The following is a 57671-nucleotide window of genomic DNA, read 5'->3' on the forward strand; positions in this document are numbered from 1 at the left end:
TTGAGTGAGTTTCTTAAAGCCTAAGTATGATTGACTGTTGCCAATTAGCGGCTCAGAATGCTAAATTAGCCCTGTATATCGCCATGGGTGCTTTTGCGGTTATCACTTTTCTCTTAGCCATGTTTTTTGGCTATAATTTAAAACTCAGTGCTAGAACTGCTAGCCTAGAAAAAAAGAACGGTAAAGAGCAAAAACAAATTGACCAACTCAAAAAAGAATTCCAAGCTTTCAAAGAAAAAAACTGTGCCTAATTGCCTCTTTTGCCACAAGAAATACGTCTTCCCTAGTCCTTGAATTGATATTTGCTGAACTTGCTATTTAAAACAAACCCGAAAATAATATGACTATTATCCTGATAATCTTGCTTGCTTTGCTAGTAATTTACCTTTATTACCGAAACACTAATGCTCCTGAAACTAAGCCCTGAAAAAAAGACCTTTACCATTTACAAGAACAAATAAATGAATTAAAAAACCATGACTAAAAACCAAGAACTTAACCAAGAAATAGAGCAAGAATTTGCCCAAGGAAACTTTAAACCTAGTCAGCTAAAACGCTCTAAATCAGCAGGAGATATTTCCTCAACCCCTTTGTCACCCCAGCCCTTAAAAAGAACTCTTTCCCAACCTGCCCTGAAACAGCCTAATTTAACCCAGCAAATCACCCAATTAAAGCAAGAGTTAGTTTTTAGTCAGCAAACTGCCCAGAATTATCTCACTAATCTCCAAAAAGCCATTGCTGAATTAGACCAAAAAGAACAACAATTAGATTCAGTAAATCAGGATTGATTAAACTTAGCCCAGAAACAAATTGATAACTTAAAAAAAGACCCTAATGTTCGTATCACTGAACTACAGCAAGAATTAGAAGAAACTGTCAAAGATGCCACTCAAGAAATTACCCGCCAAGAAACTGAAAATAAACAGTTAAGGAATAAATTAAACCAAACCCAACAGCAAATGAACGACTTAAATCAGCAAGTAAATGATTACCAAAGAGCTGCTGAATTAAGGATAAATAACCCCGAGAGCATTAAAGAAACTAATTCTTGGTGAGACTGAGGACCAGTGTTTTTACTCGCCGCAGTTTATTTACTAGCCACCTGATTAACCCGAAAGGAAAAATATTATGACTAAATACAACTTAGAAGAATTTAAGCAGTGGTTGGAAGAAAAGCCCGAAAGAAAAGAAAACTTGCCCTATTGACCTTCTTTCTTTGATTACCAAAAAGAGAATTTTACAAAAGAAAAAAATGAACGATCAGCAGCTTACACTATTCATTGACTTAGCAAATACTATGTGATATCTTTACAATGAATGCAAGAAGTAGACCAAAGAGAGAGAGAGAGAGAGAGAGAGAGAGAGCAAAAGGAGGAACCCACTAACATGGTAAATGTTCAAAAATGATTACAAGAAAAGTTTCCTGATAAAAATGTTAAACAAATAATTTTACTTCCCTATGAAGCCCACCAAGAAAAAGACAAATTATCAAAAGTAGAGGGAGAATTAAGTTTTGCCGATTATCCAGATTTAGAGATAATAAAAACAAGCCATAATTATGTAAGTTTAGGAAATATAAGTAAAGTTGATATTAGCCAAAATAAAAAGTTAAAAATTTTTAATTTTAATTCAATACTTAAAAAAAGCGATAATCTTGACACTATTGATTTTAGTAATTGCTCTGAACTCACTGAAATAGATGTTTATGGTTCTCGGATGAAAAGGATAGACTTAACCAATAATCCGAAACTTGCTGAGCTAAATATTCAACAAAGTGGTATTAAAGAACTTGATTTGTCTTGTTGCCCAAATCTAGAAGCACTTAATATATCACAAACTAAAATAACTGAATTAGACTTATCTAATTGTCCTCGACTAGTTGTACTTAGTACTTATCAAGTTAAGTTTAAAAAGTCTCCTTATATTTTCCTAGATGCTTGAAAAGCAGAAATAAACCAATTAAAAGCCCAACTTATTGAGTATGAAAGCCAAGAAACTAGCTCTAATATGCCTGGTTCTTGAACTGAAACCACTAGTGACCCTAATGAACCTCTTAATACTAAAATCCAAAGAAAGAAACAAGAGTTAACCAATTTAAGAGACAACACCCGTAAACCTACTAAGCATTTAAGAAAAGAAATAGAGTTATTGGAAAAAATCCAAACCTTAGAAAACAAAGTTAGTGAACAGCAAGCCAAAGAGAGTGTTTACCAAGAGCAAATTCGCCAGAAGGAACAACAAATCACACTAAAACAAGAGCAATTAACTCGCTTACAAGAAGCCAAAAACCAAGCTGTAACTAACCTAAATAACACTATTACCGGTTTAAATCAGCAAATAGAAAACTTAAAAAAAACTAAGCAAGAAGACAAGGATAAACTCACTCAGGAATTAACCAATTTGCAAACTAATAGTGAGCAAACCATCACCAATTTGCGGCAAGAAGTCACTAATCTGACTAACACTAGCCAAAAAGAAAAAAAAGAATTAACTGAAAAAGTGGCCCAGTTAGAAACTAACCTAAAAACTAAAACTGAAGCTGAAAAACAATTACAAGGGCAAAAAACTGCTTTGGAAAAGCAACTAAAAGACTTAGAAAAAACCAAGCAAGATACTGAGGAAAGGCTTTTAAAAGAAAGACAAGAAGCTCTCCAAGAGTGAGAAAAAGAAAAGCAAAAATTAGAAACTAATATTCAAGAACTTAGCCAAGAAAAAGACAAATTCAAGCAATCTGCTGACTATTTAAGAGATACTTTAAAAACCACTGAAAACACTCTCCAAGACACACAAAACCAATTAACCAACAGCCAAGAACAAGCCCGCCAAACTGCCACCGACCATCAAACCACCTTAAACCAAAAAGAAGAAGCACTAACCAAAAAACAAGAAACTTATGCCCTAATCCAAGAAAGAAACACTGACCTCCAAACTAAACTTAACACTGCCAACCAAGAAATCACTAAACTCACTGAATGAATAAATAAACTAGAATCAGCCTCAGTAGAAGGAGATGCTTTCCAAAATCTTCAAAAAGAATTAACCAAAGTTCAGCAAGAAAAACAAACTCTCCAAGAACAATTAGAAGCTAAGTACCCAACTAATAAAAACCTCTGAATATATGCCATTATTGCCCTGATAGTGCTCTATTTCCTAATGAGTTAGTATGAGTAAGACCCAAGTATTAATTCTTTTAATTATCCTTGCCCTAATGATTTATTACCTAAACCAAGAAACTAAGCCTACCCGACCTGTTATTACTCAAAAAAAACCTGTTATTAAGCCAATCCTGCCCACTATTAGCTCATCCTCTCTTCCTCACTCGTCCATAATTAACTTTCCTCCTAACATCTCAATCCCTGACCCTGAATTTATCTATTGCCCTGATGCTACTTATGAACCTAAAGCCCTAGAACCTGCCCAAACCATCACTGAACAATCCCTTAACCCTGATGAAACTTATCGCCAAAAAATCCTTAATTCCCTTGAAATCTGGCAAACTACTTTCACTAACCCGCAACAAAAAGCCAAGATAACTCAAGCAATCAACACCTTAGAAACTGAAAACAAACCTCGTCATGAATACTTACAAACTCTCTGGAGCCTAAAAAGTTTAGATGGCTTTAATGAAATGATTAGCCAATCCTTAAAAGAATGAATTAATTTGCCGGTTCCTAAGCCAACTAATGAAGCTGATTATGGCTGACTTACTGATGATAACCTAGAATTCATTTTAACTAATCACCCAAGAATACAGGAAGCTTTAACTAAGCAAAAACAATTCACACTCCGCACTGATATCGCTAATATCTATAATGCTTTCCAAAGAGCTAAAGACCAACAAGATTGACCTTTACCTGAATTCCTCCAAGAATTAGAGTGAAATAAAGCTGAATATGTGTTGTTTCCTTTGCGAGTTTCAGGAAATCACTGAGGATTATTTATTTTACAAAACTTAACTTTTGGAGAGGAATGCTCTAATTATCAAGTTTATTATACTTCTTCTGGGTGAGGAATAGAAAGTGAAGTAAAACAATTAAAGCCTTTCATTAGCCAAATTACTGAACTAGAAAATAATATCCAAATTCTCCAAGGAGACAAGCAAAAAGATGGTTATAACTGTGGGGTTTATTTAGTTTTCTATATTCTAGAATTGCTTGAAACTGGCCAACTAGAATTAAAGAGAAAGTATACTTCCAGTGATTGCCAAAACTTTCGCTGAGAATGAAAACAAAAAATTGGAGAGGTAAAATGATGTAAATGGGACTAATTTCCTTCCTAAGTGGTCTGTTAACAGCCTACTTCTTAATTGCTTCCCTAGATAACTTGCCCTTTTACCCTTTAATCTTCCTCTAAACCAACTAATCTATGAATAAAATCTTAATAATTGCTATTCTTTTAATCCTAATAGTCTATTATTTCAGTCAAAAACAAGAACACCCAAAAACTATTCCTAAAAGCCTTCAACCTGCCCTTAAATCTACTCAAACTCAAACTAATTTAAGTGATAAACAAATTTCCCTCTTAACCAACCAATGAAACCAAGTTGCCCTCTGAGCCCAAGAGCAAGGAATAGATACTAATAAGTCTTGAAACTTAACTATGCTTAAAAACAAGCTAGAAAGCCAGTTAAAGCCTACCCAAAAGCCTACTAATGATAAAGAAACACAAACTGATAACCTGCCCTCTAACCAAGACCAATCAGCCCTAGAAACAACGCTTAATAACCTAATAGCCTCCATGCAAAAACTAAACCAAGAAATCAAATAATATGAACTTAAAAGATAAATTACAACAATTAGCCACTGAATGAAGCACACTCCAAACCAAAATTAAAACCAAACTAGCCACCAATACCCAAACTATCACTGAAACTAACCAAAAGTTAGCTGAAAGCAATCGTAAATTAGAACTCCAAATGAAAGAAAACTCCGAAAATGAGAAGATATTAGAGAAACTTATTAAAGAATTCCAAGAATTAGGGAGGAGTTTATAAAAACTATGACCATAGAAAAACCATTCTCTCTCAGGGAGTTAGTTAGGAAACTGAAATCTTTTCGTGATTCAGGAGATATTACAATATTATTAGCCTCACTAACCTGGGATGAAGAAAAACAAGCAAGTTTAATAACTAACCGAGGAATTTCTTCAACAACAGTCAAATTTGAAGTAAGTTTGCTTAGTTGTTATTTGCTTGTTTATGAAAATAATTCGTCTCTCTGTAAAAGCAAAATAGTCTTTTCCAGTGATGCTGCTGACCAATTTTCAGTATCAACAGCCATGAAAGACAATAGTGAATGAGGTGGTTCTCGGAGTGGTTTATCTTGAAAATGAACCATTAATGCTAACAATCAAATTGATTTAACTAAATTAATTAAGGTTTTAGAGGCGGGAATAACTGCTGAAATTAATACCTTACCAGAATTTAAAGATTTACAGAATAATTGTCAAGGGTTAAATCAAAAAGTTATTTCAGTGAAAGGGAAGTTAGGGGAATGAGCAAGAATGATTGAAAGGAGACATGGATAATGAGTGGTTGGATGATGATTGGAATTATTATGGGTTTAGCTACCTGAGTAGTAGGATTTATTGGGGAGAGTTTTTTTGGGGAAAAGTGAAGAAAGGAGAAAGTAAATAATCATGAAAGGATATAGTGCTCAAGAAATAGAAAGACTTTTTAGTAGAGCAGGAAGAACTCGTCCTAAAAGCAAATCTTCTGGTGATGCTGGTTATTGAACTGGTGGACACTGTAATTATGGTGCCTCTCATAATTTACATGAAGACTGTGAGACTTTAGCGAGAGGATTTGCCAATATCGAAAGTTTAGGAAACATCAAAGACGTCTTAAAACAATGCACTAGTGAAGTAGAGTTTAATTCCAAAAAGAATGATTTCGTTAGAAGATGCGAAGAAGCTATTAATGGTTTAAGACCTCATATCGGTGCTCACAGTTCCATGTTTGGAATATGTATTATTTGAGGCGAAGAAGCCATGGATAAACATGTAGAGAAAGTAATCAAGCAGAACAAGAAAGAGATAGAAAAAGTAAAATCTTTATTGGAAAAAGAAACTTACAAATGAGTAGAGGAATTGAGACAACTTGAATTAGAGATAAACGAAATAAAAGCAAGAATGGAAGAAAATAAGCGAAAAGCTATGGATCCAAATATCAGTCCATCTGAAAAAGCCGCCCTTTTAGAAGAAATTGAAAACGACGGCAAATTACTCCAACAAAAATACGCAGAACATAAGGCACATTCTAATAAATTCAGATTTGACCCTAGCAAGTATGTCTCCGACATGATTGAAGCAATGCGAAGAGCAATTGAAAAAGGCGATAGAGATGGTTCGGGAAATGGTGGCAATGGCAACGGAGGAGGCGGAAGTGGTCGAAACAAAGACCCTAGTGATCCTAACAATCCTTTTGGCGATGACAACGATAGCGATGATCCTGATGGAAACAATAATAAAAAACCTCCAAAAAACAAAAAAAAAGACAAAGACGACAATCAACCCAATCAGCAATTAATTATCCTGGCAATAGTAGTTCTAGTAGTTCTTTTTTTACTCATGAACCAGAGCAATAAGCCAATTCGGAGGTATGACGAATACGATTATTAACCATGACCAACCAATTTAACCTCGACTTAGATGCTCAAGAACTAAAACAAAAACTTGGTGAACAAACCGAAAAATTAGAACAAAAAGCCGGAGAGTTGTGAGATAATTTCAGCCCTCATTATACCAACCTAGAACCCTGACAACGTGGTCTGATTCTAATTGGAATTATTGCCCTCCTAGTCTTTATCATTTATTACCTCGCTAAACAAGAAGATCCCACTGAAGTTTTGCGACGCAAGGAAAAAGCTGAAGCAGCCATGGAAGAAAGAGTATTGAAACGTATTGAATTACTAAAAAAACTTAGAGAATAATATGTATTACAACGAATTTGATGAACTAGAGCAAAAAAAACTCACTGAAACTAGAAATAAAAAAAAACAAAAGCAAATCACCATGCTAATTGCCTTAATTCTCATAGGAGGAATTGCTTACTATTTTCTGGCTTATTTGCCACAAGAGAGAAATAGAGTTAAAGGAGAGATTGAAGAAGCATTTAAAGAAAATTTTAAAGTCTATCCTGAAAAACTGGACAAATCTTTATGAGAAAATAAAGAAAACTGAGAAGAATACTTAAATAATCTCTACTTGCCCTCCCAAGTAAAAACTTTTGGTGAGAAAATGCTTAAAGCAATTGACAAAAAGGCAGAGGAGCTGGAAGAAGAGGAAAGAGATAAGCCAAGAAAGTTAAAAGAAGAGGCAGTTAAGTTCGTAAAAGCAGCCTGCACTGAAACAGAACTAGAATTACCAGAAATCAAAAAGATTATTGAGCAATGCACAGAAAAGATTGAAAAAACTTCTCTAAGAGAACTTAATGAAGTTAAAAATAAGGCAGTTGGATTAATTGAGCAAGAAAGATTTAAGAGACAAGGTCTTCACTGGAGAAGACAAATACACAATTGAGCCGACAGATGGCTAATAAGAAACAGACAAAGTTTTGAAAATGCTTGAACTAAAATATCTAAAATGCTTGGAGAAGAACCACCAAGTTTTGATATTAATGGCATTTACAGGATACAATTTCCACCATCTCTCTGAAACGATTTATCTGAAGAAGAAAAACAGTTTGCCAAAGCCAATGGTCATGGCGAACTTACTCTTGAAGAGCAAGTAAAAGATTATAAATTTAGTCCTTTAATCGAAGAATGAGAAAATAAAGTTAAGCCTGACCCTGCAAGAGGAACATTTAATCCTAGAGACCCAGGGAATTTAGACAACAACGCCTTATTCTACGGAGTACCACGAACCGGTAAATCAGTAATGGCAGAGAAATTGGCTTATGAAGCGGACAGATATCCGCTAGTAGTAATCCAAGGTTCGAGTTTAACTCCTAGAAAACCTGATAATGAAGCAGGAGTTAGTCTTTTGATAAAGTTTATTTACACTATTAGCACTATAACTCACGACTTAGCAGACAACTTTAACTTTAAAAGAGAAGAAGACGAAGAAGTTCGCTATATCCTTTTCCTTGATGAAGCCGACCAAGTATGTACCACTCACCTTTTACCGCCAAAAGATGCCTCTTCACAATTAACTTTTCTAAAAGAATGTATGGGTAGTGATAACAAATCCGAAGAAAGCAAAAATCTCTGAATTGCGGCCACTAATCACTTAGATAATGTTAATCAAGCCGTTTATCAGTCAGGAAGATTAAGCAATCCTCTTGATTTTAGTTGAACTTTAGAAACATTTACCTACTACGCTGAGCAAGCAGGCATTAGTCACCAGTTTCCTGAGCATTGAACAAAAAATAAGACTTTGAATGCTGAAGATAATAAGTGGGTTAACCGATTTAACAAAATTATCTTTGACCGGGATTTCCTTGGCAAAGAAAAAGATGGTGCCACCAATCCTAGAAAAGAATTTTGAAATAAGTTTATTAACAACAATCCTGGTGCTGAATATGAGCCTGAAAGAGACGAAGAAAACACCGAGGAACAAGAAGATGATGATAATGAACCAAAAGACAAAAAAGTAAAAATTAAATGAGGCGAATTCTTTGAGTTCTTTTGGCATCTTTATGATAGCAAGCAATTAGAAGCTTTTGAAGGTGAGTTTATCAATCCCCGTAATCCGAAACTAGAAGAAGTATTAGCCATCGTGGATTCAACCCTAAAACTTACTACCAACAAACTCAGTAAAGATATCAGCAAAGCTATTGATGCTAGACTAAATGAAATGAATGACACTATTACCGAAATCAGAGATTCAATAGATGTGGGCCAAAATGCCATGTCTACTAGTATAGATAACTTTTCTAATGAAATTTCCATTCTTCTCACTTCTATAGGAGAACACTTAAACAGCGACCGAGGAAGGAGGAGATACTGAAGCCCTTAGCCCATTAACTTCACAAAAAGCAAAAAACTATGAATAAAAACAATAATAAACAAATCCAAGAAAAAATAATCCAAATTGAATCCCTCATCCAAAACACCAAAGCTTCCCTTAAATCTTGAGCCAATTTAATTGGTAAATATCACTTACAATTAAAAGAATTCACTAACCAACTTGCTTTACTAAAAAAAGAACTAAATATGAAAGAAAAAAACACGAAAGGAGCCACCAAATAATGGGACTTTGGCAAACACTTTGCACTTGTGCTGGTTGTGCTATTGGTGCAGCTTGTGTAATTATGACTGGAGGAACAGCTTCTGCAGTAGTAGTGCCTTTACTTATAGCTAGTGGAGGAGGAGCTATTGCCGGAAATCTTATTGGTAGTAAATTAGACCAAGAAGAAACCAAAACTAAAAATCAAGCTAAAGACCTTGAAATCAGAGGTCAAACTATTGAGACTTTGAAGAAAGATAATGAGAAACTTCATACTGAAATTAATGAGTTAAAAAACAAGCATGAAGAATTAGATAGCGAAGAAAAACAAAAAGAAAAAGAGTTAGAGCATGCCAAAAACAAAGCCAATGACTCTTCTCTTTCTGAGGAAGAAAGAACTAAATGAAGAAGAAAAGTTGTCGTTCTTGAAGAAGAACTCGGCAATATAAGAAATGAAAAAAAAGAAATTGCTGACAAAATAAAAGACCTTAATAATAGAATTAAAGACAACAACAAAAATATCACTTCTGTCGGTAAAGGTTCCGATGACGGAGACAAAAAAGGCATTATGGCTTTTCTTACCCTAGAAAATATCCTAATATGCTTAGCTATCTATGCTGTGTGGCAAATTGCCATTAAAGATGATAGAAGATATTAAACTTTTCTTTTCCTCATCACTAACCAAACTATCAAACCAACTAAACTTGCTCCTATTAAGAAACTTCCTGTTATTCAGAAGGTTAGTTTAAGATTATTAGATTTTTTTTCTTGTTTAGCTTGTTCTTGCTTTAGTTTTTCTAATAATTCACTGATTTCTTGGGTTATTTGAGAATATTTAGTTTGCTCATCAGCATTAAGTTTAGATAAGTCTATTTGTTTAGTTTCAGGATTAAAAATTAATTTACTTTCTAGTTTACTTAATTCTTGGGCTAGATTGAGGAACTGTTTTTGTTCTTCTCTGGAAGCATTAGATAATAATTGCTGTTGTTCTAATAACTCTTGATATTCTTTGGAATTCTCTCCATAAATCTGAATAATTTTCTGTTTAGCTTTGGAGAAGAATTGGTTTAATTGAGGATTATTAATGATAGGCTGGTCATTAGGCGAATTGTGTTCAGGTTTGCTCTCTCTCTCTCTCTCTCTCTCTCTATTGCTTGATCATCAGCACTATCCTTGTTATTATTTTGTTCTTTTTCAGACTTTTCTTTCATAGCTTTTTTCATGGCTTCCACTATATCTTTAACATGTTTTTTGCCATCAAAGTCAAATTTTTTGTCTTCGCCTTTTTTCTTACAATCAACGCAAATTATAATATTACGGTTTTCTTCATCATGATAAAACTCTAAAACGTTATTAGCACAGTAATTACATAACTCTCCACACATTCGAGCATAACATTCCTTAGAACAATACTTTGAACTATCCTTTTCAGCATAATAATCTCCTTCTTTAGTTTTGGCACAACCTCAGCAGATATACTCTCTTTCTTGCTGACAGTCTCAACAATAAACTAATGAAGGATATTGTTTATCAGGATAGTATTCTAGGGTTTTTTTAAAACAATTAGAGCAAGTTTGGCTGTAATGGTCGCTAAAGCATTCTTCAGAACAGAATTTTTTGTTGTCATGCTTAGTAGTGTGATATCAGTATTCTTCTCCGGTCTTGATTTCTGAAAAGCATTCTTGGCAGGTTCAGTTTTCTTGTTGAGGTTTTGGTTTATACCGTTTAGGTTTAGATTGGTTTTTAGTGCTTGGTTTAGTGGATTTTTTTTGTTTTTCTAGTTCTCTTATAGTTTCGATTTGTAAGTCTCATAATTCTCTGATTAGTTGGCGGTATTTTGCGATTGTGTCATTAAAACTAATTCCTAGTTTACCTAGTTCGCCACTGATGTAATGGTTTTTAGCGTAAATTTCATTAGTATTATGCTTATCTCAAAAGAATTTAGCCTTCTGATATTTTTCCTCTAAATTAGTTATTTTTTTGATTTTTTCTAGGTCTTTTTTGATTTCTCTTAATACTCCTTGTTCTCAATCATATTGTGGAAAATAAAGCCCAAAAGCCCTTAATTCTGCTTGTTGTTTGTCTTTATCTACCATATGTTAAACCTCCTTTACACACGCACACACACACACACACACAGAGAGAGAGAGAGAGAGAGAGCATTAGTTACTCCCTCCTTTTGGTGGTTGGATAATTTGAGCTTGCATATCTATTTTAACTTCCTTACTTTCTTCTTGATAAGCTTGCCTTAATTCATTTAAATCTAAGTCTTTGGTGGCAATTTTTTCTTTTATTCACTGGGGGTTAGCAAAGTCTTCAACATCTTTACTTTTTATGTCCCGCAATCAAGCAGCAAAGTTAGCTTCATTAGCGGTTAAACCAACTTCAATTCACTGCTTGGTTTGCTCTGGGGTGAAGTTTTGATTAGTTCAAGGTTGAATTAGTTGGGGAGTAAAAGAGGAATGAATATTATCAGTTAAGTTAGGCAAGGAAGATTGTTGGCTATTTATTGAATTGTCAGAAAAAGTAGTTAATTCAATGATTTCGTTACCAGTTGATTGGTTATTATTAGTTGTTAAATTTGAATCTAAAGTTCCTGAAGAAACTGGTAATTGTTGCTGATTTTCATCTAATCAGACATCTGTTTTCGATAAATTCACCTTTTCTCTCAAGTTTTTTATCGCTCTATCAATCTCGCTTCAATTAACTCAAAAAGATTGAATGAATTGCTCAATTTCTTTGTTTTCTTTCCTTTTTTGCTCAGTTTGTTCAAAAATATCTATGACAATTGTGTGTGGATAAGTTTGATTATTAATTTCTTTACTTTCTTTAGGTAAATTACTAGCTACTTCTAAAAAATTACCGAAAGCTCTATTTACTGTTTCAGAATTAGTAGGGGTTCTGCTTAGCAAAGATAAAATTTGATGTATTTTAATTAGTTTAGTGATGGATTTTTCTCTTAATTCTTTCGCTTCACGATAAAACTTTTCTTGATTCTCATTTAAATTAGTTTCTAAGTTATTTATTTTGTTTTCCAACGACATTGTTTTTCAAGCTTCGCCGACTGCTCCAACTATTCCACTAGCTAAAGCAAGCGAAGTAGCAGAATTGGAAATATCTTCATTATCGCTTTTAAAAGCCAAAGCAGCACTCGTTAAGCCAACACTAACGCCAGTTCATTTTATGTAATTTGAATAAGTTGTTTGTTTTTGCTTTTTGGCTAGCTCTTGCTGTTTAGAAAGATGAATTCTTCATAATTTAAGGAATTCTTCGATAGCTCCTCTAATGCTTTCTAATTCTTCTGAACTTTTATCAATTAACTTAGTGTTTTGTTTCAATTTTTCAGGAACAATTAGTGAATCGGAAGAGTGTATTTGTTTGTAAAATGTGTTATAGAATATTGGAGGAACTTTGTCACTCATAATTGCAACTACATAATTTGAACTATCAAGCAAGTTGTCGGCTCAATGATTGAGTTCTTGACGAAAATAGTTTATTTTAGCTTGACAATTAGAACAACTAAAACTATCTTTAAATCCATCTCTTCGTGGTCATCCTCAGAACCCCGAACTTTTTGGAGGAATACTTTTTTGGCATTTCTTGCATTCAGCTGTGATTAATAAATCGATTTTTGCAGTAGTTCTGAAAAATCTTCCTTCGCTTTCTGTTGTCATTAAAGCCACTTTATAACAAGGGCAATCAAGAGAGATTCTTTCTCCCCACATTCCTTTATCAATGACACTTCTTAAACAATTTACTTTTTTTCCGCAAGTTTCACAACTAATTTCAAAATTAACTTTTAATTCTGTTATAATAATTGGTCAAATAGTCATAATACTTGTTTTTAATCTATATGTAGTTTACTGGGGAGTTATATATAGATTTTTTTGGTATACCATAAAATATACTTATAGGCAAAAAACCATGGTTAAATTCAAGTCTTCTCATACGCGTGTAAATATCTTGTTAATAACTTAATATTATTTTTTTATGAGTTCTCTCGTTTTTTTATTTGCGAAGTTAAAAATTTTTATTAATAACAAATGGAAGTAAAAAAACAAGACCACCGCGAAATTGCCGAAAATTTGGATTTATATATTCTTGATGAAAAGGCTGGTCAAGGATTACCAATTCTTTTACCTAATTGAACAATTATTCGCAACCAAATTCAGCAGTTTATTCGCCAAAAATGAGCTGAGCATGATTTTCAAGAAGTAATTACCCCTATTTTGGGAAACAAGGAATTATACCAAACTAGTGGACATTTATCTCATTACCAAGATTATATGTTTCCCGAAATCAGTCGTAATAATGAAACTTATTACTTGCGCCCTATGACTTGCCCACATCATTGCTTAATTTATCAGCAAAGACCTCGTTCTTATCGAGAACTGCCTTTTCGTTTGTGTGAAAATTCCCTTTTATTTCGTTATGAGACTTCCGGAGCCCTGAAAGGTTTAGAAAGAGCACGGAGCATGGAATTAGTTGACCACCATATTTTCGTGGTTCCGGAGCAGTTGAAAGAGGAATTCAAAAAAAATTATCATTTTATTAATGAAATTTTAACTGCTCTCAATTTTAAAGTTTCTCGTCTAGTTTGTTCACTCCATGACCCTAACAATCGCGAGAAATATCACTCTGACAAGAAATTATGAAAATATTCGGAGGAACTTTTAGTAAATTCCCTTAACGAGTTGAATTTAGATTACATAATTTTAAAAGGAGAAGCGGCCTTTTATGGTCCAAAATTAGACATTGAAATCCAAACTGCCGACGGAAAAAATGTCACAGTTTCCACTATTCAATTTGATTTTGTTTTACCCCAAAAATTTGGTTTAAATTATATTGACAAAGAGCAAAAATTACAAACCCCAGCCATTATTCACCACTCCCCAATTGGCACTTACCAGCGTTTTATTGCTTTATTATTAGAACAGACCCAAGGAAAACTGCCTTTTTGGTTAGCACCAATTCAATTAGTTATCTTACCTATAAACGACCAAAAGGAAGTAAAGGAATATAGTAAAAATTTACAAAAAAAGTTGTTAGCGAATAACTTTCGCAGTGAAATTTGGTTACCAGAAAAAACTTTAAAATACCAAATTAATCAAATTTATACAAAAAAAATTCCTTGTTATTTAGTAATTGGAAAAAAAGAGATAGAAAACGAAAAATTAAAATTAACTTACGCCCATTCATCACCAAAAAAAGAAGTTGAATTAACAGAAAAGGAATTATTAGAAAAATTAAAGTTAGAGAATAGCATTATTATTGCCAAAATTTAATCTATGTTTAGTGAAAAAACTATTACTGCTTTAGTTACTGCTCCAGTTACGCAAAATATTGCTTTAATTAGAATATCAGGACCCGAAACTTATAATTTAATTAGGAAGATTTTCGACCATCCTTTGCCTGAATACCCACAAAAAAAACCTCAATTAGTTGTTGGTAATATCATTAATCAAAATAAAGAAATCATTGACCAAGTTTTACTTTTGTGTTTTTACAAACCTCACTCTTTTACCGGAGAAGATGTGATAGAAATTAGTTGTCATGGAAATTTATTTATTGTTAATCAAATATTGAGATTAATTTTAGAAAATGGGACTGAGTTAGCTAAAGAAGGTGAATTTACCAAACAGGCTTTTTTCAATGATAAATTAAATTTAATTCAAGCCCAAGCCATTAATGATTTAATTCGTGCTCCTACTCTTTCGGCTAGTAAATTAGCCTTACATAACTTAAATCCCCAAACCCAGAAAGAATTTACCAAATTATTAAAAATTATTGCTGACCAATTATTAAAAATTATTGCTATAATCGAAGTTAACATTGATTATCCTGAATATGATGGAGTAGAATATTTAACTGGCAAAGCAGCATTAAATCGCTTACAAAAAATAAGGCGAGAATTAGAAAAATTACTTTCCTTGGGTCAGCAAGCCAGAATTTACCAAGAAGGAGTTAAAGTTGCTATCATAGGTAAACCTAATGTCGGAAAATCTACTCTTTTAAACGCTCTTCTTCAAGAGGAAAAAGCCATTGTTTCTTCTCTGGCTGGAACTACTCGTGATGTAATTGAAGGAAAATATAACTTAAAAGGAATACCATTAATTCTTTTTGATACTGCTGGCATTCGCAAAGCCAAAAACATTGTGGAAAAAATTGGTGTGTCCCGTAGTCAAAAAGTTCTCAAAAAAGCCGAATTAACTTTCTTTTTGCTTGATAATTCTCGAGCCTGGAGTCAAGAGGATACTAAAATTTGGAAATTAGTAAAAAACAAAAAAATAGTAATTATTATCAACAAAACCGACTTAAAAAAAAAACTGAAATTGCCCAATGAAATTTTAGCCAAAAATCCAGTATCAATTAATGCTAAAAGAGAGGAAATTAAAGGCTTAGAGGCAGGAGTAGAAAAATTGCTAACCAAAAATTTAGGGAACATTCATTCTCCTTATCCTTTTTTAAGCCACAGTTGACAACAAAGCAAATTGCAAGAATTAGCGAAAAAAATCGACGAAATTATTCAAGCCTTAAAACAAGAAATTCCTTTAGATGTAGTAAGCGGTGACTTAAAGATAATCTTTCATTTGCTAAAAGAACTGAGTGGCAAAGAGTATAACGAAAAATTGCTAGATGTTATTTTTAGCGAATTTTGTTTAGGGAAATAATTTTTTCTGATTAAGTATGTCATAGGACTAAGAAATCAAAGAAATCTTTTTGTGTTTTTTTAATTGTTCGATTCAAAAATTCTTGTCAAACTAAAAGTGGGTCAAAAAAGCCTTAAAAATGCCAGTTGTTCTAGGAAGTATAATTAAAATGTATTAGGAAGTGATTATTAATAACAAAGAATTAAAAACAATAGACAAAAAATTTGTAGGGTCATTTTGTGCCAAAGGCTTATGAACAATTTATTTTAGAGGAACAACAAGAACAAATTAATTTAATTGATTTTGGTCAGCATTTCAATGCTCAATCTGACTTAAATAAGTAGAAAAAGAAATTCTTCGGATTTACGGCGAACCACAAAATAAACAAACTAGTTGAAAAAGGAGAATTTCCGGTCATTTGCTTTAAGAATATTGAAAAAATTGGCAAAAATCAGGCTTTGGAAGAATCTTTATTACCAGTATTTGATTCTCAACAAAATGATAAATTATTTGATGAAGAAGTAGACTTATCAAGGTTTATTCTTATTGCTACTACTTCTACTCGCGAAACTGAAAAATTGTCCGATCCTTTGCTTTCTCGGTTAGACTGAGTTAATGCAGATACTGCTCAAACTAAACAATTTTTCTTAGACAAGTATTATTACTGGTTTTTTATACCTTTGGTTTTAATTAATTTGATTTTAGTGATTTTGCTCTTAGCATCCAAGTTTAAAGGCAAAAACAAAAAGTCATTTACTAGGGAAAGAAAAAAAGTTTTGAACGAATCATAATGTCACACACAAACACACACATGTCAATAACCTAGACGAACTGTGCTAACTCAAAAGATAGTGGAAAAATCAAAGTTCCTAGCATAATAAAAATTAGCAGTTAGTTTGGTTAATTAAAACTCTAATTGATTTTGCTTGATTACTGTTTCTTTTTATCAATTTTGTGCTGAGTTTCTTGTAATTGTTTATTAAGAAATTTTTTCTCTCTCTTGGTCTAATTTTTTGTGTAAATTCTTAGTTAACGAACTATCCATACAGTTCATTTATCCCTTGAATTTCGGCTAACTATTGGAAAATTTTGTTTAATTATAATAAATATTCAGGATAAGAGATAATTATTTTGGTAATGTCTTTTTTTTTTTTCAGAAGATTCGAAATTTTTTCGTCAATGGTCCCTTTACAAACCAAATCGATAATTAAACGAGTTTTGGGATTTTCGCTTTCTCTAGTGGGTAAAAATCGGGCTTCAGCTTGTTCGTTGTCAGCCGGGGAATAACTGCGGTCCGCAAAAATAGCAATATCGGCTTGACTTAAGTTTAGACCTAAGCCCGCGCTTTGGATATTACAAAGCAAAATTTTAATTTTTTGCTGTTGGAAAGCATTAATAAATTCAATTCTTTGCTGGTGAGAAACTTTGCCGGTAAGCAAAGATGGCTTTAATTTTGCCTTTTGTAAAGCCTGGGCTAAGGGTTCCAAAAAAGTTTCCGTGCGAGTAGAAAAAATAAGCAAGCTTTGTTGGGAACTTGTTTGACAAAAATTGACCAAGTAAGAAATTTTACTCCCTTGACAGTCCTTCAATAATTTTCGGTCTTCTTCAGTCAAAAAGTCCCTTTTGTCTTTTCCCTCATAAATGAGAGCAGGAGGAAATAAGGTTAAAGTTTTTAGTTTTGCCAGAAACTCCAAAGGATAATTTTTATCTCATTTTTGAGTTCAGCGAGAGTAAAGCATTTGTTGGCTTTTTTCCAGCAATAATTTTATTTCTTGCTGTTCAATTAAAGGTAATCAGGGCAAAACTTCTTTTTGTTTACGAGCAACAGAGATTTGATTTAATTTTCTTTGTAATTCTTGGCTTGCTTTTTCATTTTTGAAGCCCAAAACTTTTTTGATTTTAAAGATTCTTGGTGCTTTGGGAATTTCTGTTTCTCTCACTAAAAAAAATTCTTCCGCAAATTTTCAGTAAGAGGTATAAATTTCCGGTTGGAGAAATTTTAAAATACCAAAAATATCACTCGGATGGTTAACCACTGGTGTTCCGGTTAAAGCCATTTTATATTCACTATCTTTTAAGGTATAAAGGCTTTTACTTTGTTGGGATTGGTAATTCCTTAAGTAATGGGCTTCGTCAATTAGTGAACAAAAAATAGGTTTTTTCTTTTTCCGCAAGTCTCGAAAATACTTACTGTCAATTTTAAAGATATCTTTGGAAATGATAATAATTAAGTTTTTTTCTTGGCAAAATTTTTGGTAAATAATTTGCCTTTCTGCTAGTGATAAATAACTAAGCAAATAAGCCGGCTGGTTCAGTCAATTTTCCACTGCTTCTTGTCATTGGGCTTGAAGAATGCTGGGACAAATAATAATTAAGTTAGGAACTTTTCAGCGTTGAAAAATTGCCAAGGCCGTGGGGGTTTTTCCGGTGCGCATTTCGTTAAAAATGCCGACACTTTTTTGCTGGCTAAGAAAACTGACGTCTTTTTCTTGGTAAGGTCTTAATTGGAAATTTATTTTTTTTATTTGCCATTCACCAGCAGGAAATGTGTAATCAGGAAATATTTTTTTTAGTTTGCGAAAGTTAAGCAGGTTTTTTGTTAGATAATAACTTTGGGGTTTACCATTATTTTCAGCATTTAAACAAATCGCTCAACTATAATTAGTTTTCAAAAAAATTTTGTCTTCCTCAATCTGGGTAATTTCAATCTTTAATTCAGGCAATGGGTGCATTGATTATAAATTTTTAAGCATTAACTAAAAAGTTAGGTGTTTCTTTTTGAACTTCCTGTTTCGCACTACAGCGCAAAACATTCGGCTCTCCTGTCGTTTAATTCTTTTTGGAGAATATTTAAAACTACATATTATGACTGAGCTAGTAATAATTAAAACTTCCAATGCTGACAAACTAAAAACTTTTCTCGCCAAAAGTCATATCGAACACGAGATTATTTTTAATGAACCGCTAACCGATAAGAAAACAACCAAAAAAGATAAATTACGTGAGTATATTGAAATGAAAAGCAAGGAGAACATTTTTGCTGATTATGGCGAAGCAATTAAGGATAAAGAGCGAGAAAGAGAAATAAAACTTTGAGAAGAAGCCGACGAAGAAGATGAGGAAGAATTAAGCAAAAGATATGGTCGATAAAGCAAAGGTAAGTAAATATCCTAGTGTTGTTTATCCTTGTGAAGTTTACATGTTTCGCATTAGTCGGAAAGAAACCGAAGGCACCGAAGCCATGAAAACTCGACCTGGGATAGTGATTTCAGTCGAAGGATTAAATAAATGGAATAAACGCTGCATTATTGTTCCTGCTACTACTAAAAAAGCCGAATTAGCCAAGATTTACCCTTTTGAAGTAAAAGTGATAATTGAAGGTAAGAAAGGAAAAGCCATGATAGACCAATTAAAAACTTATAGCCTAGGGCGAATTATTGAAAATTCTTTTTTAGGAAAAGTCAGTGAAAAAGAATTTGAAGAAATTCAAGAAAAAATAATGTCTGCTTGTAATTTATGAGAATGCTTAAAAAAAAGAGAACTAGCATAAATGAATTAGTGGTGTTATCTTTGAAGCAAAAAATTAAGCGATATTTTTTATCAGATAAATTATTATCCTCTTGATAGCCTAATATCTTTTCACAAATTTCGTATTTAGTTTTTAATTTGTTTGTTTCTTTTTACATTTTGCATTCTAACAATTAATCCTCCAATAGTTATTAAACTTCCAATTAAAGCAACTTTTAAAATTATGTCTTCATTTTTTGGTGATGGAATTAATTCTTGCTTAGGCTGATTAACTACTGATAAAGTATTTTGTTTTTGGCTTAATTTCTCTTGAATAAAGGCTTGTCGGGCATTAACTACTTGTTGGTAATTAGCGGCTTGTTGAATTTGCTCTTGATAGTAATTATTTACTTGACCAAATAACTCTGTTAAACTGGTTAATTCAAGGTTTTTAATAACTTGTAAGTCTTCTCCAAAAGGAGTTTGCTCTTCTTTTAGTTCTTTTTCTAATTTAGTGATGGTTTGATTGGCTATTTCTAATTCATTTTCTCAATTTCCTTTATACTCAATATTAGTAGTTGGTGGTTTATTAATTAACTCACGAATAGTTTCAATTACTTGCTCTACGTTAGCATTTTCATCTAAATTAATTAATTCTAAATCAGTAATTAACTTTTGGATAATTTGTGTCTCTTTGTTGTGAATATCTTTTTCCAAGGAAGAAACAATTATTTTTAGTTCTTGATTTTTTTGTTTAATTTCTTGGTAATCATGATGGAGACAAACAGAAACAGGACAAATATGATTATTTAATTGAGTTTTTGCTTGTTCGGCTTGGCCTCGGTAATTATCCCTTTCTGTTCTAGTTTGGTGATGATTTTGTTGCTCGTTTCTTAATTGTTCTTCAATTTCATCAATAGTATCAATTTTTCCTAATTTTTCTTTTTTATCACCCAGTTTAATTAAATATCATGCTGCTCCAATTTCTCCGGCAGTTCTTATTCAATTAAGTATTTTGTAATCACGGTTAGTTTTTTGTTCAGTTTTAAGAATATTTTCTAATTCGTTAATTTTATTTGTATTGCTGTTTTCTGCCTCTAAAGTTTGGCTAACCGTGTTGTGAACTGGTGCTGGAGTGACCGTGCTAGTGTGGGTAATGGTTTCTGGCACCAGGTTCTCATGCGTTAGTTTCCCTAAATTTAAATAGTAAGTAGAATTTTCCTTAATTGTTTTGTTAGCAAAATCAAAATAAAAAGTTTGAGTAGTATTATGCGTGCTATTTATTGGAAGTTCAAATGAAATATTGAAATAGTAAGGAGGAGTTGAATTATTAGGATTATTAAATGGATTGGTAAAATTATTTACTAAATTCTCGTTAAAGTTTACTTGATTAGAGGGCAGATTAACCGAATTTAAATAAGGATAAGCTTGATAACCAGCATAAGCAGAACCACCGCTTAATGCTAAAAATCCCAGTGCTTTTAAGGTTTTGCCATCAGTATTAACCAGGTAACTTTTAACTTGTCTTGAAGTTTCATTAAGCATTTTTCCTACTTGTTGAGCCTGATTTTTTATTTTTTCTCAATAACTCATTTGGTTTTGTTGAGTATTATCAATAACTTCTAATTGAGTATCCTCTGTATTTTCTTCACCAGTTTCAGCATCATAAAAAATTTCTTGTTCTTCTTCGGAAGCATCAAAAAATTCTTCATTAGTTTCATAGTCTTCCAATAATTCTTCTAAGTTTTTTATATTTTTTTCTCTTAAATTGGCTGCTTTGTGATAGATTAAAATTTCTTGGTTTTGTTGGTCTAACTGTTGATTAAGTTCTTGATTTTCATTTTCTACTTCGGTTTTTTCTTCCTCTAAATTATTGTAATCTGTTTGCCAATTGTTTGTTTCATTTTCTAATTCATTTTCTAATTCTTCTATTCTTTCTCCAGCATTTTCTAGTAATCCAGCATCGTTTTTGATTTTAACTTCATATTCTAAAAGTTTTTTCTCTAATTGTTTTATCTTTTCATTTGGTTGTTCTTCATTAGTGGTATTTTTTTGGGTTTCGGCAGTTGATAATTCGTTGGTGTTTTCCAAATCTTTTTCAGTTTCGGAGTTTTCGTCTTTTGGGGCGGAAGTAATGGAAGGATTTTCACTGCTAGTAGTAGCAATTGTTTCTTCTGGGGAAGAATTTAAATTATTATCTTCTTTTTTAGCCAATTCTGCTTCTACTCTTGTTCTTCATTTTTTTCTTTCTGGTCCGAAATTATTATTCAGGTCACTAAGGTCAGTATCTAAACCATTCTCCTTAATCATTTTTTCCATAAAAGCAATTACGGCTACTCCGCAATCATAAGTGTTAGGTTGTCTAACTTTGTTTTTAAGTTTGAAATGAGTGTTTATCAAATCAGGACTATTACTATTATGCAGATGCTGTAATAATTCCTTAACTACAGGCTTAGCATAACCATGATTAGGAGCATTCTCTAAAGTATCTCAGTGGTGAAATGTTTTGGTATCTTTTTCATAGGCTAGTAAACTTCAATGGAAATTCGGATTATTGACCGGAATAAATACTAACTCCCCATCAGATGTTTTATTAGTTAAATTACTAAGAAGCGTCGGAAAGGCCATTGAGCCTTCAAAATCGTTTCTATCAACTTCTTTGACAAACATAAAATCGATGTTGTCTAGAATTTTATATTTAGCAACTTTTCTATAATCAATTTCGTTGACTACTTTCCCCATAGCCCAATCGATTTCTCTATCAATTATTCATCGACGAGGAGTAAATCAATCTTTCATCTCTCCTTCATTTTTTTTTTGCTGACGATATGTTCCTAAATCTTTTTGTTTGCCTTTGAATTGGTTATTTTTGTCATTTGTTTTTTCTTTGACTATTTTTTTATATGCTTCGTCCAAACCTTTGGCTATATTATTAACCTCTTCTTGTTCCTTTTCAGTAAGTTTTTTTTGATTATCAGTGTTTTTTGGTTCTAATTGTTGATTTTCCTCCTCAGCCTCAAACTCTTCTTTATCAAAAAGTTTCTTTAATTGTTCTTGTAAATTCCCTAAGCGGCGTTTTTTTTCTTCACCATCTCATTCAGTTGCTTCGGAATTTAATTTATCTGAAATTTTTTTCAAGCCAATTTTAACTTGGTTTTGATTAAACTCATTTAAAGTATTTTCGGTTTCTTGTCAGTAGTGATATCATCCTCCAGTAATGGTTCCCATTCCTAAATAATATTGGCAATCTCCTTGTAAAGTATTTAGATATTTATTTAATTGATTATTATTTTCTGTTCTGGCTTTCTCTAATTCATTTTCTAATCTTTTAATTTCCTCTTCTAATTTTGCGTGTTTGGGAATATTACATGTCTCATCGCCTTGGACTTCGTCTAAATACGGTTCACTAAGTTCTGTGTCTGGCGTTCCTGACCGAGGAGAGTCAAAATAATAAGATGAAGAATAACTGCTATTTCTGGAATGTCCTTGTCCTTTTCGTAACCTTAAATTTAAACTTTGGATTTCTAAATCTTTTGCTCTTAATCTTCTTTCCAACTCTTTAATTTCCAACTCTTTAATTTCCAACTCTTTTCCTGAATTTCTAACTTCTTGTATTTTTCTTTGCTCTTCTAAAAGTTCTTTTTGCGAATCTTCATATTCTTTTCGGATTTTTGCCAAAAGTTCTTGGCTTTGGTTTTTTTCAGCGTTTAATTTGTTTATTTTTGCTTCATACTTTTTTCTTTGTTCTTCTTTTTTATCTTCAATTTCTTTAATGAGTTGAGTGTGTTTTCTGTTTGTCTCTTCTAACTGTTGGACAGCGATTTTAAACAAACCTTCTTGGTCTTGAATGGCAAGTTCTAGTAAATTTTGCATTTGTTTTTTAAACTTTTCTTCTAATTCCTCTTTTTCTTTTTCTTTTTTTGTCGTGGAGGTAAGGGAAGCAGATTTGTAATCTTTCACTTCTCTTTGTAAATTTTCTATTCTTCTGCTTCGTTCTGCGGCAACATTTTTTAATTCCTCAACTTTATTCAAATCTTCTTTAAGAATTTGTTGTTTTTCGGCAAAAACATTTTTCATTTTTTTGGCATTTTTTGCTTTTTTGTTTTTCCTTCTTATTTGCCGTTTTATATCTTCTTCATAAGGTTCTTTTGTTTCTTTCTCATACCTTTTGAGTTGTTCCTTGTCTTTTCTTAACTGCTCCTCTTCTTTTTTTATTTGGTCTCGTTTGTCGAATTCTAAGGAGCGGGTTGTGCTTTTTTTTCGGTTAAGTTCATGCTCTTTTCTTTCAAGGTCTTTTTGAAGTTGCTTAAAATTTCTAGAACTTGTCGCTGCTTTTTCTTCAAGTTCTCTTATTTCTTCCAAATATTTAGCTTCTTTTTTGGCTCAATTGTATACTTGTTCGTTAGCATCATCATGTAATCCTCCTAAATCAATTTTTTGGCTTTCCATGATGTCATTCATGTTTTGCTCTTCTTGGGCAGCCTCCAACCCTTCCAAAATATATTCCGCGTCAACCTGGCTTTTTTTTATATCATCTTCTAAACTTGTGATATATCGTTGTTCTGGGGTTTTGTTTCCTTCGCTGATAGCATTTGCCTTTTCTTTATCATTTTCTATATTTTCTGTTGCTTCTTTCAAAAGTTCTTTTAAATTTTTAACTGATGGGTCGTTGGCTAATTCTTCGTCTCCTTCCTCAAATTGGTCATCGGTAGAGAGTTCGTTGCTGTTCTCATCGGAGTTATCAGAATCAAAAATAAAATCTTCTAGGTTAAGAGATAGGTCCGGAAATTCTTCCCCCAGTTCGTTCCGAGCATTTTGTCAATCATTTTTGTTTTTTTCTATTGCATTTTCTAAACTGGTTAAAGATTTGGCTAGTCTTTCACTAGTTTTTGTTTTTCTTAAATTATTAAGAGATTTTTCCGATGCTTCTTGAATTTTTTTGGATTCTTTTGCTCAATCACTAGTTCCTTCGGGGGGAGAATTTTCTTGATTAACCTCTTCTTCTTGAATACTGCTATCAGAAGGAGTTGCTAAAAGGGTTGATTTTGCGGTTTCAATTCGTTGTTCTAATAAGTTTTTTTCTTCTTCTAGTTGGTGAATATTAGCGGCTCAATCATTTAAGGCTTTTTTGAGAATTGCGTTGTTATTTTTTTGGTCTTGGTTCTCGTTTTTGTTTTCCTGGACCATTTTGGATAGTCTAGTTACTGATTTTTTTAACTCTTCTATTTCTTCCTTCTTTTTCGTAATTTCAAGAGAATTTTCAAGGGCCGTTTTTTCGGCTAATTTTTTTTGTTCGTTTAGTTCTTCATATTCGGCAGGAGAATATCCAGTGAAAGCATGTTCATCTTCTAAGGGACTTTGATTATAGTAATAAGGAGATTGCGGAGCAGAAGGAGCACTACTATTGCTAGGAGATTTATTGGGAAATTCTATGGCTTTAAACTTTGTTTTTATCGTAATAGGTTCGGTTAATGGTCGTGAAAAATAATTATCTCCATCGGAACGGCTGCCTCGGGTTTTTCGTCCACCTCTTCTTAATTGGAGGGAACCTCTAGATTGAACCTACTATCTTATTAAAAAGTTTGCCGTTGGAGTTCTTTTTTTCTTCTTCAAGAAGTTTTTTCTCTAATTCCTTTTGAAATTCTACTTGTTTATTATCAAGGGAATCAAACAAATTGCCTTTAATATTTAATGAAGAGGAATTGTTGCTGTTGTTGTAAAGAGTACCACGACGGGAAACAACTCTGCTGCTTGGTGAAGAGTTATTTTCTAATCTTTGATTAATTTCTTTTAGAATTCTGTTTTCCTCGGCTAATTGTTTATATCCTTCAACAGTTATTTTTTGTGTAGTAGTCCCTTCACCATCGCTAGTTTCATATTCCAAATGCGGTTGGCTTGTATGTTCGGATAATTTTCTTTGGGATTCGTTAAGTTTGTTATTTAAGATTCCATTGCCATTTATTAAAATATCATTTTGCTTTTCTAACCCGTTAATCATTAATTCTTTCTCTTCATTTTCAGCGAGAAGACCTTCATTTGTTCCTTGTAAATGTCGTGATAGCCTTTCAGAATCATTGAGTTTTGTTTTTAACTCATTATATTCCTCTTTTAATTTATTATTCTTTTCTTCTAGTTTAGTGATTTTACTATTTTGTTGTTTTGATTCTTTTCCTCAATTCTTAAAATCACCGTTATGGTCTTCTTTTAGTTTCTCAATTCCTTTCTTAGTATTTTCATTTTCTTGTTCTAAATCATTGATTTTAGTTTGAAGTTCAGTATTTTTATCTTTTTCTTCATCCAATTGATTGTTTAATTTATCTCATTCTGTACCCATTGGTTTATAACCAATTTTGTATTCAAGAGAATAAGAATTGTTTGCAATGATTGTTTTTCTCTCTTTTAATTCGGCAAATTCTTCTTGTAGTTTTTTATTTTGGCTTTGAAGTTCGTCATTATATTCTTGTGTTTTTTCTCAATCCGTAAGTAATTCATTGTATCTTTCTTCACTGTTGTTTTTTAATTGATTTTCGAGAAAGGTTATTTTTTTGGTTAATTCTCCATTATTTTGTAAAAAGTTTTGTCCTGCTTCTGCTGCTAATCTCGCATTTTCTTGTGCTTGATTTAATTCATCCTTAATTTTTTCAATTTCAACATTTAATCTTTCATTGTTTTCATAAAGTTCATTTGCTAATTCTAATGCTCTGTCTCTTTTTTTTTCTACTGCTTCCAATAATTTTTTTTGGTCTACAGTTGATAAAAATCTTCGTTGTTTAACTTTTTTTTCTTTTAGTGTTTTTTCGTCATCACTAATTTCATCATCTTCATTAAAAAACTGTAAATCTAATTTAAATAATCATGGGTTTTTAATTTCTTGAAATTGTAATTTATGCTCTTTTCTCTCATAGGAAAAAGGAATAATATTTTTTGGTGCATTTGAATTTTGTGTTATTTTGTTGTGCTTCATAATATCTATTTTTTGCAATAAATATATAAATCTAGATTGATAGATAAATAAAAATTTTTGAGTAGTAGTTAAAAATAATTATATATATTATACGCATATGAACAAAATGAAGGAAGATGAAGAACCCAATAGAACTAAACAATTAGGTTTAAGAGTAAAGGAGAGTTTTTACTGAAAAGTGAAAGAAATGGCTTTGAAAAGGAGATGTCACATTGTGGAATTAATAGAAGAATCAGTAGATTTTTTTCAAAATACAGAGAGAGAGAGAGAGAGAGAGAGAGAGCAGAAACGCCCAAGAAACTATAAATATAAAAATCTAAAAATAAGTGATGAAAATTTTCTTTAAAAACATTTAAGCATTTGAAAAAGTATTTTAGTAACGAGACAACAAAGTCAAACAACCTATTGCTCTGAAAATCGAAGAGTTAGAAAACCAAATTGCTCAACAGCGAAACACTTACTCTAAAAAAGCCCAAGAGACCGCTTATAAGCCAGTAGAGGGATTATTTTGAATTACAGTGTCTTTAATTGCTGATACTTTGGATAATTAGTGGGAGTTAAAAATAAAAATATTATGCCAGCAATTAAAAAAGTTAGCCCTAGCCCTAAAAGATTTGTTTTTCCTCCCAAGGAAGAATTTGAGAGGGTAGTAAAAAGAGCCCAAAGAAGTGATAGAAGAACTAATATTGGCTTAACTCCTTGAGCTACTGAATTAGATAAAGCTAAATATAAACTCTGTAAAACCATTGCTCGCTATGAAAGGGAAAATAATCTTACTGAAAAAGAACTTGCTAAAAAATTAGGAATTGCCCATGCTAAAGTAGAAAAGATTTTGTTTTGTCATATCGATAAACTTACCTTTGAAGAATTGACAGATTATTTAAAGGAATTAGCCATGCCTTGAGAAATAAAGATTAATAATAATAAACATGATAATCAAAAAGCCACCCATAAAGCCTACTAATTTAAGAGAATATGAGTGTGATTTAGTTATTGACGGTCAATATTTCACTAAACTAGAAATTAGCCCTTATTATGAAAAACATAATCAAGAATATCTAGATGCGTTAGCAAGAAAAGGAATTAAACTAATTCCCGAATTAGCCGAAAAGTTAATCAGTGATGATTTAATTAGAAAGGTATTAGTTCCCCAATTAGTTAGCAAAGAAGAAATTAGAATAGATAGTCGTTATTATCAATACACTTATTATTACTACGTTCCTCTATACAGTAACAACAAAGCCTATAAACTAATTTGGTGTTGTGATGATAATAACCCTCATATTCTAGGAATAATGGATTGTTTTCGAGTAGAGAAGTTTGATAAGGGTTAGTAGTATATTCTGCAAGAACTCATTAATCAGTGAAATTTGTCAAAAGAAGAGAAATATTGATACTGAAATGGCTTTGCGACTAGGAGTTTATTTTGTATCAGTGCCCAATTTTGAATGAATTTGCCACAACATTATGACTTTAGAAGTTAGCAAGGATTTATTTGAAGAGCAAATTAAAAGAGAAATCAAGCCCTTAACTCAACCAAAAGAAACTGTTTCTAGATTAAGAAAATACTCTTAAAATAAATTATATCCCTGCCCTTATTTAGCCCTTTCCTGTTGTTTTTCTATTTCTTGTTCTAGTTGCTTATTCATAAAAGCAAAATTAAAATTTAAATATGAATAAGAAAATTTGCTTTGATTGTAATCGCAAAATTCCTGAAGGTAGAGAAATAAAAATAAAGGAAAATCGTGGTTCTGGACTTGGTGTTTTTGGCGGTCGTTGAGGTTGAGGCGGTTGAGGAGGCGGAGGTGGATGAGGCAGTGGCGGCTCTGACACGGCTTCGCTTTGGCTATGCTATCATTGCTACCGATGAAGAAAGAAAAAAAGACTAATTATTACTTTGTTGATTGTGGGATTTTTCGTTGCTATATTTTTAGGATTTTTCATTTGAACTCTGGTTAGGATAGGAAAATATTTCTAAAATTAATCCTTTGAAAATTAATCACTTTATTACTATTATCATCAATTTCTAAAACTAAACCGTTAAATTGGGATTGTCCTTTTTCACAAGGGCGCATAGGAGAAAAAATTTTATGTTTGCTTCTCTGGATAATTCCTTCAGGTTCAGCCCCAATAATTCCTTCGCTTGGACCAGTCATTCCTACATCGCTTAAAAAAAAAGTTCCTTTTGGTAGTATTCTCTCGTCGGCTGTTTGGACATGAGTATGAGTTCCCCAAAGAGCAGTAATTTGTCCGTCATAATGCCAAGCCAAGGCATTTTTTTCCGCTGTAGTTTCGGCGTGAAAATCAACTAAATGCAGGTCACAATCCTGCAATTTTATTATTTTTTCCAAAGCAAAGTAAGGATTTTGGGCTCCGAGTGGTATAAAATTAGTTCCTAAAAGATTAGTAATTCTAACTTTTTTAGTCCTTTTGTCTTTAGTTTCAATATCTATTAAAACCGAACCACGACCAGGATGGTAAGGTTTGAGATTAAGGGGACGCAATAAATCAGAAACACTATTAAGAAGTTCTGTGGTTTCCTCTAAATGAAAAATGTGGTTACCTGAAGTCATAATGGTAATTCCTGTCTTTTTCAATTCTTGATAGTGTTTATCAGATATTCCCTTGCCGTGAGTAGCATTTTCAACATTAGCAATTACTAGGTCAAATTCTTGTTTGTGTTGGCTTAAATAATCTTTAACGATTTTTCTTCCTAATTTGCCAAAAATATCGCCAATTGCCAGAATTTTCATTAATATTATTTTATATGGATAATTTTCGGAAAGAGTTTCCCATTTTTAAAAAGCAAAAGCAATTAATTTATTTAGACAGTGCCGCAACTAGTTTAAAGCCCAAAACAATGATTCAAGCCATTAATGATTATAACCAAAAATATTCTATTAATTCTCACAGTGAAAGCAGCAGTCCTTTATTTAAAAAAGTATGAACAACTATCCAAGAAACTAGGGAAATAATTGCCCAAAAAATTAAGGGTAAAGCAGAAGAAACTAGTTTTTTGCCTTCTACTACTCATGCCTTGAACTTTCTTGCCTTATCTTTAAAAAATCATTTGCAGAAAGGAGACCGAATTTGCCTAACTTACCTTGAACACAGTTCTAATCTTCACCCTTGACAAGCCATTGCCAAAGAAAAAAAAGTTATTGTTGATTTCTTGCCTTTGAATAAAGAGTTTACTATTGATATTGATAAGTTAGATAAATATATTGATAAGAAAACTAAAATAGTTAGTTTCGTTCATGTCAGTAATAGTTTAGGAGTAATTAACCCCGCAGCAGAAATTACCAAAAAAATTAAAGAAATCAATCCTGAATGCTTGGTTATTTTAGATGCTTGTCAAAGTATTATCCATGTTCCCATTAATGTAACAGAGTGAAATATAGATGCTTTGGCTTTATCAGGACATAAAGTTTACGGACCAACTGGTATCGGAGTTCTATGAATAAAAAAAGAATTGGGAGAAAAATTACCTCATTTATTATGGGGAGGAGGCAAAAAAATCGGGCCAACGGAAGAAATTACTAACCAAAACTTGCCATTATCCCAAAAAATGGAAGTAGGGACTTTACCTTTAGCGGAAATTTTTGGCTTAAAAGCCGCTTTTGAGTTTTTAAATAATTTCGCCACTAAAGAGATTTACAAATATGAAAATGATTTGCGAAACTATACTCTCCAGAAGTTAAAAAAAATTAAGAACATAACCATTTATAACCAAAACTTGGTCTCGGCTAATATTATTACCTTTAACCTGGCATCTTACCATGCTCATGATATAGTTGACTACTTAGGAAAGAACAACATCCTGATTCGGGCAGGAAATTTTTGTTGTCCTTATTTAGATAAATTAATTAGTGCTAATTCTGCTTTAAGAGTTTCCTTTGGGATATATAACAATTATAATGATATTGATAAGTTAGTTTCACATTTACAAAAAATTATTCAAAATCCACGAATTTTATTGCCATTTTAAAGCAATATATTCTATTCGCGTGCTTTTAAACTTAGAATTATTATTTATCTAAATCTAAAATAAAGTTATTATGAATTAATTATTCTCTATAATAAGTTAGACCCTACACAAAAAGAACAAATTCACCAACGCTTAGCGAGGATTATCCAACAAGATGTGTTGCCTCAACAGGTTGAAAATTATTTGGCTGGTTTGTCGGAGGATAATTATAACGAATTAATTGTCCAGGCTAAATTGCTTTTGATTAGTTAAATTAAGCAAATGTTATAAAATTCTTTGCTTCCTAGTCAAGTAATTGTTTAACTTTACGGTTCTCTAAAAAACACAGTACTTTAAATGAACCTAATTTTTAAGATTTAAAAGTTTCTTCACTTAGCAAAAATATTATTATATCAATGTTTAATCTAGAACTTGCTGGAAAAATTTGGTTATTATTTGTCGGCCAAATTCCTTTTTTAATTTGTGCGGCTTGGATTTTACCAAAAAATTGAAAAAAAATCAAAACTGCTTTTACGGAAAAGGTTTATCACCAACTTTGACTGGTGGTTTTATTTAATTTTGCCGCTGGTTTATTGTTGGGCTTACTTTTGTCACCCCAAATGATTCCCGAACAAGTGAAAATGTTTCACAGTATGGGACCATTGCTTAGTTTTTTGCTTGTTTGTATAATTGCTCCCCTGGTAGAAGAATGCTTTTTTCGTGGTTTAATCTTTGATAACTTTGAAAAAAATAATCTTTTGCCTTATCTTCTTTCTTTTTTTGGTTTTATGCTTATGCATCTTGGTTGATTTATTTTTGCTTTTTCCTGGATTGGCATTCTTAAATATCTTATATTTTATGGCATTTTTTCTTTTTATTTAATTTGTATTTATCGTCTAAGTGGCTGAAATCTCGCTTTTCCGATTGCGGCTCATTTTTTCAATAATTTGATAGTATTTATCATTGTTTTTACTAGATACAAAGTTAGTTAGTTATAAAAATACTTATATGAACTTTCAAGAGCAAATTAATAAAACCAAAATAACTCTATTTGGCAATATTTGAACAGTAAGATTAGTAAAGTTATTGCGTTATGTAGGGGGCGGACTAGTGGCCTGATGAATTACCAAATCAAAGTATTTATTCGCTATTAGCCCGTGACAAACATTACAAAAAATTCTAAAATGAAGCGACGGAAATGTAGATAGTGTATCAAGAGCTATTTTTGTTTTGTCTTTTGCGGGATTACTAATATTTATTTATTTTCTTCTTTCAGGATGATTAGTTAACTGGTTAATTAAAGTTAATATTACTCCACAACAGCAAACCCAAATTCTCCAAAAAAAAACTTACACTTTGGACGAAAAAACTAGTTATTCAGTAAACAAGTTTGATAATTTAGAAATAACTACTTTTCGTAATTATGCCACTTTAAAAGGAATTTTACATTTAAGCAAGGGAACACAAAAAAAATCTATTAACTTTGTTTGTCATTTTGCTCCCAGCAATTTAGAAAGTTATTTGGAAACTTATTTTCTCCACAATAATGTGAGACTTAGGTCTTTTTGTACTTGACAGAAAATCACTCTTTTCTTTCTTTTCCTAATTCTTTTAGCCGGAGCTAGTGGTCATGTTTGTAAAATTTATGGTGATACGAAGAAACTTCCTGCGGAGACTAACTTAGGCCAAGTAATAAAATCTAAACTTCAAATCGAAAAAAAACTTGCTGACGAAGCCAAATCCAGAAAAGAAAGAGAAGAAAAAGCAGAACGCTATCGCCGGGCAGGGATTACTGACCCTAAAAACATTGATGTTAGTTTTGAAGATATTGGATTTGACCCCCGGCAAGAAGGTCAAGGTAGTCTGAAACAGATTGTTTGAGAATGCAAAACTAATGCTAGGATGATAAAAGAGGAAAATGCAAATAAAAAAGATTTAGTAGGTAAGTCTCAGCATATGATTCTTTTTGGTCCCCCCGGCACGGGAAAAACCATGCTAGCCAAAGCCATTGCCAAAGAATCCAATTCTTTTTTTATGAACTTGCGAGGTGATTATTTTAAAGTCAGCATAGCGGAGGAACTGGGAAACAAAGAAGGTCAAAGTTTAGGGGAAAAAGTAAGAAGCATTTTTGACATTGCGTTGCAAGAGTTACCAAAAGGAAGCACTATTATTGCCTTAATTGATGAAATTGACCAAATAGGAGGAGAAATAAGTGGCACCGCAGCCAAAGAGTTTCAAACTGTTGTTGACGACCCCAAATATGCGAATATAATAATCATTGGCACTACTAACTTTTTGCAACACCTTAATCAAGCGGCACTTCGTCCTGGAAGATTAAGCAAAAAATTATTGGTTAGTTATCCCGAACCAACTGAACTTTTTAGAATTATTGAAAAAGTATTAGACAATTTTCATCGCGATAAATATGATAAGAACCCGGATTTTTTTGGTCGACTAGGAAGAATTGCTTTTAGGACTAAATTTGCCAAAAAAATTTGAGAAGAAATGACTAAAAATGATAAATACAAGATAAAATACAGTGATATGGGAATTAAACCAGGAGGAAAACTTGACCCGGAGGACGGTCGAGTTTTATTTACCGGTGCCGATGTTTGAAAAGTAGTTTACGAAGAAATACCCTGAGTTTCGCCGAAAGTTTTTACCGAAACGGCAATTGTTAAGGCAGTAGAAAAAGTATACTATTATAACCGGCTTGATTGACGATGAATGGATTGAGCCCGCCATTATCTTGAAGCTGAAATTTTTGCTTCCCGAAACCAAGGAGATGACCGAAAACCACAAAGAAGTCCAGGTGGTCCAGAGATGTAAAGGTGATAAAATAATAATATAAAAAATCTGTTTAAGTTTGGTCGCAGGTGTAGTTAAATGGCAGAACACCGGGCTTCAGTCCTGGGGATACGGGTTCGACTCCTGTCACCTGTGCCATATAAGTTTCAAAGAAATAAAAGCAACTCAAAAGTTTCGTTTTGAAAGGAAAACATAAATATTGTAAAATATAATTTAATAATTGGTCGTCATTGCCGTTTAGAAACTCCTAATTATCTTTTAGGAGCCGTCAGAGAAGCATTAAGTTATGAGGCTAATGCTTTAATGATTTATCTTGGTGCTCCACAAAATAGTTTTCGGCAACCTCTAAATGTTTTAAAAGTTTCTGAATTCAAGCAAGAATTAAAGGAAAACAATGTTGATATTGACAACGTTATCGTTCATGGTTCTTATTTAATTAATTTAGCGAACACGATAAAAAAAGAAACCTTTGATTTTTCGGTAAAATTTTTACAAAAGGAAATCCAAAGAATGGAAGAAATTGGCTTAAAAACTTTGGTTTTGCATCCGGGAAGTTGTTTAACGGCCACAAAAGAGGAAGGTCTGAACCAAATAATTCAGGGGCTAAATTTAGTTTTGACTAAAAATTCAAAGATTAGAATTGCTTTGGAAACTATGTCAGGTAAAAAGAATGAGTTAGGAACTACCTTTGAACAACTTAAATTCATTATTGATAAAGTTAATTGCCAGGAAAAAATTGGCGTGTGTTGAGACACTTGTCATTTATATGATGCTGGCTATAATATTAAAGATAATTTGGAGAACGTAATTGAAGAATTTGACCAAATAATTGGTTTAGAAAAGTTATGGGTTATTCATGTTAATGATTCTGCTAAACCAAATGAATCGGGGAGAAAAAAAAAAGACAGTCATGAAAATATTGGCTACGGAGAAATTGGGTTGCAAGCCTTAAAAAAAATAGTTCACCATCCCCGGCTCGACGGAAAAGTTAAGATATTAGAAACTCCACGAAAAAGAGTTAAAGAAAACGAAAAGTTTTTAAAAGAAGAAATAAAAATTCTGAAAGAAAATTAATTGTTGAAAAAATATTACTAACAAAAATTGTATTTTTATACTAATTTTAACAGTTAAAATCATTTCTACTCCCCATAATTTTGAGAAAAATGTTTCCTTTAACTATGTTTCTCATATTGCCAAAAAAATTCTTGGTTACTAATAACTATCACGTCATTATTTTTTACCCCTTTCTGTTGCAAATACTCACTCAAATTAGTTTTTTTTAAGTGTTGAATTAATTCTTCCAGTTGAGAGTATTTCTGGCTTAAATTCTCAATAAAAGAACCAGTTAATTTTCAATAATGAGGCTTTAAAGAAACTATTTGCCAGTCAATAGGAACTGTAAAATCATAAATTTTATGGAGAGGAGAAGAAAAAGTAACTGTTTCTTGGTTTTTTTTGATTGACTCAAATAATTCTTGGGTCAATAAATCTAAATTAATTCTTTGGGTCGCTGAGACAAAAAAATGTTTTTCGTTACTTGACTCAAGTTGGCTCTCTTTTTGTAACCTTTTTTTTTTCGCTAAGGAAAGCAAATCAACTTTATTTCAAATGATTATTTTTTGCTTGCTTTGGGACTCAGTAAAACCACTATCTTTTAATTCTTTTTCTAAAATATTTAAATCTTGCCAAGGGTTGTCTCTGCTGGCATCTAAAACATAAATAACCAGAGAACAGCGTGCAATATGCTGTAAGAATTGTAAACCTAATCCTTTCCCTTGGGCTGCTCCTTCTACAATTCCTGGCAAATCAGCAATAGTTATCTTTTGTTCTCCTTTGGTTAAAACTCCTAATTGAGGATTGAGAGTGGTGAAAGGAAAATTCGCAGTTTTTACTTTGGTATTGGTCAGGGCATTGATTAAAGTGCTTTTGCCGACGTTAGGCAAACCTAACAAGCCAACATCAGCTAAAATCTTTAATTCTAATTTTAATTGAAATTTTTCTCCTGAGCGACCCTTTTGGGCATAATGAGGGGCTCGATTGACCGAAGAAGCAAAAGCAGCATTTCCCCATCCACCTTTTCCTCCCTTAGCAATTAATAAAGTTTGCTGGGGAAACAAAATTTCTCCCAGGATTATTTCTTTGTAATTTTGGGCAAAAGCAGGTTTTTCTTCATTTAATTTAATAATTGTGCCTAAGGGGACTTTAATATGAATACTTTCTCCATTTTTGCCAGTCTTCAACTGATTTTGTCCGTTAGTTCCATTGTCAGCCGCCCAAGTTTTTTTGCTGCTTAAAGAAAAGAAAGAATTTATTTGTTCATCACCTTGAAAATAAACATGACCACCATTTCCGCCGTTACCTCCGTCAGGACCAGCTTTGGGATTTCGGTAATCATGACGAAAGGAAACAGCGCCATTTCCACCATCGCCAGCTTTGACCGTTAAAGAAATTTCATCAATGAATTTCATATTAGAAATTTTTATGTTTATTTCTCCCTTATTCAACTTTGTGTTTATATGAAATAAAAAAACAGGGAGTAAAGTGTGTAAAATCCCATAAATTTAATTCACAAGTTTTTTATTTAACTTTTTTCTTACGAAAAGCAAGCCACGACAAGAAAACTATCAAACCGCCAACTAAGAAGCAGCCGCAAATAATTAAAGTAATTGTACCACCACTTAATTTGTTTTCCTTAGACTGCTGATTATCAAATTTTTCCATTTTTTTGGCAAACTCATTTAACTGTTCCTGAACAGCCTGATTAGCCAGATCATCACCGAAACTAATTAAACGGAAATTTACCGGTTTTTTGTTATTTCCTTCTTGATTTTGTAAACTTTCCAATTGACTTTGTTTTTTTTCTAATTCTTTTTGGTAATTTTCTATTGTCCCATCGCCAAGGTAGAAGTTGGGACCAAGACCAGGCTCTTTACTCTCTCTCTGCTTTTAAGTCCTGAATTTGTTTTTGCAGCCGCTTAATTTCTTCTTGTAATTGTTGAACTTGGTAATTATTAGTTTCATTAGTTAATTGTTGAGTTAAAGGCAAAATTTTCGTCATGCTAGTAGGAGAAGCCTTTTTCACATAGAATTTTCTTTGTGCCGCTCATGTATTTAGTTGTTGGGCTAGTCTTTTAAGAATTCTATTTTGTGCTTCTTCATGACTAACGTTATTGTCTAGACCAATTTGTAAACAATCATGAATTAAATTTTCGTCTAAAATGCCAGCGCATAAATTAACTATTGATTTAAAAAGATTTTTAGTTTCTGTTCTTCAAATTGCTGGAATTTGGCTATAAAGTTCAGTTTCAGTGTCAATGGTTTTGAGAGCAAACTTTCGCAAGATTTCACGGATTGTCCTAATGTCTTCCACGCTTAAATTTCTTAATATTTCTTTTCCTCTTTCTTCATCGACTTTGGTAAATCCACGACTTCTTATTTGCTCTTGAACATAATAGATAATTTGTTTAAATTGTGAACGCATTTGTTGATAAGTAGCGTCATCAATTTCGCTGGTGTCTTCTACAACCACGTAATTATTGATATATTGGCTAGTGTGAGAAAGTAATTTATTAATTATAGCACTTCCCTTATTATCACAAAGAATATCCAAACAGTCTTTACAATAATAGTCAAAATCATTCGCGAAAACTTGTCCACAATTTATTGCTGCGTCTAATAATTCTTGCTGGGCGGGAGTGTTTGCTCAGTAGCGTAATTGTTGAAAAACCTTTTGCTGAAATTGTTCTCGATATTGGCGAATTTGGCTAACGCTAATTGAACGCAAAATGGCTCTACTACCTGGGCTTAATTCTCCGTTTTCTCAAACTTCTCGTCCGACTTTTTGGACCAACATTATCATTTGCTCATCAATATTCATAATAATTTTATTTTTAAAAAAATATCGCTAAAACTAGATAAAAAATTAAAAATGTTATATATATGAATGTTAAACGCTCTAAACGTTATCGGGAAGTTTCCCAAAAAATCGAACCAAATAAGCATTATTCTCTCACTGAGGCTTTAAAATTTCTCCAAGAGAACAACCCAGAAAAGTCAGAAAACATTAAAATGGCTGTTTCTTTACGTTGAAATGAGAAAAAAGTGCCGTTGCGAATCCCGTTAAATTTGCCTTATCCGCTTAAAAAGCAAGAAAAAATTATTATCATTGGTGAAGAATTACCACCAGCACTTCAAAGTAAAGAAGGAATAGAAATGGTAAGTGCCGAAAAAATTACTCAATTAGTTAATAAGGAAAAAAAAATAAAAGTTTTGGCTCACGTTTCTTATCAAGATAAAATTAAACCTTTGGCCAAAGTTTTAGGACCAAAAGGGCTGTTTCCGAATAGTAAAAATGGTACTTTAACTGATGATTTAGAAAAAGCAGTAAAAGAAATTCAAGCAGGAAAAATAGAAATTAAAACTGATAAACAAGGTAATATTCACTTTTTACTAGGCAAAACTTCTTTTTCCTTGGAGCAATTAGAAAAAAATTATGAAAGTGCTTATAAAACTATTATTTCTTTAAAACCAACTAGTTGAAAGGGTGATTATATTCGCAATTCTACTCTTTCTACTACCATGGGTCCAGGAATTAGAGTTTCAGTTTAATTTTTTGTCTTTTTTTGTAATCTATTTGGTTAATCTTTCTTTTTTCGTAAAGGAGAAACAAGCAAAATAATTAATCCTCCTAAACAGAGAACAATTGCTCCTAAACCAAGAAAAAGCAAGTGATAATTTTTGCTATTTTCTTGTGGAGAAAGAGAGTTTTGGTTAAGAGATTGAGCCTTTTTATTCATAACTTCTTCCATTTGTTGAAGAAACTGATTTAATTCTTGCTCGGAATTTAATTTTTGAATTTGCTCATACCAGTTTTGATATTCTTGGGGCAAATCTTGGTCAACCAAGGAGTGTTTTTTTAATAATTCCTTAATTTTTTGCTGAACGTTTTTTTTGGCTTCGAGTAAGTTGTCTTCTTTTTCTTTAACTTTGACATTGGTATTTATTAGAGGTTTTTCAGGAACATTTTTTTCAGCAATCTTATCATCATCTTTAATTTTTTCTTCATTGTCTTCGCTTTCTGGCTCTTCTTCTGTTTCTATCTCTTTTTCTGGTTCAGGTAGAGATAGTTCCTTAGTTTGTTCTTGTTCCGGAGCAACAGGCTTTTCTTCATTAAATAATTGAGCCATTAATCAAATTAGTCGTCATTTTGCCTCGTAAAGTATTTGATTTAGTTCTATTTGCCTAAAATTCTGCTCGGCTTGCTGAATTATTTGCTCTGCTTCGGCATTAGGGTTAAGCAAAGTTAATTCTTGTAATTCAGTAAAAACGGTAATTTCTTCATCTTGAATTAATTTTTGCTGGCTTTTTCTTTCTATTTTGGCTAATAATTTTTGTTTGCTGGATGGCAAATTTTCTCGCTGTTCATTTATTCGATTTCAATATTCCACAAAAAGGGCATTAATTCTTCTGATTTCTGAACTATAAGCATTATTATATTCTTCGACAACATTTTGATTGTGTTCGGCTATTGATTGGGGATTAACTACCACAACAGTTCTGTGTCGTTTTTCAATTTTCTCTTTTGGCATTCCTTTTTCTCATTCAGGGCTGTCTTTATAGGGAGTTCTTTTGTGTCCAGTTCATTTTTGTCTTCGGAAATAAGCCGGAGCACCATTTTCGTAATTCTTACTTTCATCATTATCATCAATTCTAACATACTCCTCGGCACTAAGATTATTAACCAATAAGTCGTATATTCGTTGGTATCTTTCTTCATTCAGGAAAATAGCTGGATGCAGAGTATTTCTTTCAACATACTTTATTTCTCGGTCATAGTTTCACCAACTTTCCTGCCAACGACCACCGCGGTTAAATCCATTAAAATCTTCTCCTCCGTTATCAATGTTTTGGTGCTTATATTCATTTAAGTGAAATTCTCTTCTCCTTTGCCGAATAAATTTTTCTAATTCGTCTAAAATATTATTGGGGTCTACTTCATTTATGCCGATGGCTTCTCCATCAAGACTATTGATAAATTCCAACCGCATATTTTCGTGATTAAAAGCAGCACATAACAAAAAACCATCTGGACCATTTATTCAAGATAAAACTTTGTCTTGTTGATTAGGATTTGAACTTGACACAGTAATTTCATCGTAGAGAGCCCGAGAGCCTATATCTATAGAATCATTCTCGATGCCTACTATTTTCACTTTGCCTTCATCTACTCCAAGGAGAGTAATAACATCTCCTTCTTTGAATACTTGAAATCTTCTTTCAGTCATGGCTTCTGAAATTTGAATAAAGATGATAGGATTTTCTATTCTAGTTCCTTTTATTTCAATAGGGTCTGTTGAAGAAAAGAGGAATCGATCATCTCCCCTTCGTGAAACTTCTTTTACTGTAAATTTAATATCTGTTTTTGTCATAATTCCATATATATATATATATATTTTAACAACTTTTTAATTTTTATGATATTTTTTTATCATTATATTATAGTAAACAAAATACAATTTTTTCCTAAAAGAAAAATAATAAGTCAAAAATTCTTATAGTAATGGAATATTTACAAGAGTTAAATCCCCAACAAAAAAAAGCCGTTTTAGAAGAGCATAAATTAATTTGTGTGATTGCTGGACCCGGTTGTGGAAAAACCAAAACTTTAATTAGTCGAGTTATCCACTTGTTAGCCGCAAAAAAAATTGAGTCTCGGCAAATTTTAGTTTTAACCTTTGCTAAAAAAGCCATTAAAGAAATTAAAAAAAGGATTTATCCTTATATTGACCCCACTCAAAAATCAGAGTTAAATATTTATAATTTTCATTCATTTTGCTATGCTCTTTTAAGTAAACATGCTTATTTATTAGGGTTTCCCGAAAACAAATTTCCTGTTTATGACCGTCACGACCAAGAAAATATTATCAAAAAAATTATTTATGAACTTAATTATAGTGCTGAAAAAAAGGAAATTAGCACCATTCTTTCTTTAATCAGCAAGTGAAAAAATAACTTTGGTGTTGACCCCTTGGATTTAACAGAAGTTGACCGTCCAAGATACCAAATTTATCAAGAATACCAAAAATACTTACAAGAAAATCAAGCTTTGGATTTTAATGACTTACTAATTTATACCATTAAACTTTTTCATTTACACCCAGAAATAAAAAAAGAATATCAAAAACAGTTTCTTCATATTCTCGTTGATGAGTTTCAAGATGTTAATGATATTCAGTGAGAAATCGTTCAACAGTTAACTAGTAAAAAACAAAATTTATTCCTGGTCGGCGACCCGAACCAAGCTATTTATGGTTTTCAAGGAGCCAGCCCGCATTTAATTTCTTCTTTGGCGGAAAATAAAGAATGAACTGTGGTTTACTTAAACATTAATTACCGTTCAACAAATAACATTCTTTCCTTGGCTAATTCTTTTGTCAAAAAAAACCATGGCTTATTAATTAAAAATTTGTTAGTTCCCACCAAAGAAGAAGGGGCCAAAATTGTCCAGTTTAGTTATTTTCCTTTAAAATTGATTATTCGTCGCGTTCGCTGGTTATTAGCCAGGGAAAAACTACAATTTAGTGATATTGCTTTTCTTTATCGAAATAACTATCTCTCTATGCGAATTGAACAAGAATTAATTTCCCAAAAAATTCCTTATGAAATCCTGGGAGCCTTTAAATTTATTGAAAGAGGAGAAATTAAAGATGTTTTGGCTTTTTTACGGACTATTCTTTACCAAGATAATCTTTCTTTGCTAAGAGTTTTAAGTTTAATGGAAGGAATTGGCACCCGCACTATTGAAAAAATTGAAGTTAACAGCCAAAAGCAGGGAACAAGTATCTATCAATATTTAAACAATTACCAAAATATTATTAACCTTTCTTCCGAGGATAATGAAAAAGATAATGCAGAAATCGAAAAATTGAAACTCAGCCCAAAACAAACCGCTAAAATTTGTGAATTTGTACTAAAAATCAATAATTTTAAAAACGCTCTTAACCAAAAAAAGCCCTTAACCCCTTTTATTTCAGAAATTTTGGAAGCCTTTGCTTATTGAAAACATTTAGAAACTAAAACCAATAATCCGCGTGAAAGAGAGAAAAATATTCAACAATTCCTCAACGTGGCTCAAACTTGGGAAAAAAGACGTCGAACTATTGATAACAATCTAACGGAAATACTGAGTGCTTTTTTACAATACTTTTTAATTGCTTTTGAAGATAAAAAACTAATTAAAACTCGTAATAATCTTATTCTTTCATCTATTCATCAAGCCAAAGGATTAGAATTTGAGATTGTTTTTTTTGTTTATTTGGATGAAGGAACCTTGCCCTACAAAGAAAATAAAGACTTAACAGAAGAAAAGCGTCTTTTTTATGTTGGTATTACTCGAGCAAAGAGACTGTTATTTTTAATCAGCAGCAAACAGGACAGTTGCTCCTCTTTTTTGGAAGAAGTTGACAAAGAATTTATTAAAATGAAATTAGAAAATTAGGGACAAAAAAGCAAATTAATTTCATTAAAATGCTACCACTCCTTTCTTTTCACGGTCTTCTTTGCCACGTTTTTTTTGTTTTTCTAACAGTTTATTAAATTCTGTTTGTGAAAAATCACACCCTTTTTTCTTCAAACAGTACTCAATCAATTCCAAAGGTATACCATCAGTGTCATATCAAAAGAAAATTTTCTCAGCAGGAATTAGTTTTTGCGGATTCTTTTGACAATAAATATCAATTTTGTGAGTAGAATTTTGAATAAATTTGAAGTTATGATTAATTTCTTTTTTTAGATTATCAAGAATTGGGCTTTCTTTTTCTTTTAGGTGAATATAAAATGAGCCGTTAACTTCAACCAGTTTTTGGCTAAACATTAGTAAATCCTCAGGAGAAAAATTAAAAAAAAAACTTAATAAAACTGCTCTTTTAACCAATTTTTTCAAAATATAACCCCGACCCTTTGGAGCGAAGTCAGCACCATCCGCTAAAGCAAAAATGGTGGTGCGAAGATGGTCAGCGATAATATAATAATTACCTTTTTGTTCGTTAGTGTTACTCATATTATTATTTTAATTTTTAACTTGGCTTCATTTATACAAGAAAAAGTATGATGAGAAGACTGGATAGTCCTTAACTGGACAAACGGCTAACAAATGCCGAAAATAAAAAACTGGGGAAGTTCATCCCAACAACAGAAAGAGCAAAACAAACAAAATTATGAATGAAATTATTAATCAGGCACCACCATATGCCAAAACTCTGGTGAATTCTAGAGACAAAACAACCAAACAATTGAAAGGAAAAGTAAATTAAAATGAATGAAAATATAAACGAAAAAGAAAAACAACAATTAGAAAAAGAAATTGAAAGATATAAAGTAATAAATGAAGGTGAGTTAGACCCTAAACTAAAAGAACTTAATGAAAAGATAACTCCTTTGGAAATTGAAGTTGAAGACTTAAAAACCGAAGTGGAAAGTTTAAAAACAGGCTATGATGGAGACGATACTAACTTTAAAGAGTATCAAAAACAATTAAAAATTTTTGATAAATTTAGATTTTTAAGAAGTAAAAACGGCACACAATTAAACCAAAGATTAGCCCAAGTTAATATTGGAGGAACTAATGGACAGTTTTGAGCCGATAGAGCCATGCCGGCTAATTTCCTCCACAGTTTCTTAACTTGTGTGATGAATTTTGACACTCTAAGCTGGAATCAAATCCAACACGGCTTTGATAATCGCGGAGGCACCGGAGCCAATGGCAGCACCCTAGTAGTTAATGCTTGAGACGACCCTAATCCACTAGACCAAATTGATGTAGACAGTGGTTTTATAGTCTCCCACAATAGCAATTATTATCATCATTCTGACACTGCCCACGCTAATCAAAGGAATATCGGAAATGCTGGTCCTACTCCCAATTCTGCAGAGTGAGTAGACCGAAACTGACGCAGATACAAACAATATTATCAAAAAATGGTCGCAGTAGGAACAAATAGCTACATTAAAGACAAATCCGAAGTAATTATGCCAAGCTGAGTGCCAGTAAGAAATCTGATTAATCATATTAGTAGTGTCAAGCACGATGCCACAGGCTCGGCTGATGGTTATTTATTTGGCAGTGAAGTATTTATCCCTTATTATCAACAAGTTAAAGTAAATGGCACGACCTACGACCACACTAATTGGGTAGATATCAAACTAAATGAATTGAGAGACTTCTTTTTATTCTGTTTCCCTAATGGTAATAATGAATTATTAGCCAAAACCGGAGCTAATGATTATCGCTTAACTAACGGAACCAAAACTTATACTCTATTAGATAAAGACTATAAACAAGTAGGCTTATTCCCTCTTTATGAATTAGACACTGGACAGCAAAGTAGTTTTCAAACCACTCATGGTCTAGATACCGGCACAGTTAAACACGAATGAAAAGTTAAAGACGGAACTACGGATAAATGAATAAAAGTAAGAAAAGCCGTGAGTTTTGGCAATACCGGATTAAATACCAAAGGATTTTCCAGTATGGTTTCACTTTTCCACCAAGTCTGTGGCAACACCCAAGCAACAACTTGAATTAATGAAAGAAGCAATGAAACTAACATTGACCAAGGAGCAACCTTAAAAGTTTTAACCAACGGCACTTATACTTTGGCTAATGATAAACTAGTGTCCGGAAACAGCATTATTTCCTGTGGTGAACCAAATAGTAAAGAATACACCAAAAAGAAACAAGAATTAGACTTAAAAGAAAGTGAACTAAAAGAATTAAAAAGTGAATACCAAATTACTTTGCAAGAAAAGAAACTTAATGATAAAGAAATAAAAGACCTAGAACAAAAACTAGGCAAATTTACTAAAAAAGACAAGAATGCTTTGGCTAACAAACTGAAACATTTCCATAACCGAATTGAAGCCAAATTAGACACCTCTGTTACTCCTAATAAATGGAAATTCAAAGGCAACTCGGATACTTGTCCGAAACAAACCTGAGAAAACTGACATAATTTCTCCACAGATTATGACGAATTCTTGGAACTTATCGGCACAGACGAAACTAAATGAGAAAAAGACCACAAAGACCTAATTAATAGCAAACTTAAAGATGGAACGCACAAATACTTTAAAGATGTTATTGAAGCCAACTACAACAAATTAACGGCTAATTATCACAAGTATATTACTAGCAAATGTCCGTCTGACAAAGCCCCTAATAAATATTTTGAAGAGTGATTAAAAGACAAAAACAACAGCAAAAATGCTGAAAAAATCGTTCAAGATTTGGAAGCCTTAAAGAACTTTATTAACCTAGAAGGCACATCACTAGGAGACCATTTAAAGAAAATTAGTGAAAGTGAGTTAATTGCTACTGATATTGAAACGGCTCTCAAAAGAATTCTCGGAACTGATTATAAAATCCCTATGAAAAATAAGTGGGCTAAATCTGAATACGCCCAAGAGGATAAGTTTTGGAAACTAGTAAAAGACTTTTACTTAAAAACCGAGCAGGATTGAAAAGCCTTTATCAAAACCGAACACGGAACCCATGATAACTTAAAAGATTGGTTAAAAGACCCTGATTTAGATATTGAAGCCTTTATCGCTGCTATTCGCCGCTATCAAATCAAAAAATATGTTAATTCTAACCCTGACACTCGCAAGGAAATCAGAGAAAAGCAAGGCAAAGAAATGCTGAACTGATTTGCGGAAGTAGATAAATTAGGCTACACTTACTCAGATATCTCCAACAGCCAAAATGCTGATTACACTGCTGAAAAAGCCTATGAAGAACTGAAAAAGAAGTTTATGGGTAACATTGACGAAGCATTAGGATTAAACAAAAGCACAGATGGTGAAATTATCACTAAATGGCTAAACTTTAAGGAATATGGCACTAATGAAAAGATTGAAGCACTATTAAGCAGCATTAAAGAAGAAACAAAGCCTGAAAAAGAAGGTGGTAAAACCGAAAAGAAAATTAAAACTGATTTCTTGGAATTTGCTAAAGTCAAAGACTTAACCGAACTGTTAAAATCCAAATCACCCCAAGAAGTAGTGGCAATTATTAAAAGATACGAATTAAAAGATATTACAGAAGAAATAATTAATAGCAAAGAACCAAAAGGGGAAGGAGCCGAGTTTAACAAAAGCAAAAGCCAAATCACCGAAGAATTAGAAAGTGTTAAAGCCAAACTAGAAGAAATTGAGAAAGTCGGACAAACGCTAACTGAAGAAGAAACCAAAGTAAAAACCGCAGTCTTGGCTAAATTAGCAAGCATTGCCAAGATGGAAAGCAAAACTACTTCGGAACCAACCGGAGGCAAACCAAAGAGTGAAGAAAGTGAAGAAACTCCGGCCAAAGAAACCCAACCTGAACCAAAAGCCAAGGGTAAGTTCCCAACCTGAGCTTGATGGTTAATCGGAGCAACAGTGATAGCTCTCGGAGCAGGGGCTTTATATTACTTTGTCTTTCGCAAAAAAAATGGTGGTGACAACAGCGAAGGAACCGACGAAGCTAACGAAAAAGGAGAATAATAAACATGACTGAAACCAATATAAGAGAGAGGGATTATTCGCCGTTTAGTTTTCTAGCTGTCCCACCAAAGAAAGTTAAAAAGCCGCTCCCTGACGGCTGTGGTCGGCTGTGAATAGACGACCAGTTTCACCTCAATGGCAATAATTATTATATTTACACTTGCCATTCTTGTCAAGACAAGCAAATAAAGAAAGGAGGAAATGGGCAGAAAGAGAATTAAATGTTTAGGCTGTGGCAAGCCAGAACACAAATGCGAGTGTAAATAACTTGCCCTAGTTAATTGAGTGTTTTTTTACTAGGGCACACTTACAAGCATTAACTGTTGAAAATGTTAAAGGTGATTTGTATTCAGAAGATTTTTTTACTTTAACAGGAAACACTCCGGACAGTTAAAAAGGTGGTGGCTGGAAAATAAGAAAACCAGCCACCACTAAATGCCAGCGGGAAACTCTGCATGGTTTAACCGCTGGCACCATATGTCAGCAAGCAGGAATCAATCTAATTCTATGTTGTAACTTGTTCATACAGAAATACGGAATCTAAAAAAGCAAGGTTATTGAAAGGAGATTGATTTAAAAATGTTATTTTTTTAACCTAATTAAATTCTTGCTTGTTGACGCCATATGCCAGCGAAAGTGGATCCGCCACTCTCCTGTGGAAACAAAACTTTCGCTGGTATCAAACGCCAGCAAAAATTAGTTCCTAAATCTAAAAAAAAGCTGGCACCAATATGCTGACTAGTAAAGAATAAGTTTCTCTTATCTTTATTTAGTCGGCACCAACAACAGGAGGGAAAGCAAAAATTAATGGAATAATTTTTTGTAGTTTTCATTTTTCCCTCCTGTTAATATGTTCCAAAAGGGAACACCAAATTTTTAAGCAAATATGAATCAAACGGATACAGTAAAAGAAAAAGCAAAAAAACCCCAGGGTAACCACACCCTTTACCAAAAAATCCAGCAAATCCAAAGTGAAGTAGGAGAGTTGGTTAAGCGAAGCCAAAATGCTTATTATAAATATTTCAACGAAAAACAAGTCCTAGAACTATTAAAACCTCTCCTAGATAAGCAAAAGTTAGCCATCTTATTAAGTGATGATAATGAGGCTGAATTTATTTGTGAAAAGCAAGACAACAACTGATTTGTTAAGTATCGCAAACTAATGCTAGTAATTGACACTGAAAGCAGAGAAAAAGAGAAATTTAGTTTTTGAGCTACCGGAATTAACCAAGACCCAGCGAAAGCCAAAGGAGCAGCGGAAACTTATGCTGTGAAATGCATTTTAAGCAAATTCTTTTTAATTCCTATTGGTGATGAATTAGACCCAGACAAAATTAATGGTGCTTCTAAACCGCAAACAGTAGTTAACCAACCGCAGACTAAGAAAGTAATTGACCTTGGCGAGTGCCAACAAGTAGACTGTGAGAATGGAGCCATTGGCAAAAGAATGGATGGTTTTCAAGCCAAGGCTTATTGCAATAGTCATTTAAATGAAAGGAGAAAGGGGTAGTATGAACCAAACAATTTTTAATAAAAAACGTTGTCCTTTTTACTGGGATAAAAATACTGGAATGACTGGTAAAATCATGAATGAAAAAACTAGAAAATGTATTCTTTACCAAGCCAAGGATAATGAACAAGGAGAACCAGGTTGTGTTTATCATGGCAGCATGTCCCCAGTTTGCTCTTGCCAAAGTAAATATCTTTCAGTAGATATGGTGAAAATAGGAAAAATGAAGTGAGAGTGTCCGAAGTGCCAAAAACAAATGACTGGGAAAAAGAGCGATAATGGCTATAATGTTTATGATTATGGAGGTAGTAAATAATATGGAAACAAAGAACTTAAAAGAGAAAATACAAGCATTAATTAGTGAAAATGATAAACACTACAAAGAAGTAATTAAACCTGCTTGGGATTTTCTTTATAAAAAGCAAGCTGAAATAAAAGAACTAGAAGCAATTGAACGATTACAAAACCACCCGCACCTTTTACATTCTTATCTAGTATACAAAAGCATTAGCAGAGGGAATTATCAGCCTGAAATAGCCGAACAGATTAATTTTTATGGTAGTGCTAACGGACAAGAAAAGTTATTAGAAGCAATTAACAGCGATATAGAACGATTTGAGAAAGATAAAGTAGAAAAGAACCAATTGTCAAACGAACAACCAACTAACGAGCAATTATTAATAATGTTAGGCGAAAGAATAGCCATAGGAGAAATTAAAAAGCAAAGGTGCGACGAGGATGATGGTTATGTTGCTCTTTTTATAGGAAACGAGGAGGATAATTGCTACTATCCGAAAGACTACGAAATAATAATGAGTTTAGAAGATGGCACAATTGAACCTAACCGAGTAAAAGAATTTTTAGATAAACACGAATTAAACCAAGAAAAGGAGGTAAAGCATGAATAGTAATTGAAAAGAAGTCGGAATGTTTGCTGTCAAAGGCTTAATAGTTATTGGCTTGATTTTACTTTTCCTATTTTTATTGCTCTTAATTCTTTTTTGGATAAGTCAAAAAGCCGAAGGCAAATGTGTCAATTGTGGCAGGAAAATCAATGTCTGTCGAAGTTGTCGGCAGAAAGATGATGAGGAGGAGGGAGAATAATGGATAACTTTGAAATAACTAAAACAAATTGCTTTACTTGTAAACAATTAAAGTGAACTGTTGCATTAGATACTAGAATAAGCACAAACCGCCCCACTACTAAGGGAATTGTTAATTGCTTTTGTAAAGAATGTTTAGAGAATTATAGGCAAGAACTCATAAGAAACAAGTCTATGCTTGGAGAATATGAATATCTACTTGAAAGCATGAACAAACTTTTGATTGAAAAAAAAACTGAGATTTCATTGAAGGAAATGATAGAATAATATGAATAACCAAGTAACCCAAGCCAAAGTAATCCAAATAGAAACAAAACAAGACAAAAACAACAAAAATTACCAAGTTTTATATTTAACTAATCCTGCTTGAAAAAACCCTTATAAACTGCTTAATTTTCACCATAATCCCAAGAACAAAAACTTGGTTCTGAACCAAGAATACATGTTTACTATCCAAGAAAATAAGTTAGTAAGCTGGGATTATACCGAAAAAGAAAAAACTCGCCTTGCAGAATTAGAATTAAAAAAACAGCAAGCAGAAAAGCAAAGAAAGGAAATCATTGCTAAATATAAGAACACTGAGTGAGAAAAAGAACATTTATCCAAAAGACACAAATACCAAGAAGGCTTATATGAGAATAAATGTTTAGATTGCCAACTATTTTATGATGCCAAAACCGGAGCCAAGAATTTTTACCAAGGACTAATCAGCAGTGAAAGCATTAACCAAAAGCACTATGAGAAAATGTGACAAATCCCCCACGGAGAGCTTTTAGGAGAATTAAAAAGAAGGATTTTACTAGGAGAGATTAAGATTAAAACTTTTGAACCAGACTTGAATAATCCTATTGCTCCTTTGGCTTTGGCTAGTAAAGGACAATTACTAGACTTGAATAGTTTACTGTGATTAACTGAATATCACCAAAGTGTAAAAGCAGAAAAAAGCTCTCGTCAACACCAAAGAATAGATATTTGAGGAGGCAAAATGGCTTTGGAAGGAGGCAATAATGAGTAATCGCTATAACCACTGCCCCAAATGCCACCAATGATTAGGCTGAAAGAACTTTTTCTATTTTTGGAAAAAAGATAAACCCTGCTCTAATTGTGAGGAGAGACAGTTATAAAATGGGTGAATTTTGCGTTATTTGCTGAAATTTGATTGAGAAAGGAAGAAAATATGACTAAAAAACAGTGCCAATATAAGTCTCCTTATTGTCAAAAAGAAGCTGAATACCAACATATTATTAAATTAGGGAAAGTGAAGGTTTATAAGGGACACATTTGTGATATTTGCAAAGAATATTCAAAGAAAATAAAGAAAGGAGAAAAACAATAAAATTTCTATGAAGAACATTAATGATTATATAAAATGACTAGAAAATAAAAATTTATCTCCCAGAACGGTTGAATCATATAGAAAAATAATTAGCAAATATTATGATTTCGACCTTGTGAATGAGGAATACATTGAACTTCTTATTAAAAAACTTAGTAAAAAAAGAGAAGCTTTCACTTGCAGATCCTATTATAATGCCTTAAAGTCTTGTGCTAACTTTCAAGGAATTAAGGATATTGATTGAAAGAGAATATATAGAATTATTCCTAAAATTCAAAAGAAATTTTATTCTACAATTGACGAAGAAGAACTAAAACTATTGAAACAAACTAGATTTGAAGAAAGCGAAAAAGTCTATCAAAGAAATAGCCTTATGTTGGATTTTCTTTTCTATTCAGGATTAAGGGCTAGTGAGTTGGTAAGCATAAAACATTACGATTATTCTAACGAAGTGTTAAAAATACACGGAAAAGGTAATAAATACAGGTCTGTTTTTCTCCCTAAATTTTTAATCAAACATTTCAAAACTAATTCAACTGATTATCTTTTCTTAGATACTAGGAAAAATAGAAATGTTAAATTTTCACCTCGCCGGATATGAAAAATTGTTAACCAAAAAGTTAAATTATCTGGCATTAGTAAATGAGTTAGTTCTCACACTTTTAGGAGAAGTCTAGCAACAAATCTCTACAACCGAGGCGGCAAACTAGAGACTATTCAAAAACAACTCGGACACAGTAATATCCAAACAACTTTGGATTATATTCACAGTGACCACAACACACTTTATCAGGATTATAGCAAAATATTCAAAGAAAATAAAAAACAGCCTAATTTAGAAAGTAATGAGAAAGATTTAGAAAAATATTCCACTGATGAACTTTTGAATGAAATAAGTAGAAGAGTAGGAGGGAAACATGCTTAAACCAATCGCCACTAAACAAAAAGAAAGCGAATTAAAAGACTACGAACTAGCCAAAAAATCTCTTGACTACACAAGAAGCAAGTATAAATTAACAAGAAAATCGCCTGAACCTGTAAATGAACAATCTTGATTACAAGAACAAGAAATATTAAGGCAAAAATTCAAAGTCACAAGAGAGGAATGAAAGCAAAGAGAGAAAGTTAAAGAAAAACATTTAAATAAATTATTTAAGGAAGGAGATATTAACGTGTAATACATTATCTCCGGTGAACCTTAAAAAGTTCACAACTCTTTAAAAATACTAGTTATAAAATAAAGTAGAAGTAACTAGCCTACTTATTCCTTATGTGATAAAGATATTTTTCTTTTACACGAGTATTTAAGGAATATTCGTTTATTTTTTCTTGAATAATTAAAGAAACGAGAAGAGAATAAGGATCAGATTACAAAGAGTAGTGTTGTTCACAAATTAAAAATAGTCTGTTGTTAATAAACGAACAAAAGACACATTTTAGAATTGTATAACCTACGATCGCGGTCAAAGAACTAGCTATTCAATGAAGATAACAAGCTGTCGAAAGGCGTAAGTTTTCTTAATGGTGAAAAAAAGAAACAACTTTTTTATACTGTTTTGAAACTAGACGGAGAAAGACTCATGAGAAACTTGTAAATTAGCAAGCCATAATTGGTAAATTTTCTTCTGAATAGGAAAAGCCAAAGTAAACCCAGACACATAGACACTAGAAAACTAGAAATGGTTGACCCGGGGTTCTTCCCTAAGCAAAATACTAACTTAGGCTAAAAAACAAAAAGGCTTTTCCCGTGACTCTTACTGGAAAAAGAAAAGAAAATCACATTTAAAGTGAAATTCATTTCTAATCACCAGAAAAAGTTATTCAGGATAGTTAATTTTTAGAAAAAAAGTGGTTTATACTTTCTCCAAAAAAAGGCTATTTGGATAATTGGTGATTTAATTTTTTTTGCTAGGAATAAAGAAAACAGGAAGAAAAGGTTTTTTTTATTTTTTAAATTAATTAAACTTATTTACATAGTAAATAAAAAGGCATTTTGGCAATGTTTTTTTTCATTTCTTTTTTTATATATTTTTTTCTTTTTATATTATAAAGAATAAGGTTTAATCCAATTAAACATTACAACTTGTTGGAGTGTTTAATTGGATTAAATTAAATCAATAACGGAAACGTCTACTTGTCTTTTAATTCTTCTTCGGGGCATCATTATTCTTTTGTTTCTCATTTGTCTTTTTAATCGTTCCCGAGGAAACATAAGTTAAACCTAAGTCAATCATTATTCATTAAGGGAACGCAAAGATGGTTAACGAATACGTTTCTCGTCTCTTCATTATTAAAAAGAAACAAACGTGGTCTGTTTTGTCAAAAAAGACAAATCGTCAATTAACCTTTTAACTTTTAATTAAGACTTTGGCAAGCAATTTTGAAACAAAAATTAAGTCATCAATAGAATTAACCACCGACCTTTAAATTGTTAGTTTCTTTCGCCATCCACATTTGTTTTAGCCAAAATGAATTATAGACTGTGCCGATAAGAAATAAACAACTAGGTTTGAAAGTCAGCGAAGAATTTTATTGAAACCTAAAAAAAATATCTCTCGAAGAAAGATTAAAAATGGTAGAAGTTGTAGAAAAAGCATTAGACTTATATGTTAAAAACCGAGATCGGCATAAACAAAATAATACTTAAAAATGTTTTGAAGATGAACTACGCCCGCCTTAGATCTAAAGAACGTGAGGAAGAAGAAAAACTTCTCGCTGAAGTTAATGCCAAAACTCTATCCAACTACTTTTCTACTTTCAGTGCATTTTGAGAGCAGAGTAACGTAAAAGATTATTTTATTAGTTCTCCAGATTTAACCAAAGAAGACCAAAAACTAGAAAAACTAACCGCCAAAGGGTTCACAGGATTAGTCTATCAGAAGTGAAAATATAACGTTCACTATGGAAGCAAAGAACAGTTTATAGGTCGATTTGCTTCCGAGATAGGCAGTAAGTTCCAAGAATTAAAGAGAACCGAGAATTTATATCACAAATTATTCCCTAATATAAAACTAAAAATTGAGAAATTAATCACTTTAAAGAGTAGTGATAAAACTACCGGGAGCACTCTTAAAGACCGCTTCCAAGATAAGAGTGTAGATCGCACAGTTAACAAAGACAACAAAAAACTAACTTCTGAAGTAGTTAGAAGCAAAGAAAAGCCTTATCGCTCCATTGACATGGTTGGAGGCGAATATGGAGTGCAAGAAAAAGAATGAGCTAAAGATGCCAAAGAAAGGAGAGGCAATTGAACTTCGGCAGAAGTAGAAGTACAAACTGGTTTAAGAAAAAGGAGCAAAGATGATCCTGATCGTTGAGAGTGACAACCTAATTTAGATAAAGGAGAAGATAAGTTAACAGAGCGAGATAAAGACCGAGACAAAGGAACTCAACGAGACAGCACTACTAGGGTAAGTACTAAAGAAGAACAACCTTCCTTTTTAACTCAAATGTCGAAGATTATCGACCAATGTATGGCTTTGGAAACTCCCATAGCCGAATATGTGGATAGTTTTGGTCATTTTTTTTATATTAATGCCATGTGTCGAGGAATAATAGAATGAAATTCCGCCACTGCTTCAACCGAATTAAAACCTGCTAAACCTGTTCCAATAACAGAGGAAATCGAAGAAACCGCCGAAGAGAAAAAAATTAAAAAACAAAAAGACCAATTTGCAACTTTAACTCCTGATGAATATCAATCTTTAAAAGAAAAAGCCGAAGCAGTAGAAGATACTTTAATCTTGGAAAATTTGGCTAGGAGAACAAATGTAGTGAAAAAAGCAGGAGGGAAAGCCAAAGAAAATCGATTAAAAGGAATGACTGGCTTATGTCTAGCATTTAGTGAGGAAGTTATTTGAAGCGATTTAGAGAATTATGATAAAGTAATGAAAGGAATTACCGGCTTTGCTGAGTTTAAAGAAGAATTACGTAAAAAAACAAAAACGGCTTATTATTATCGTTCAATTGGTAAGAAAATACCTCAAACCTTTTATTGTCTATGTGGGAAAGCAGGAGTAGGAAAAACGGAGATTAGCAAAACCTTAGCCAAGGCTTATAAGCGTCCGATTGTTATGATTGGTATGGCAGGACAAAATCACCCTAAAATTTTAAAGGGAATGCGACCTACTTTGGATAGTGCGACCTATGGAAGAGTAGCTGGTGCATTATGTGATGCCACCACCGCAGTTTTTAGAACTAAAACCGAATGAGAAACCAAATTAAAACATTTAGAAAGCAAGAAAAAAAAAACTAACTACCAAAACGAAAGAATAGAGTATATAAAAGAAGAAATTAAAGCAATAAAAGACCAAGAAAAAGATAAAGAAAGACTAACCAAGACTCTTAATTCAATTAACCAATATGGCTCTAAAAAAGAAAAGATTATATATCTTAATTTACAAGAGAGAATAAATAGATTATCCGGTAAATTTTATGCTTTTCCTAGTCAAGCACCAATTATTTTATTAGATGAATTTGAGAAAGTTAAAGAGGAAACAGTAATGTTCGTGGTAGGACAAATGACCGATAGGGAAATTAATTCTAATTATTATGATGATTTTTTAGAATTTGATGTAGATTTAAGCCAAGCCATAATTATGCTAACTGCAAATTATTGAGACAGAGTGCCTGACTTTGTGCGTTCTCGTTGCAAAAAAGTGAATATTCAATTGTTAACTTTTGACCAAAGATTAGAGATTTTAAGGAACAGGAGAGATGCTTTTGTAAGGGAATATTTTCCTAGTGATATAGTAGGAAAAGAAACTGTTAACGGAGTAGAAATAAAATATGATGAAGACGAATATAACAAAAGCCATGAACCTGATACTTTTACTACCGAACAAGAACAAGTACGAAAAAAAATAAGTGAAAAATTTTTGGCTCGCTGTATTACAGAAGAATTTGGAATTCGAGGAGGAATTATGAACTTAGTAGATGCAATTAACTTTTTAGTTGAATTAAAAATCGAAGGGTTGCTTGATTATTTGCCTACTTTGGATGATGGAGAAAAGGATGAAAACAGAAAAGAAGGCAATCATCCTTATAAAATAGAAAGGAATGTTAGAGAAGATGGAGAGGGTTCTATCACTTTGCATTATCAAATAACCGATAAAAATAGTAAAGTTAGTGAGTAATTATTGTCCTTGACTCAAAAAAGAGACGTGGAGGAAATTAAAGCAGTTAAGAAGGAAGCAGTAGAAAGATACGAAAGCGTGCTGAATTTGGTGACAGATTGACCTGAGTATAAAAAAAACTGAAAACCAGATGTAAAACTAGAAGCAGAGGAAAAAGATAAAGATGGATCGGGACACCAAGAATTAAATTTGTTCAAGCGACACTACTTAGAAATCAAGGTCGAAGAAATAGTAACTAAACTAAGAGATAGTAATAATCAAGGCTATGTTTTGCTCTTTGACAATTCACTTGAAATAAAAGGAGAAGAAATCGATAGTTTATGATTAAGCAAAGATGTCGCCAATGCGATAGGAATCAATAACGAAATAAATTATAGATCAAATCCAAAGGAATTTTATTTGCTAAAAGACTTCATAATAGATCGGATCAAAGACGATAAAACAAAAGCGATTATCGGCTTCTGAAGACAAAGAATTATCACTAAAGAAGAGTATCAAAAATTACGAGCATAATTAAAGATTAAAAAAAGAGAATTATCAAAGAAACTGAGTGAAAAAAACTGCCCACTGATTAAATGAATGAAAAAGAACCACAAATTTTAGAGCAATCTGACAGCAATAAAATCAATCCAAGTGATACAATACTAAAAGAAAGCAAAACATTAACTTTTAGGGACACAGAAAAAGCAATTTGCGAAAAATGTGGAGTAACTAATCATCAAGAAAAAGCCGAAGCAGAAAGCATTAATATAATCGTATTTTCTGATGAAACTGAAACTAAATCATTTTGCAATGACTGTTTAGCAACCTTAAAAGTAAAGTAAAAATTGATTAAATGAACCCAGATATTCTTCCTAGCGAAATAAAACAATTTCGGAATTATTGAAAGAACAAAGTAGAAAACGAATTGGGAACAGGGATATGGTGTGAGGATCCGAATAAAAAACCCAAAATAGATCCTAGTAAATACACTAAATTATTAGAAAAAGCCCAAAAAGAGAGGTTGGATGTAAAATTTACCGGAAAATTTGCTTCAAGTGGACGCTTTAATATTCGCGAGAATTGGCTTGAAGCGACTGAAATTCCTTGAAATCTAAAAATAGCTCTGGCTACTCCAAAAGAAAATAAGCCTGATTCAGAAAACGACCCTAATCATCCTAGAGATCTAACAAAACCTCCTATTATTCCTAATGTACCATTAAAATCAAATTCAATGAATTTTACTCCTAGTACAGAACATGACTGTCCTTATCTTAAACTACCTGAATTAGAGGCTAGATTTCAACAAAAATATCAAGCAGAATTGGATAGTTTAAAGGCTAGTGAACTGAATTTAATTAACGAACGAAATAATTCAAACCAAGAATTACAACAAACTAAACAAGAAATTAAGAACATTTGTGAGTATTGGGGAGCAAACAATTTAACCGAATTAAATGAAGTAATAAGAGAAAAAACCAGGAGAGAAAATGAATACCAAAATGAAAGAAATAACTTGCAAAATCAAATAAGAGAATTAACCGAAAAGATAAATAATCAGCAAACCCAATACCAAAAATTAGAGAAAAATTTCCAACAATTTCTTCGAATATTAGAAGGAGACGGAGAAGGAATTAAAAACCATGAGCATTTAAAGCAAATATTAGGAAACAAAAGTATTTATCAAATAATCCAAGAAAGAAATCAAGCTCAAGAAGAAATTAACAGAATTAATGGTGAAATTCAGCAATTATTAATTAGGCATAAGGTAAATACTCTGCAGGAATTAAGCCTATTCATAACTAAAAAAGAAGAAGAATTAGCGGAAGAAAGGAATTGATGAAATGAGTGAATAAATGACCATAAACCTTTAAGTATTAAAACAAAACAAGATTTAGGAGTAAAATTTTATAGTTTGATAATTAAAAAAATTTCAGTTAATGACGACTTTTGAACAATAGAAGAAAAAAGTAATGAAAAAGCAAGAAAAGCAGTCAAACTCATTTATGAACATTATATCCAAAGAGATGAGGAAATCGATGACCAAAGTTTAGCCGCATTAGAAATCAAAATAGCCTCATTAATCGGACAAGATTTTACCCCAGAGCAAATAACTGAATTAAGAAATTTATTTATTGCTAATAAATTAACAAAAACTTATGAATTTATTGAAGAAGTAACCAGTTTAACCAATAATCACAAAATTAAGCGATTAGAAAATAAAAGCCAAGAATTAAAGCATAATTTGGATGAAAACACCGGAGAAGAACTAAAAGAAAAAGCAAACACTTTAACTCCTTTATTAGAAGCTTGTGCTTTACCAGAAACTAGAGAATTTATATTTAATGGATTTACTGAATGGGCTAAATTATTAGAAATGTTAGATGATGGAGATGAAAACTAGAATAAAAAAAATAAATAGTTAAAATTGTTAATTGATATGAAACTTAATATTGATGGAAATCTAGCAATGGCATATGAAGAAGAAGCAACGGGAGAAAACTTCTGTGCAAATTGTGCGAAAAAAATAGAAGATTATTGAAAAGAATTAATTGTTTTTGATAAGAATGGAAATAGAATTGGATTTTTATGCTTTCCATGTGCTGCGAGTTTAGAGACAGAACTTACGGACGAAGAATGAGATAAGGCTTGATTTGGTAAAGAGGAATAAAAAAACCTTATGAACAAAACCAAAGAAGAAGCAATTAGAGAGTTAGTAAAGGAAATCGAAAGAGAAAGGCAAAGCCATGAAAAATTTAAAACCGAATGGATAATATAAGAGTTGAGGCAGTGAAGCAGAGATGTTACGCAATGATTTTCGCCAAAGTTTAGGATTATGGGTCTAAAATTAACTTAATGACTGAAAACGAAAAAAAAGAAGAAAAAACAGAAAACCAAGAAGAAACTAAAAAAATAGAAGATCAAGAATGCTCCGAATGCAAAGAAAAACAAGCTGAACACCAAGACCAAGATAGCAAAAAATATTATTGCGATGACTGTTGAGAAGAGT

Annotated in this window: 58 protein-coding genes and 1 tRNA gene (1 of these 59 running past the window's edge); 48 read left to right on the plus strand and 11 right to left on the minus strand. The window is 32.3% G+C overall.

Annotated elements, in window-relative coordinates; translation table 4 throughout:
* Positions 1–26: 26 nt before the first annotated feature.
* The 14 genes from GvMRE_RS03605 (at position 27) to GvMRE_RS03660 (ending at position 9823) form a co-directional block, all read left to right on the plus strand.
* Positions 27–251, plus strand: coding sequence for a hypothetical protein (locus GvMRE_RS03605; RefSeq protein ID WP_147409912.1), 225 nt, complete (start codon positions 27–29; stop codon positions 249–251).
* An 89-nt stretch (positions 252–340) separates the two neighbouring features.
* On the plus strand, positions 341–484 hold the full coding sequence (locus tag GvMRE_RS13485) for a hypothetical protein (protein ID WP_172575242.1): 144 nt from the start codon (positions 341–343) through the stop codon (positions 482–484).
* The gene (locus tag GvMRE_RS03610) at positions 477–1136 is read left to right on the plus strand and encodes a hypothetical protein (RefSeq protein ID WP_147409913.1); all 660 of its coding nucleotides are present in this window, start codon (positions 477–479) and stop codon (positions 1134–1136) included. The genes GvMRE_RS13485 and GvMRE_RS03610 overlap by 8 nt, the downstream gene beginning before the upstream one ends.
* Positions 1129–3162: a leucine-rich repeat domain-containing protein gene (locus GvMRE_RS03615; protein ID WP_147409914.1), complete on the plus strand. Its 2034-nt coding sequence runs from the start codon at positions 1129–1131 to the stop codon at positions 3160–3162. Before GvMRE_RS03610 ends, GvMRE_RS03615 begins: the two co-directional genes overlap by 8 nt.
* 1 nt (position 3163) lies before the next feature.
* Positions 3164–4267: a hypothetical protein gene (locus GvMRE_RS03620; RefSeq protein ID WP_147409915.1), complete on the plus strand. Its 1104-nt coding sequence runs from the start codon at positions 3164–3166 to the stop codon at positions 4265–4267.
* Positions 4268–4365: 98 nt separating this feature from the next.
* A complete protein-coding gene (locus tag GvMRE_RS03625) occupies positions 4366–4767 on the plus strand; it encodes a hypothetical protein (RefSeq protein WP_147409916.1) in 402 nt (133 codons plus the stop codon).
* A gap of 1 nt (position 4768) precedes the next feature.
* Positions 4769–4993, plus strand: a complete 225-nt coding sequence (locus tag GvMRE_RS03630) for a hypothetical protein (RefSeq protein WP_147409917.1) — start codon at positions 4769–4771, stop codon at positions 4991–4993.
* 5 nt (positions 4994–4998) lie between these two features.
* A complete protein-coding gene (locus GvMRE_RS03635) occupies positions 4999–5526 on the plus strand; it encodes a hypothetical protein (protein ID WP_147409918.1) in 528 nt (175 codons plus the stop codon).
* Positions 5493–5651 (plus strand): hypothetical protein, encoded by a 159-nt coding sequence (locus tag GvMRE_RS13490; RefSeq protein ID WP_172575243.1) that lies wholly within the window; start codon positions 5493–5495, stop codon positions 5649–5651. Before GvMRE_RS03635 ends, GvMRE_RS13490 begins: the two co-directional genes overlap by 34 nt.
* Positions 5638–6618, plus strand: coding sequence for an OmpH/Skp family outer membrane protein (locus GvMRE_RS03640; protein WP_147409919.1), 981 nt, complete (start codon positions 5638–5640; stop codon positions 6616–6618). The genes GvMRE_RS13490 and GvMRE_RS03640 overlap by 14 nt, the downstream gene beginning before the upstream one ends.
* 2 nt (positions 6619–6620) lie before the next feature.
* Positions 6621–6929 (plus strand): hypothetical protein, encoded by a 309-nt coding sequence (locus GvMRE_RS03645; protein ID WP_147409920.1) that lies wholly within the window; start codon positions 6621–6623, stop codon positions 6927–6929.
* 1 nt (position 6930) lies between these two features.
* The gene (locus tag GvMRE_RS03650) at positions 6931–8955 is read left to right on the plus strand and encodes an AAA family ATPase (protein WP_147409921.1); all 2025 of its coding nucleotides are present in this window, start codon (positions 6931–6933) and stop codon (positions 8953–8955) included.
* 29 nt (positions 8956–8984) lie between these two features.
* Entirely contained in the window at positions 8985–9188 is a 204-nt protein-coding gene (locus GvMRE_RS03655; protein ID WP_147409922.1) for a hypothetical protein, read from the plus strand.
* Positions 9188–9823 (plus strand): hypothetical protein, encoded by a 636-nt coding sequence (locus GvMRE_RS03660; protein ID WP_147409923.1) that lies wholly within the window; start codon positions 9188–9190, stop codon positions 9821–9823. The genes GvMRE_RS03655 and GvMRE_RS03660 overlap by 1 nt, the downstream gene beginning before the upstream one ends.
* A 409-nt stretch (positions 9824–10232) precedes the next feature.
* Here the strand turns inward: GvMRE_RS03660 and GvMRE_RS03670 are convergent, their stop codons facing one another.
* The gene (locus GvMRE_RS03670) at positions 10233–11261 is read right to left on the minus strand and encodes a hypothetical protein (protein WP_147409924.1); all 1029 of its coding nucleotides are present in this window, start codon (positions 11259–11261) and stop codon (positions 10233–10235) included.
* A 66-nt stretch (positions 11262–11327) separates the two neighbouring features.
* Complete coding sequence (locus tag GvMRE_RS03675) at positions 11328–12998, minus strand: hypothetical protein (protein WP_147409925.1); 1671 nt, start codon at positions 12996–12998, stop codon at positions 11328–11330.
* 210 nt (positions 12999–13208) lie between these two features.
* Between GvMRE_RS03675 and thrS the strand changes: the two genes are divergently transcribed.
* From thrS to GvMRE_RS03690, 3 genes are all read left to right on the plus strand, one after another.
* Positions 13209–14450 (plus strand): threonine--tRNA ligase, encoded by a 1242-nt coding sequence (gene thrS / locus GvMRE_RS03680; protein WP_147409926.1) that lies wholly within the window; start codon positions 13209–13211, stop codon positions 14448–14450.
* Positions 14451–14453: 3 nt separating this feature from the next.
* A complete protein-coding gene (mnmE, locus tag GvMRE_RS03685; protein WP_147409927.1) occupies positions 14454–15836 on the plus strand; it encodes a tRNA uridine-5-carboxymethylaminomethyl(34) synthesis GTPase MnmE in 1383 nt (460 codons plus the stop codon).
* A gap of 437 nt (positions 15837–16273) precedes the next feature.
* Positions 16274–16606: a P-loop NTPase family protein gene (locus GvMRE_RS03690; RefSeq protein WP_147409928.1), complete on the plus strand. Its 333-nt coding sequence runs from the start codon at positions 16274–16276 to the stop codon at positions 16604–16606.
* A 306-nt stretch (positions 16607–16912) separates the two neighbouring features.
* Here GvMRE_RS03690 and GvMRE_RS03695 read toward each other — a convergent pair whose 3' ends face one another.
* A complete protein-coding gene (locus tag GvMRE_RS03695; RefSeq protein WP_147409929.1) occupies positions 16913–18547 on the minus strand; it encodes a DEAD/DEAH box helicase in 1635 nt (544 codons plus the stop codon).
* A 133-nt stretch (positions 18548–18680) separates the two neighbouring features.
* On the opposite strand from GvMRE_RS03695, the gene GvMRE_RS03700 reads away from it, so the two are divergent.
* Together GvMRE_RS03700 and GvMRE_RS03705 are read left to right on the plus strand one after the other, a co-directional pair.
* Positions 18681–18965 carry a hypothetical protein gene (locus GvMRE_RS03700; RefSeq protein WP_147409930.1) on the plus strand — a complete coding sequence of 95 codons (285 nt, stop codon included), beginning with the start codon at positions 18681–18683 and terminating at the stop codon, positions 18963–18965.
* Positions 18955–19365 (plus strand): type II toxin-antitoxin system PemK/MazF family toxin, encoded by a 411-nt coding sequence (locus GvMRE_RS03705; RefSeq protein ID WP_147409931.1) that lies wholly within the window; start codon positions 18955–18957, stop codon positions 19363–19365. Before GvMRE_RS03700 ends, GvMRE_RS03705 begins: the two co-directional genes overlap by 11 nt.
* A gap of 104 nt (positions 19366–19469) precedes the next feature.
* Here the strand turns inward: GvMRE_RS03705 and GvMRE_RS03710 are convergent, their stop codons facing one another.
* The gene (locus tag GvMRE_RS03710; RefSeq protein ID WP_147409932.1) at positions 19470–24509 is read right to left on the minus strand and encodes a Ulp1 family isopeptidase; all 5040 of its coding nucleotides are present in this window, start codon (positions 24507–24509) and stop codon (positions 19470–19472) included.
* Positions 24510–24873: 364 nt separating this feature from the next.
* Entirely contained in the window at positions 24874–26286 is a 1413-nt protein-coding gene (locus GvMRE_RS03715; RefSeq protein ID WP_147409933.1) for a coiled-coil domain-containing protein, read from the minus strand.
* Between the two features lie 97 nt (positions 26287–26383).
* Here GvMRE_RS03715 and GvMRE_RS03720 point away from each other — a divergent pair, with 97 nt between their 5' ends.
* The 4 genes from GvMRE_RS03720 to GvMRE_RS03735 all read left to right on the plus strand — a co-directional run bounded on the left by GvMRE_RS03720 (position 26384) and on the right by GvMRE_RS03735 (position 28264).
* Positions 26384–26632 (plus strand): hypothetical protein, encoded by a 249-nt coding sequence (locus tag GvMRE_RS03720; RefSeq protein ID WP_147409934.1) that lies wholly within the window; start codon positions 26384–26386, stop codon positions 26630–26632.
* 228 nt (positions 26633–26860) lie between these two features.
* Positions 26861–27250 (plus strand): XRE family transcriptional regulator, encoded by a 390-nt coding sequence (locus GvMRE_RS03725; RefSeq protein WP_147409935.1) that lies wholly within the window; start codon positions 26861–26863, stop codon positions 27248–27250.
* Positions 27216–27620: a hypothetical protein gene (locus GvMRE_RS03730; RefSeq protein WP_147409936.1), complete on the plus strand. Its 405-nt coding sequence runs from the start codon at positions 27216–27218 to the stop codon at positions 27618–27620. The genes GvMRE_RS03725 and GvMRE_RS03730 overlap by 35 nt, the downstream gene beginning before the upstream one ends.
* A 338-nt stretch (positions 27621–27958) precedes the next feature.
* On the plus strand, positions 27959–28264 hold the full coding sequence (locus GvMRE_RS03735; protein ID WP_147409937.1) for a hypothetical protein: 306 nt from the start codon (positions 27959–27961) through the stop codon (positions 28262–28264).
* Here GvMRE_RS03735 and GvMRE_RS03740 read toward each other — a convergent pair.
* A complete protein-coding gene (locus GvMRE_RS03740; protein WP_147409938.1) occupies positions 28242–29039 on the minus strand; it encodes a TIGR00282 family metallophosphoesterase in 798 nt (265 codons plus the stop codon). The genes GvMRE_RS03735 and GvMRE_RS03740 overlap by 23 nt on opposite strands.
* Positions 29040–29053: 14 nt before the next feature.
* Between GvMRE_RS03740 and GvMRE_RS03745 the strand changes: the two genes are divergently transcribed.
* The 5 genes from GvMRE_RS03745 (at position 29054) to GvMRE_RS03765 (ending at position 34135) form a co-directional block, all read left to right on the plus strand.
* Positions 29054–30274 carry an aminotransferase class V-fold PLP-dependent enzyme gene (locus GvMRE_RS03745; RefSeq protein WP_147409939.1) on the plus strand — a complete coding sequence of 407 codons (1221 nt, stop codon included), beginning with the start codon at positions 29054–29056 and terminating at the stop codon, positions 30272–30274.
* A 395-nt stretch (positions 30275–30669) separates the two neighbouring features.
* The gene (locus GvMRE_RS03750) at positions 30670–31245 is read left to right on the plus strand and encodes a CPBP family intramembrane glutamic endopeptidase (RefSeq protein ID WP_147409940.1); all 576 of its coding nucleotides are present in this window, start codon (positions 30670–30672) and stop codon (positions 31243–31245) included.
* Positions 31246–31261: 16 nt separating this feature from the next.
* The gene (locus tag GvMRE_RS03755) at positions 31262–33082 is read left to right on the plus strand and encodes an ATP-binding protein (protein ID WP_147409941.1); all 1821 of its coding nucleotides are present in this window, start codon (positions 31262–31264) and stop codon (positions 33080–33082) included.
* Positions 33083–33125: 43 nt separating this feature from the next.
* A tRNA-Trp gene (locus tag GvMRE_RS03760) sits at positions 33126–33199 on the plus strand.
* Positions 33194–34135: a deoxyribonuclease IV gene (locus tag GvMRE_RS03765; RefSeq protein ID WP_216361613.1), complete on the plus strand. Its 942-nt coding sequence runs from the start codon at positions 33194–33196 to the stop codon at positions 34133–34135. Before GvMRE_RS03760 ends, GvMRE_RS03765 begins: the two co-directional genes overlap by 6 nt.
* A gap of 98 nt (positions 34136–34233) precedes the next feature.
* Here GvMRE_RS03765 and cgtA read toward each other — a convergent pair whose 3' ends face one another.
* The 3 genes from cgtA to GvMRE_RS03780 form a co-directional block, all read right to left on the minus strand.
* A complete protein-coding gene (gene cgtA, locus GvMRE_RS03770) occupies positions 34234–35529 on the minus strand; it encodes an Obg family GTPase CgtA (protein ID WP_147409942.1) in 1296 nt (431 codons plus the stop codon).
* A gap of 109 nt (positions 35530–35638) precedes the next feature.
* Positions 35639–35905, minus strand: a complete 267-nt coding sequence (locus GvMRE_RS03775) for a hypothetical protein (protein WP_147409943.1) — start codon at positions 35903–35905, stop codon at positions 35639–35641.
* A gap of 85 nt (positions 35906–35990) precedes the next feature.
* Positions 35991–36938, minus strand: coding sequence for a hypothetical protein (locus GvMRE_RS03780; protein ID WP_147409944.1), 948 nt, complete (start codon positions 36936–36938; stop codon positions 35991–35993).
* A gap of 62 nt (positions 36939–37000) precedes the next feature.
* Here GvMRE_RS03780 and GvMRE_RS03785 point away from each other — a divergent pair, with 62 nt between their 5' ends.
* The gene (locus GvMRE_RS03785) at positions 37001–37669 is read left to right on the plus strand and encodes a hypothetical protein (RefSeq protein ID WP_147409945.1); all 669 of its coding nucleotides are present in this window, start codon (positions 37001–37003) and stop codon (positions 37667–37669) included.
* 29 nt (positions 37670–37698) lie between these two features.
* Here the strand turns inward: GvMRE_RS03785 and GvMRE_RS03790 are convergent, their stop codons facing one another.
* The gene (locus GvMRE_RS03790; protein ID WP_147409946.1) at positions 37699–39489 is read right to left on the minus strand and encodes a hypothetical protein; all 1791 of its coding nucleotides are present in this window, start codon (positions 39487–39489) and stop codon (positions 37699–37701) included.
* 131 nt (positions 39490–39620) lie between these two features.
* Here GvMRE_RS03790 and GvMRE_RS03795 point away from each other — a divergent pair, with 131 nt between their 5' ends.
* Positions 39621–41558 (plus strand): ATP-dependent helicase, encoded by a 1938-nt coding sequence (locus GvMRE_RS03795; protein WP_147409947.1) that lies wholly within the window; start codon positions 39621–39623, stop codon positions 41556–41558.
* A 24-nt stretch (positions 41559–41582) separates the two neighbouring features.
* Here the strand turns inward: GvMRE_RS03795 and GvMRE_RS03800 are convergent, their stop codons facing one another.
* On the minus strand, positions 41583–42119 hold the full coding sequence (locus GvMRE_RS03800) for an alanine--tRNA ligase-related protein (protein WP_147409948.1): 537 nt from the start codon (positions 42117–42119) through the stop codon (positions 41583–41585).
* Positions 42120–42373: 254 nt separating this feature from the next.
* Here GvMRE_RS03800 and GvMRE_RS03805 point away from each other — a divergent pair, with 254 nt between their 5' ends.
* The 18 genes from GvMRE_RS03805 to GvMRE_RS13505 all read left to right on the plus strand — a co-directional run.
* Complete coding sequence (locus tag GvMRE_RS03805; protein WP_147409949.1) at positions 42374–45598, plus strand: hypothetical protein; 3225 nt, start codon at positions 42374–42376, stop codon at positions 45596–45598.
* A 5-nt stretch (positions 45599–45603) separates the two neighbouring features.
* Complete coding sequence (locus GvMRE_RS03810) at positions 45604–45819, plus strand: hypothetical protein (RefSeq protein ID WP_147409950.1); 216 nt, start codon at positions 45604–45606, stop codon at positions 45817–45819.
* A 665-nt stretch (positions 45820–46484) separates the two neighbouring features.
* Positions 46485–47108 carry an ERF family protein gene (locus tag GvMRE_RS03815; RefSeq protein ID WP_147409951.1) on the plus strand — a complete coding sequence of 208 codons (624 nt, stop codon included), beginning with the start codon at positions 46485–46487 and terminating at the stop codon, positions 47106–47108.
* 1 nt (position 47109) lies between these two features.
* Positions 47110–47424 (plus strand): hypothetical protein, encoded by a 315-nt coding sequence (locus tag GvMRE_RS03820; protein WP_147409952.1) that lies wholly within the window; start codon positions 47110–47112, stop codon positions 47422–47424.
* Between the two features lies 1 nt (position 47425).
* Positions 47426–48016, plus strand: coding sequence for a hypothetical protein (locus tag GvMRE_RS03825; RefSeq protein ID WP_147409953.1), 591 nt, complete (start codon positions 47426–47428; stop codon positions 48014–48016).
* Positions 48009–48212, plus strand: coding sequence for a hypothetical protein (locus GvMRE_RS03830; RefSeq protein WP_147409954.1), 204 nt, complete (start codon positions 48009–48011; stop codon positions 48210–48212). The genes GvMRE_RS03825 and GvMRE_RS03830 overlap by 8 nt, the downstream gene beginning before the upstream one ends.
* Positions 48212–48478, plus strand: a complete 267-nt coding sequence (locus tag GvMRE_RS03835) for a hypothetical protein (protein WP_147409955.1) — start codon at positions 48212–48214, stop codon at positions 48476–48478. The genes GvMRE_RS03830 and GvMRE_RS03835 overlap by 1 nt, the downstream gene beginning before the upstream one ends.
* 1 nt (position 48479) lies before the next feature.
* The gene (locus tag GvMRE_RS03840; protein WP_147409956.1) at positions 48480–49226 is read left to right on the plus strand and encodes a hypothetical protein; all 747 of its coding nucleotides are present in this window, start codon (positions 48480–48482) and stop codon (positions 49224–49226) included.
* A gap of 162 nt (positions 49227–49388) precedes the next feature.
* Entirely contained in the window at positions 49389–49547 is a 159-nt protein-coding gene (locus tag GvMRE_RS13495; protein WP_172575244.1) for a hypothetical protein, read from the plus strand.
* 7 nt (positions 49548–49554) lie between these two features.
* Entirely contained in the window at positions 49555–50472 is a 918-nt protein-coding gene (locus GvMRE_RS03845) for a tyrosine-type recombinase/integrase (RefSeq protein ID WP_147409957.1), read from the plus strand.
* On the plus strand, positions 50465–50725 hold the full coding sequence (locus tag GvMRE_RS03850; RefSeq protein WP_147409958.1) for a hypothetical protein: 261 nt from the start codon (positions 50465–50467) through the stop codon (positions 50723–50725). Before GvMRE_RS03845 ends, GvMRE_RS03850 begins: the two co-directional genes overlap by 8 nt.
* A gap of 1304 nt (positions 50726–52029) precedes the next feature.
* A complete protein-coding gene (locus GvMRE_RS13500; protein ID WP_172575245.1) occupies positions 52030–52194 on the plus strand; it encodes a hypothetical protein in 165 nt (54 codons plus the stop codon).
* Positions 52195–52207: 13 nt separating this feature from the next.
* Positions 52208–54682 carry a P-loop NTPase family protein gene (locus tag GvMRE_RS03855; RefSeq protein WP_147409959.1) on the plus strand — a complete coding sequence of 825 codons (2475 nt, stop codon included), beginning with the start codon at positions 52208–52210 and terminating at the stop codon, positions 54680–54682.
* Positions 54683–54691: 9 nt separating this feature from the next.
* Positions 54692–55195, plus strand: a complete 504-nt coding sequence (locus GvMRE_RS03860; RefSeq protein WP_147409960.1) for a hypothetical protein — start codon at positions 54692–54694, stop codon at positions 55193–55195.
* A gap of 62 nt (positions 55196–55257) precedes the next feature.
* Entirely contained in the window at positions 55258–55506 is a 249-nt protein-coding gene (locus tag GvMRE_RS03865; protein ID WP_147409961.1) for a hypothetical protein, read from the plus strand.
* Between the two features lie 11 nt (positions 55507–55517).
* Positions 55518–57065 carry a hypothetical protein gene (locus tag GvMRE_RS03870; RefSeq protein WP_147409962.1) on the plus strand — a complete coding sequence of 516 codons (1548 nt, stop codon included), beginning with the start codon at positions 55518–55520 and terminating at the stop codon, positions 57063–57065.
* A gap of 36 nt (positions 57066–57101) precedes the next feature.
* Positions 57102–57332: a hypothetical protein gene (locus GvMRE_RS03875; RefSeq protein ID WP_147409963.1), complete on the plus strand. Its 231-nt coding sequence runs from the start codon at positions 57102–57104 to the stop codon at positions 57330–57332.
* Positions 57333–57517: 185 nt separating this feature from the next.
* A protein-coding gene (locus GvMRE_RS13505; RefSeq protein ID WP_172575246.1) for a hypothetical protein crosses the window boundary here: on the plus strand, positions 57518–57671 show its 5' portion. Its footprint extends 35 nt past the window's final position; the window shows 154 of its 189 coding nt (coding positions 1–154); it begins with the start codon at positions 57518–57520; the stop codon falls past the right edge of the window.

The sequence above is a fragment of the endosymbiont GvMRE of Glomus versiforme genome, from assembly GCF_003546845.1.